Below are 57671 nucleotides of genomic sequence, written 5' to 3'. Positions count from 1 at the left end.
TACTTTTATTACTATCTATTTGTCTCATTATCGCTATTATCTTACTGTCTAATTTTTCCACTTTTGTTTCTAATTCTTGTCTCTGCTCCCTAACTTGTTTCAGCGAAGTTGAATTACTTGTTGGAGCCGCTAAAACATTTCCATTCAAGGTAACTGCTAAAACTAGTGCACTAATGGCTGCTACCATTCTTCTATTCAATTCCCTTACCCCCTAAACTGCAATCACTTCGAAGTGACTATGAATTATCATTTTACAACATTTAGCACATACAAATTACATACTTACCAAATAAACGATAAATATTTTCACATGCAATAAAATTACATATTAAAATTATACCATTAAAATACATAAAAACTCAATGTTAATGTACTAATTTTTGCAAAACTATAATTCGATAGAATACTTATATACTTCTGATTTAGACAACTTTCTATCCTTAGCTACCTTTTTCACTGCATCTTTTTTATTAAGGCCTTCATCTATATATGATTTTATATGATCCTCAATACTTAAATCTTCCCATCTCGACCTTTCTTCAGTAAGTATGTCTTCTTCACTTTTTCCTTCTAATACAAGTACAAACTCACCTTTTATATTTTTTTCTGCATAATATGTTAATGCCTCTTCAAGAGTAAATCTTAGTATTTCTTCATGCAACTTAGTAAGTTCTCTACAAATAGCTATTTTTCGATTCCCAAAATTTTCATTTAAGAAAAGTAATGTTTCTTTAAGCCTATGTGGTGCTTCATAAAAAATTAAAGTTTCCTTTCTGTTTTTTAGTTCTTCTATCACAACTCTTCTATCTTTATTCTCCCTAGGCAAAAATCCTCTAAATATAAACTTAGTTGTGTCCATACCTGAGTACACTAAAGCAGTAGTCACTGCTGTTGCTCCTGTTAACACTTCAAAATCTATGCCTTCCTCTATACACTTTGATACTATTACACTTCCTGGATCAGATATGCCAGGAGTTCCCGCATCACTTACTAGTGCTATGTTTTTTCCTTCTTTAAGTCTTTCTATCAAGTTTTCACTTTTCCCATATTCATTATGTTGGTGATAACTTATTAACGTTTTTTTTATATTGAAGTGATTTAATAATTTGATACTTTGTCTTGTATCTTCTGCTGCAACTATATCAACTGATTCTAATACTTCTAACGCTCTTAATGTTATATCTTTTAAATTCCCTATTGGTGTTGGTACTAAATAAAGCTTACCATTTTCCATAATTTCATTCCTCCAAATTTTATCTGATGACTATCTTCTCTAATACTCTCATCTTTATATGAACCTCATCTTCCGTATATCTTATTAATTTCTTCTGTATAACTACCATCAAGGTTATACACATACAAAGGAGCTTCCCATTTCAAAAATGTGCCTCCATTATTCTGACCTTCAATTAAAACCATATTAGGTGCCTTTTCCGTATTAGGTTGAATCATTTTTATAAGCTTAGGTTCAATTTTATGCTCTCTCATAGTACATATAATGTCTGCCAATCGATCAGGTCTATGTATCATGTATATTCTACCATTGTCTTTTAATACTGCCTTTGCCCCTTTAATTACATCATCTAATGTACAACATATTTCATGTCTTGCAATTGCATTTTTATCATTTAAGTTAATAATTCCTGAGTCTTTTAATTTGTATGGCGGGTTTACAGTCACCACATCTGCCTTATCTAAGGTGCGAAGAAATTGTAGATCTTTAAGATCTTTATTTATAAACTCTATTTTCTCTTCTAACTTATTAAATGAAACAGACCGTTTGGCCATATCCACCATTTCATTTTGTATCTCAATTCCTATAATACTAGAAGCTTCTGTTTTTCCTGCTAAAATGAAGGGAATTATTCCTGTACCACTACATAAATCTACAACCCTTGCTCCTCTTCTTATTTTCGAGAAGTTAGCAAGAAGTACTGCATCTATCCCAAATCTAAACGCATCCTTTTTTTGTATAACACAAATTCCTTTTAATTGCAAATCATCTAAGGTTTCATCGCTTCTCAAAAAATTCTTCTCCATAAAATAATATCCTCACTTTTCTATAGATTATCTAATAAATTACTCTTTAAAGTTCACTTCATGTATTTATAATTATTATTTATGTATTTATAATTGTCAAATTTATATATAAAAAAACTACTTCTTTATACATAAAACAAGAAGTAGTTTTTAATTAAACTATAGTATTGTTACATGATTTAATAACCTTATCTGATTCAAGCTTCATTTCACCCTCTGCTGAATCCCTTCCAGTTTGAGCAGCTAGAGCCCTGAATAGTCCTTAAGTTATAAAAACCTGTTTCACAGAAACATCTACCTGAATGATTTTTAGCCTCAATAAACATAAAGTCCACATCTCTTTTACCCTTCCAATATATACATGTTGCACAAACCTTCTCCTTTTTAGTCCATAAACTCATATATATCCCCTCCGATACATTAAAATTTTTGTTACATTTTAATATATGAGCGTACTTATATTTAAATTACATGCTAATCAAATATAAAAAAACCACTGTCATATTTATTGAAGTCCAATAAATACGACAGTGATTTTTCTGACTATAAGAACTTAATATTAAATCTTCCGTTAAAATTACATTTTGACAAAGTGTCTTAATTCTACTTTTTCTCTTTAGTAACTAAGTTCTCTCCTATTTTATTATTTTCTATTTTATTAAACTTACTATTTACTATAATAATATCAACTCTTCTGTTTTTAGCTCTTCCTTCTTCTGTTGAGTTATCTAATATTGGTCTATACTCACCATAGCCTACTGCCGAAAGCTTCTGTGGCTGTATTCCACTATTAGTAATTAAAAATTGAGTAACATTAGCCGCTCTTGCTGAAGACAATTGCCAGTTTGATGAAAACTGTCCATTGCTAATTGGAACATTATCTGTATGCCCCTCTACTCTAATGTAATTATCAAGCTGATTCACTATTTTTCCTATCTCTATAAGTTTCTTTTGAGGTTCAGTTTTTATTTCAGCTCTACCAGAGTCAAAGAATAAAGTATCATTAATACTTACAACAAGTCCTCTCTCATCTATTTGAGTACTTACACTACCCTTCATTCCATTCTGTTCAAGATACTTATCTACTTGAGATTGTAATTTTTCTAGTTTTGATTGTTCATTTTCAGCTTGTATCTCAGTATTCAATGGCTTGCTATTCTCTGTTATACTTACAGCATCCTGATTTGCAACAATAGATTTTCCTCCACCCATAGCAATCTTCATTGATTCAGATAGCTGTTTATATTTTGTCTGGTCTACACTGCTCATGGCAAACAATACAACAAAGAGTATCATAAGCAAAGTCATGAAATCTGAGTAGCTAAGCAACCATCTTTCGTGATTCATGTGTCCTTCGGGCTTTTTTTTCTTCATACCTCAGCTTTACCATCCATTCCTTCGAATTTTCCTAATTCATCTTTATTTAAGAATCCTTTAAGTTTTTCAGCTATAGTATTAGGATTTATGCCTTCTTGTATATATAATATTCCTTCTATTATAAGAGATTTTTCTCCAAATTCTCTTTCGTCTAATACTTTTAATCTAGTAGCTATTGGTAAAAATATAAGATTCGCAGATGAAAGACCATATAGTGTAGCTATAAACCCAGAGGCAATTTTAGGCCCTAATGAATTTGGATCTGATAAATCCGCTAGAATATGAACTAACCCCATTACCGTCCCTATAATACCTAATGTAGGTGAATATCCACCAGCTTGTTCAAAAACTGCCGCGCCTTTTCTATGTCTCTCAGATGTAGATTCCAGCTCTAGCTCTAAAATACTTCTAACTGCTTGGGGATCTACTCCATCAACTACCAATTGAAGTCCCTTTTTAATAAAAGGATCTAAATTCGGATCACTAGATATTTCTCCTTCAAGACTTAACAGTCCATTTTTTCTAGTTTTATACGATACATCCTTAAAATATGCTACAAGAGCTGGTAAATCAACTTTTTTAGGATTTATAAGTATTTTTACCATTCCAGGCAACCTTTTTAAAACTTCTATCGGAAATGTAAGTCCAATTGCACCAGCAGTTCCACCAAATACTATTAAAGCTGGCGCAGGTAATAAAAGAGCACCTAGGTGTCCTCCCTCAATTAAAAATCCTGCTATAACAGAGCCCATCCCAGCTAAAATAAAAATAATAACATATATATCCCTGAGATTCTACGTCAGTACTTTATAAACCACCCTCAAAGCATTGATAAATATACGTTCCTTCAAAATTCAGCTTTCACCCATTGGGTGAAAGAAAAATGCTCAAAAATGTGTTGAATTATCAGCTTTTATGAGTCGATATATGGTACAATAATAGTAACAAAAGCAGAAAAAGGGGTTTAAATTATGATTAATAAAATTGATTTCACAGCTAAGAATCTAACATCAAATGCAGGTCTTTTTCTTCTCCTTGAGAACGCAAAAAGTAATGAGATTTTTGATCTAGTTGAAAATGACCTCGTATTTGATAATGACTCCACAAATAAAATCAAGATGAATCATATAAAGACGATGATCTGTGGTCACTTTATTGGTATAGACAAGCTAGAACGTCTAAAGCTCCTTCAAAATGATCCACTCGTTAATGAATTTGATATTTCCGTAAAAGAACCTGAAACAGTGTCACGGTTTTTAGGAAACTTCACCTTTAAGACAACACAAATGTTTAGAGACATTAATTTTAAAGTCTTTAAAAAACTGCTCACTAAAAGTAAATTGACATCCATTACGATTGATATTGATAGTAGTGTAATCAACGTAGAAGGTCATCAAGAAGGTGCATCAAAAGGATATAATCCCAAGAAACTAGGAACCCGATGCTACAATATCCAGTTTGCATTTTGCGACGAATTAAAAGCCTACGTCACCGGATTTGTAAGAAGTGGCAATACTTACACAGCTAACGGTGCATCTGAAATGATCAAAGAAATAGTAGCCAACATCAAAACAGATGATTTAGAGATTTTATTTCGAATGGATAGTGGCTACTTTGATGAAAAAATTATTGAAACGATAGAATCTCTTGGTTGCAAATATTTAATTAAAGCCAAAAGTTATTCTACGCTTGCATCCCAAGCAACGAATTCATCGGTTGTATTCGTTAAAGGTGAAGAAGGCAGAGAAACTACAGAACTGTTTACAAAATTAGATAACTGGGAGAAAGACAGAAGGTTTGTTGTGTCTCGCGTACTGAAACCAGAAAAAGAAAGAGCACAAATATCACTTTTAGAAGGCTCTGAGTACGAATACTTTTTCTTTGTGACAAACACTACATTGCTTTCTGAAAAAGTAGTTATATCCTATGAAAAACGTGGCAATGCTGAGAACTATATTAAAGAAGCCAAATACGACATGGCGGTGGGTCATCTTTTACTTAAATCATTTTGGGCAAATGAAGCGGTGTTTCAAATGATGATGCTTTCATATAACCTGTTTTTGTTGTTCAAGATTGATTCCTTAGAGCCTTCAGAATACAGACAGCAAATAAAGACCTTTCGTTTGAAGTATGTATTTCTTGCAGCCAAAATCATTAAAACCGCAAGAACTGTAATTATGAATTTGTCAGAAAACTATCCGTACAAGGAAGTGTATGAAAAATGTCTGGTATAATAAAGATATCATCTTGAAAATCGAGTGTTGCTCTGTGGATAACTTGCAGGGTTTAATAAGTATCTTTACTCCAAAGTTGCAATCAATAATTTATTGAAAAAGATTGAAAGGTGGTGGTAAATAATGTTACAATGTGGGAGTATCAGTTTAAATTTTTCTTGAAATAGTGTTCTTTTAAGCTAATAAAAAATGCACGTGGAATTTAGGTACAAGATTCAAATATGTACGATTTTAAAAAATATCTAGATGACTATTTAAATGATATGATATTAAAAGATGGTAAATTAAGGTTCAACCACGACTTTTGTGAAACCACCTAATAACTGTAAAAACATATCAGGAAATAGTACGACTATTTTCCAGTAATATGGAGTCCAAATATTTGTAACATATCATATGTTTTGTTAATAATGAAAAGTAAACATATATAGCATTTTACTGCCAAATGTAATATTTATAGTATCCTTGAGTTAAGATGTATACACTGCTATATGTCCAAATTCAGGCACATTCGGAACATATTCTTAATCTAAAGTTATCAATGTTACGGTAGCCATAACCCCTACGCTTAATATTTTTAAGTTTATGATTTCTACCTTCAGTTGGACCATTGCTTATAAAAAAATAATAATAGTTGAGTATATATTCTCTCCAGTTATTTAGAGTTTTACAAAATGATTGTAATTCTGGTATTTCACTTTCAGCTACAAGAGCTGTGAAATAGTCGATATAAACACTTGCTTCATCTATGTTTGTTATATGAAAAAATGTTCTAAACTCTTCTTTTAACTCATAACAAGTGCGAAGCATTGGGTATTCACTGCAAACTTGCTCCAAGAGTTTTTCTTCTTCTGCTTTTAAATCCTCATGATTTTTTAAAAAGGCCCAGCGTATACCAAATACTTTCTTTTTATCGCCATCTTCCTTACGGATTTTATTTTGGATGTGTTTCCTTGCCTTATCTACTGCTACATGGAAGGCCTGAGATATATGAAATCTATCAGTAACCAGAGCAGCATTAGGAAAGCACTCTAATACTGCTGCCGCATAAGTTTTACTCATATCCAAGGATACAGCTAAAACACTTTCACGTTGTTCCTTAGTAAAATTCTTTGTAATGTATTTAACAACACTTTCTTTTGTTCTGCCGTCAATTAGTGCTGCTACATCACCAGTTTCATGATTGTATATCACTGTATAATATACGTGTCCTTTAGATTTTGCAATATCATCAATGCCGAGGAAAATAAAAGGTCCCATTTCCTTTGTATCTATCTTAATTTTTGCATAATGATTGAATATGCGCTGTACCTTATTATCGCTAAATCCAAGTAATTCAGCCACATTCTTTATAGTGTTTTTGCACGTAAGTTTAAAGATAAACTCTTCAAATGGTATAGTATGAGGCTGGTATTTTCTTATGAACGAAAATGCTTCATCAAATGGATGATTAAAATCACATTCACATATATATCTACGAATCTTTAGATGTAGTATAGTTGTTTTATCACATATGGGCAAATGCTCATATAATTGAATTCTATAATCATGAACTTTATATGTTGTTTTATTGCATTTAGGACAACTAACTGAATGAGTCTTTGATTCTGCATGAATTTCAACTATTCCATTATTTACATTTACAAATATTACCTTAATATCTTGCAATCCTATTAGATTTTCTATAAAATTAAAGTCTAAAGGCATTCGATACTCACTCCTTATTTTGATTTTTCGTGCAAGATAATCATAAAGGAAGTATCGGATGCTTTTCAACTTTTTTGACAATACATTGGTAATACAATTAATGGTTATCCTTATTAATCACAAAGGTCGTGGTTGAACCTAAATTAATTGATGATTCCTCAATGATTGCTATAGAAATAAATTAGACTTAGGGTGATAATTATGTTGAATTTAATAAAAAATACTCTAACCTTATACGGTATTAATGGTTACAATAATATAATCGAAAGTGTAATAAAAGCTTTAAATGCTTATGATTATTATTTTGACATAAAATTAATTCTAACAGAAGCTTTATTAAATGCTTTTGAGCATGGGAATAATAGCGATAAAAATAAACCTATAAGTTTATTTTACAACTTTGATGGCAAATACTTAAATTTTAAAATAACTAGTTCTGAAAAAACTTTGCCAAAGATTAATATACCTGAATCTGTAAGCAATGAAGATTTACTAAAAGAACATGGCAGAGGACTTTTTCTTATAAAATCTTTATCTGATAAAGTAGAATTCAAAGGTAACTCATTGCTTATCCAAAAAAGCATTTTAGATAATACAAATACGGAGGTCTCTATATGAAAAAAAGTTTAGAAAAAAAATTGATTTCACTAATTCTTATTGCATTTTTAATCCCTATAATACCACTTGAAATTCATATTCTTATGTTTACTTCAGACTCATATAAAAGCTATAATTTATCGATATTAATTATACTAATTGTATTAGCAGCAATATATATTACTTTTTCCTGTATATTTGTTAAACATAAAATTATTAATCCGATAAAGCAACTTGAAACATCAATGACAAAAGCAGGCAATGGAGATTTTACTGTAAAAACAAATATTAAAACTGGTGACGAACTTGAAACTTTAAGTAAATACTTTAATAATATGATAAAAGATCAAGATCATATAGTTAAAAACATAAGAAACTTTTCTGAAACTTTAACTGCAGAATCTGAGGAAATATCTGCATCTAGTGAAGAAATTAGTTCTGCAACTGAAGAAGTAGCTGCACATATTGAAGAGGTTGCCCAAAGCTGTGAAAAACAAAATGGCTTAATTGTACAAACTTCAGAAGTTCTAGTTCAGCTTTCTAGTTTAGTTCAAATTGCTCAAAATAAAGCTTCAACTGCTAAAAACAATTCAAATACCACTATGAATGCTGCTAATAACGGAAGAACTCAGATTGAAAAAACATTGAATGCTATAAACAATATAAGCCAAACCTCTGCTGAAGCTGAAAATATTATGCATACTCTAGACGATCTTTCAAATAAAGTAAGTGGAATAATAACAACAATAAATGATATATCAGAGCAAACAAATTTACTTGCTTTAAATGCCGCAATAGAAGCCGCAAGAGCTGGTGAACATGGCAAAGGCTTTTCCGTAGTTGCTGATGAAGTTAGAAACCTTTCGGAACAAACAAGCAATGGTGCTAATGAAATATCTAAATTAATAACTGAAATGACTACTTTAACAAGAAAAGCTGTTGAATCCATGACTTCTAATAAAAAAGCAGTCGAAAATGGTGTATCTGTAGCTACAGATACCGATAAATCTTTTGTGAATATAATTTCTTCAGTAAATCAAATTGTAAGTGATGTTAATGAAATAGTTGATGTAACTAAAGATGAAGTTGCAAGTTCAGAACAGATAGTAAAGTTAATAGATTCAGTTGCAAGCATTACAGAAAAGAATACTGCAAGCAGTGAACAAGTTGCTGCTGCATCAGAAGAACAAGCATCTGCTATTCAAAATGTTGCCGCTAGTTCAGAACATACAAGTGAAACTGCAATCGACATGAATAAATTAATTGAAAAATACAATGTTTAGAAGGTGATAATAATGAAAAACATTACAATACCAGAGAATTTTTCTGTTGAGGAAGCTTCTGAATATAGAAAAAAACTTAATGAATTAATTGAAAATGGTGAAAAAGACTTTACATTAGATTTTAGTAATTGTACTTTTATCGATAGTACTGGATTGGGTGTCCTAGTTGGCGTTTATAAAAAGTGCAATGAACTTAATGGAAATTTTGTGGTTCAATCAATAACAAACCCTCAAGTTTTAAAGATATTTAAACTCACAAGACTAGATAAAGTCTTCAATATTGCGAAGTAGCAATGCTTCGTCACATAAACCAATAGGGGTTTGGGCTTTTAGCCCATGTGATTCTTGAACTAGATAAAAGTATTATCTTAAATAGTCCTATAAATCTAAGGTTCAAAAATTGTAAAATACTAAGAAATTTCAATAACTCGCTGAAAAAATTCTCAGACAATTGAAATATCTAAGTATTTTACAATTTTTGAGCCAAGATTTATTAGGGTATATATGTTAATGGAATTCCTATAGGCAGTAAAAAACTAGATAAGGATAAATGTAATGGAGATCAGTTAGAATTACCCATACCTAAGGATATGCAGATATCCAATTATATGGATATACAAATTGCATTTGATCTTGAACAGCCAAATTTAAATTGTCAGTTTAGGCAGGAGGAAATGCCCTGGGCTATTGTGACAGGGGATTCATATATCTATATACCTAATAATAAAGTGGATTTTTACAAATTCGATAACTATCCTCAACCGTTTATTTCAGACAAACAAGTTAATAACATAGGAATTGTAGTACCAGAAAATCTATCAGAAAAAGAGCTGGAAGGAATAAGCAGAATCTTTTCATATATGGGCAATGATATGGAATACAATAACGGAGAGTTAACGGTTATAGAAGAGAAAAATTTCTCAAGTAAGTATCATAATATGAATCTTATAGTATATGGTACTCCTCAGAGAAATAAGGTTATAAAGGAATTAAACTCTAAGTTGTGGTTTAAATATAATAAGAATTATAGCTCCTTTGAAGGAAGTGAAAAATTATATTTAACAGAACCCTATGCTTCAAATATAGCATCTTTTCAGTTTGATGTATCGCCATATAATAAAGGCAGGGCTATTTTAGTTTTAACGTCACCAAAGGATGACATACTTTTAAAATCATTGATGTTTTTATCCACAACAAAATATAGTTCAAAACTTTCAGGAGACTCTGTTTTAATAGATACCTATGGTAATATAAAGAACTTTAAGTTTAAAAAGGAAGATAATAAATCTTTAAAGGATAAGTTTAATATTATAGAGACAAATACTAAAGTTTTTCTTGGCTTCATAGGGCTGTTCTTAATATTTAGTGCCACTGCGGTAGTTTTATATTACTTTAAAAATAAGAGATTTAAATAAATATAGATAAACAAATTCATAAATTGACATATTCACTTAGCTAAGGTATTGAGTTTACTGAACAATAGTTAATGAATATGTAAAGCTTTGAAGTTGGATATCTATATATAGGGTTACACACCTACAACTTAACTTATACACATGTTAAAACCTTGTGGTTTCAATGCTTTGATTATATGAATAAATTAAGTTTAGACTAAGTAACCCTATATAGGGTTCAACGATTTAAATTTAACTTATACTAGGAAACTTCTAGCATATGCTAACGAACGAATCTTATCAAAGTCATTGTTGAGTTCGTCAAATAGCAACTTAATATCAGATATTAACTCAAAAATAGAACTTCTAGAAGAAGGTCTAAATAATTTAGCCTTTAGATAGTTCCAGATATTCTCCTGAGGATTCATGTTGGGGGAATACCTAGGTAGTAATATGACTGTTAGTTTTCCTTTGTTATCAAAGAAAAAACTTTGCATTTCATAGCTTGTGTGAAATTTAGCATTATCCATGAATAGTACTACTTTTTTACCTTCATTAATTTCTATTAGATTTTCTATGTGAGCTTTTACTTCTTTTGAAGTTATAGAGTGTTCGGAAGAATATAAGTCATTGACAGTATGGAAATTATTTAAAATTGAAGTAGAGCCTATGATATTAACACCATCATGCGAAGCATTTTTTTCAAGAACAGGGGGATTTCCTACAGGACTCCAAAAGAGACGGTTGTCCGATTCAACACAAACTTTAGTTTCATCTAAAGCATAGACAACTACCTCAGATGAAGACTCTAAAGTGTCTAGTGTTTCTAAAGTTTTTTTTAAAAGCTTCCTGTTCATCTTTGTCAGCTTTCGTAGGCTTTGGTTGAGCTCTTTTGTAAGATAGTCTATTAGCAATAAGAGTTACCCTTATTGTTTCACCTGATACTTTTATTCCATATGTTTTTTCAATATATAGAGATAAAAGTTGGCAAGACCAATTATGGCATGTGAATTCAAAATCGGCAGGTGACTTATTTGTAGCCACATAAATAAGATCATCAACCATCTCTGGTTCTAATTTACTTTCAGAACCGCCACGGTTATCTTTTATGGATTCTATGCCATGAGCATTCCATTCTTTAATATGCTTAACAATGGAAGTCTTGCTTAACCTGGTAGCCTCAATAATGTCAGTATTCGACTGTCCGAAGTATCGCATTGTTACTACAGCCAGTGCTAATCTTGAATATTTGCTATCTGTGTTATTCTTTAGATCAACTAAATCTTCAATTTTATATCCATGTAATGTTTCTATGCTGAATGACTTTCTTCCCATAATCAAAACTCCTTTCTCCGTACATTTAGTTTTTGGAGAAGAATTTTAATTATTCGGTATAAGTTAAGTTATGACCCTTGAACCCTATATACACACCCACACCAGAAAGTAGACTTCCACGCAGGTATATGTTTCCAAAGCTGAAGGCACATATAAAAACTTTTTAATCAATCTTAGCTTAGTATTTTAGAAAATCTTAGGACTTCTGATATGTTTGAGGTACGAGTTTATCAGATGTTCTTAGATTTTCAAAATACTAAGCTTTAGAGTGATAAAAAGTTTTTATAGTGCTGAAGCTTGGAAACATATACCGGAGTGTAAGTCTACTTTCGGTCGTGGTTATCTATGTAGGTAATTGATGAGATTTGTGTTATTATGGTATGATAGTGGTTGACTAGGAAAAGGAGTGGATGTAGATGTATTCGTGGCTTTGGATGGTGATTATATCGGGAATTTTATTGGGTTTTTGGGTATCCATAATGCTCCTCCACTCATCAAAGTCTTATTTGAATTGACAATAAAAACTTCTTCTTCTAAGATAAATATTCGTATAAAAGGTCTTAATCTTTATATAATTTTTATATAATCTTCCATATTTATATTATATTCTTATTTATTGAACTTTTCACTATAAAAGGGTGAACATATTATAATAATTTACTATTGTAAACTTTACTAAAAATAAAAAGACTGCCATTTGGCAGTCTTTCTACGTTAATTATTCTTGAACTGGTGCTCCTACTGGGCAAACGTTAGCACAGTTTCCACAGTCGATACATGCATCTGCAGCTATAACAAATACTGGATCTCCTTGGCTTATAGCATCAACTGGACATTCTGATGCACATGCTCCGCAGCTTACGCAATCTTCATTAATCTTATATGCCATATGTAACACCTCCTTATAAATTTGGATGACAAGCATCTAATTTTATTTTACCACGTTTACACCAATTTTTAAAGCTAATTTTAAATTACAGCATATCCTAAATCCTCTAATGATTGTATTAAGTTCTCATTGGTAACAAAATAATCATCATAAACTATACTAATTTCCATTTTTTCTTTGTTTATTTGGCAAGCTACTACGCCCTCATTACCTGAAATAGCTTTTCTTATCTTATTAACATCATCGGAAGTGTGCATATTACAAACTTTTAATACAGATTTCATATTTACCTCCTTAGTCTTCTTTAAATAACTGTTTAATGATATCTACATCCTCTGCCCCTTGGGCTTCCACATCAATTTTAATTTCATCCTCACTGATACTTCCTTCAAAGCCTCCTGAGACTAGCTCAACCTCTTCTATTGGTATCTCTTGTATTATTTCTTCTCCATCCGGGATCTTTATCTTAACTTTCACACTTTCCTTTACTACGGAGTTAGAAACTACTATACCTCTACCATAAGAAGTTTGTACAAGGGAGTCTACTTTCGGTAATTCTTTTCTAATTTTCTCATATGTTTCTTGTTCATAGTTCAAGCAACACATGAGTCTTCCACATATCCCTGAAATTTTAGTAGGATTTAGTGATAAATTTTGTTCTTTTGCCATCTTTATCGAAACAGGTGCAAAGTCCCCTAAAAATGTAGAACAACAAAGTGTTCTTCCGCAAGGACCAAGCCCACCAATCATTTTTGCCTCATCTCTTACACCTATCTGCCTTAGCTCAATTCTTGTTCTAAAGATAGCTGCTAAATCCTTTACTAATTCTCTAAAATCTACTCTTCCATCTGCTGTAAAATAAAATATAACTTTATTATTATCAAAGGTGTATTCCACATCTATAAGTTTCATTCTTAAATTATGCTGCTTAATTTTTTCTAAACATATGTCAAAGGCTTCTTTTTCTTTATCCTTATTTTCTGTATGTTTTCTTATGTCTTCTTCTGTAGCTGCTCTTATTACACTTTTAAGAGGAGAAACTATCTCACTTTCATCTATTTGTTTAGGTGCTATTACACATTCTCCAAATTCTACTCCTCTTGCAGTCTCTACTATTACATTGTTATCCTTTTTTATAGCTAATTCACCGGGTGAAAAATAATATATTTTACCAGCTTTCTTAAAACGAACACCCACAACTGTTACCATACTATACCTCCTGAATTTTCACCAACATAGAATCAAAAACTAGTGTTGCATTAACATTTCTCTCTAGTTTACTTCTAGTGTCTTTAATAATATTAATAATACCATTTAGCTTGTTAAATGAGAACATTTCTGCTATATCTTTTATTTCGTTTATTTTATCTATATTTATTATTAATTCCTTGTTTCCAGTTTCCTTATATATTAATGTGTCCCTTATATAAGAAAGAAAATAAGTTAATACTTCCTGCCACTCTCCTCTATACTTTAATAGAAACTCTGTATATAATAGAGTCTTATCTAATTTTCCTTCACATATACCCTTTAGTATATCTATTACAGTATCTCTAATCTCCATAAGAGACTTATCTTCTAAAAATCTTTCTGCCCTACCTGGAATTCCATCACTAAATGCACTAACAGCCTTTAATTCATCTTCAGATAGACTTTCAAACTTATTATTTAAGAATTTTAACATTTCTTCTTCACTTAATCGATTAAGCTTATATACTTGACATCTTGATTTTATAGTATCTAAAATATTCTCTAATTTTTCACATAGCAATATAATAAAAATACCCCGGGGCGGCTCTTCTATAGTTTTTAAAAAGGCATTTTGAGCCGCTTCTGTCATACCATCTGCCTTATATAGTATTATTACCTTTCTATCTCCCTCATATGGCTTTTTAGTAGTTTCTTGTATTATACTTTTTATTTCATCAATTCCTATAGACTTTTTATCCTTGGACATTTTAAACTCCACTATATCCACATACTGCTTTTCTTCAGCTTTACCTAAAAGCCTAATGGCAATTTCCTTGGCAATAAGACTTTTCCCAATACCATTCTCACCGGTAACAATAAGAGCATGAGAAAACCTATTTCCCTTTATTGAATTAACTATTTGATTCTTTATGGTATCATGCCCTATCATGGTACTAAAGTCCAATTATAAATCCCTCCAATTAAATTTTTATAAATTTATCTACATCAACTACGAATACAGTTGCCCCTCCAACTTCTACTTCAACTGGATATGGTACATAAACCCCAGTTGAACCTGCTATCGGCGTAGGTGTAGTTACAACCTGCTCTCTTGTTTTACAAATTTGTTCTATTTCAGATAAAACCTTATCTACCTTTTCCTCTTCTACTCCTATCATAAGAGTAGTATTTCCAGCCTTTAAAAATCCTCCTGTAGTAGCAAGCTTTGTAACTCTAAAGCCTGATTCAGTTAGAAGCTCTATTAGGTCTACTGCATCATCATCCTGTACAATTGCTATTATTAATTTCATATCCCTCACCCCTTTTTATTGTTCTATTATTATGAACTCTACACTTGATAAACAAACTTTATCTATAAGACTTTTCTTAAGTTAATTTTATCACATTTTATGGCAATTTCGTTATTTACATATAATTTTCCTTATAACATTTTAGAAATTCTTCTTAACTTCTTATTCACTTAAAATTTTTTGCCTTACCTCTTCATATATTTCATTGTGAATCTCTTCAATAGTTTTTATTTGCTCTTCTTTTACACAACTTATTCTATGCCATTCATACTTTTCAGATACTTCACAGGAATTATTATATGAATCAATTAAATATTCATAATCTTTTTCATGTATATCTTTATCATTCTCCCCTGTTATCTTATTAGCTCTTTCTTTCATAAGCATCTTACTATACTTAGGAGGCATATCTAAAAAAATAACACAACTTGGAGTTGGTAGCTCAAAAGTACTGAACTCGAAATTCCAAAGCCAATCTAAAAATCTCTTTCTCTCTTCTAAATCATTAATTTTAGAAGCTTGATGTATCATATTCGCAGTAGTATATCTATCTGCTATTATTATTCCTCCATTGTCGTAAAAATCCTTCCAGTCTATCTTATAAGAAGCAAATCGATCCACAGCATAGAAAGTAGAAGCTACATATGGATTTACATCTTCAGGCTTATTCCCAAACAATCCACCTAAATACATCTTTACTAGTGCCGAAGATTCACTATCATAATTAGGATACTCTATCTTTTTTACTTTGTAATTCTCCTTCATAAGTCTTTCATACAACTTTTGTGTTTGAGTTGCCTTACCACTTCCATCACAACCTTCTATTACTATGACCTTACCTTTTTTCAAATTCATCATGTTCCCTCCACAAGCCATCTTCCAAGAAATAACAAATCAGTATGCTAGTATATCTGATTTGTTATTTCTTTTCATATGCAAAAATATATGTTGATACTTAACATCCTCTATACTATTTTATCCGATGACTACCCGCTCTAATACTCCCATCTTCTCCAAAGTGGCAGTAAAGAGCGGGTACGCCCCTGGATTCGTTCAACTAAGAATCAGGTGAGTTTGAAACCCCATCTGATTCAAGTTTACACTTCATTACTTCTATTTTGTCATTTTTTATACCTAGTATATCTAATCCATTATTTTTACAATAAAAAATAGCATCTAAGCAATTTTTGTCTATCACTTCACCCATTACTAAGATTGGAACCCCAGGTGGATAAGGCACAATATTTGACCCACTTATTCTTCCTAAGGATTCCTGTAAGGTTTCATATTCCTTCTCTTTTTCCATAACTTCATAGGGTAAAAGTTCTATTTTAGGTATATCAAAATTAACAATGCTTACATCCTTATCTTTTAATTCATCCAAATTACATTTTTTTAAAACTGTATATAACTTTTTAAATTCTGTTTCATCATTAAATGGAGAAAAAATTAGTACTACGTTAGAATTATCACTCATTTCTCCTTGAATTCCATGTTTTTTCAGATATTTTAAAAGTAAATGTCCACTGTATCCGCTTCTTAAGTTTATTACATATCTAGTAGTATCTATATCCAAAATGGTATCTATACCATAAGTATAGTCATTTATTTGTCTAGTTTTATTAATATACTGATTAAAACTATTTATATCTTCTTTGCCCAGTATATATATCCCCTCTATCTCATTTATTTTGTTTCTATAATAGCTACAAATATCTAAAATCCGCCCATACTGTTCTTTACCGTATTTGTTTAGATAAAATCGAGCATAATCCATAGCACATAAAAAAAGATAAGAAGGGCTTGTGCTTAAAAGTGCACTTACATAAAAATCGGTTTTTTTAATATCTTGTCCATTATTTATATGCAAGTAGGACGTTTGAGTTAAGCTTGGAAGCGTTTTATGGGTACTAGTAACTATCATATCTGCACCTAGTCTTACAGCGCTTTCTGGTAGGTTTTCATGTATTCCAAAATGGGACCCGTGTGCTGAATCTACTAATACCCTTATTCCGTGTTTATTTCCTTGCTCTATTATGTATTTTAAGTTTCCACATATCCCATAGTAATTAGGATATGTAACCACTATACCTTTTGCATCTCTATTATTGTCTAAAACCTGTGAAAAATGCTCCAAATCCATAGATAAAGGAGCATTTAATCTCTCAATTATTATATTTTTTACGTATACAGGCCTTAACTTTCTCATTATTATAGCATTAAAAATAGATCTATGGCAGTTTCTTTCTACTATTATTTTATCGCCTTCATTAAAACAACTAAATATCATAGCTAGATTTCCTGAAGTACTTCCATTAACTAAAAAATAAGACTTTTTACTGCCATAAAAATCACTTAAAAGCTGCTGTGCTTCTTTTATTATACCTTCTGAATTATGAAGATTATCTAATCCATCAACTTCAGTAACATCACACTTTAAAAAACTTTCTATAAACTCCTTACCAATGGGAGTATTAGCAAACCCTCTTCCACCTTTATGTCCTGGCATACAAAATGATATATTTTCTTCTTTCACGTATTTTAAAATACCTTCTAAAATCGGTAATTCTGACAACTTAGCTTCTCTCCTCTTATAATAACTTGAACTACATTTTTTCTTAAACATTCTTTGTAATAAGTATAAAAATCTGTGTCTAGTTCTAAATAAAGTAACCTTTCTTCACAACACTGGCATATTCCTCTACCATATATCATTATACCACTATTTAGAGGCTTCCCACATATAATACAGCTTTGTTTTTTCATTTCATATCCCCCTTATTTATTGTTAATACCTTAAATTATTGCCTCTCATAATATATAATATTCAATTACACCTATAAACTTATTTTGTCCACATAAATAAATTAACCTCAACATGATAACTTTTAATTATCACACTGAGGTTATAAGTAAAATAGAAATTTTACCCAACAAATATCTTGCTTCAATCGCTTACCGTAACAAGGGTGCCATATGGAATGTAATCTTGAATCCATTTTGCATCATCGATTGGAAGCCTAATACATCCGTGAGAAGCTTTTGAACCCAGCTTTTCATACTCAGACTCTATAGGATATCCCTGTAAATCATAAATAGCACTATGGAAAAGATAGTTGTTATTAATTCTTGTCCAATAATAACAGATAGAACTATCCGAAGCATAAAAAAATGGTCCTTTACCACCTGTTAAAAATCTACCAGAAGGTGTTGGAGTCTCATCTTTCCCCGTAGAGCAGATAAACTCTTTTACAATTGTTTGTCCATTAAAAATATATACTCTTTGTTTACTTTTGTTTACATATATATTGTAAGGGCCTGTTGGAGTTACTGTCTTAACACTTACCTTTGGTACATATCCCCTTATAACATTTCCGCTATCATAATCTAGAGTTTCAACATAATAATAGTCTCCCTCTCCTTCTAAAACCTTAACCTCAGAAAGGCTTCCATATGCTGAGCCTATAACTGCTGAAGAGGAATTTGCATACTGTCTTATGTTTACTCTTGTAGTTTCATCCGCATTTATTACACCAAAAGAATCAGTCCATGGTGGCGGCTGAACTCCTTGCGGTTTAGGTTCCTCTGGCGGTTTTTCCTCAAGCCCTACTAGATAAAGAGCCTTTAATGAAACTGCTCCTTCAGAACCTAGTACATAAGTGTTTTTAGACGACGCTAGTATTTGCTTAATATTATTTTGCTCAGTTTCATTTATATCTTCGCTGATTAAAATTAAAGGTGATTTATTTTTTTGTGCTAATGCAGACCCTGAAAGAGAATCTGGAAAGTTAACAGCTGAAGCTAGATAAACATGGCTTAAATCTAGTACATCTATGAATCTATTTATTACAGCAATATTAGTATCATATCTATTCTGCCCAAATATTCTCTCTGAATTTTTAAATTGAGCTTTTACCTCCTCACTTATTGCACCTTCTGATCCAATAACATAAGTATATGTATAACCTTTATCCTTTAATGAGTTTTTAACAACATCTGGTATAACGTCCTTGTTTACAAGTATAATAGGCATGTCCATTATCGCTGCAACTGGTGCAATTGATAATGCATCTGGATAATTCTCTCCAGATACTACGACTATTCTATCCTTTATACCTACATGATCAGCAACAAGCATAGCAGTCTCATATCTATTCTCGCCACCTATACGTTCACTTGTTATCCCCATGCTGCTTAAACTCTCTTCTACATCCTTAGATATGGATTTGCCAATTATAAATACTTTTGAAACTTGAAGATTTTTAATCTGAGTAGCTGCTCTTTCGTCTAATTGTCCCTCTGAAGTAAGTATTATTGGAGCATTATACTTTTTTGAAAGTGGACATGCACAAAGAGCATCTGGATAATTCTGACCTGATACTAATATTGCATATTCAGATTTATCACTGAAATTTTGGGCTATTTTTATGGATGTTTCATATCTATCATTACCACCATATCTTTGATATTTTCCTTGTGCATAAACCTTTGAAGTTGTGCTAATAATAAATAAAAATAAAAGTAAAATCTTAAAATTGTTTTTTAATACCATCTTATAATTTATAATAATCACTCCCTAATTAATAGAATTTTGATTACATTAACATTTATAATTTATAGGTTATATAAATTTATTTTAAATGGATCTGAAAAAATTTACAACCTAATTATGTTATTTATGCTATTTTCTATCACAAACCCATTGGAGGTATATATATGAAGCAAGAATTAACAACCCATTTATGTTTAATAAAAGAAGATATGTTAAATCTGTCAAAATATCTTTATGAAAATCCCGAAGAGAGCTTCCATGAACACAAAGCCCATGATTATATAGTAAATATGTTAAAAAGTCACGATTTTGAAGTTACAGAACATTATTTAGACATAGATACTGCTTTTTATGCTAAGTATGGTTCTGGCCACCCTAAGATATGCTATATATGTGAATATGATGCAGTAAAGGACTTTGGGCATATTGTAGGTCATAATTTAATATCTTCCATATCATTAGGCGCTGCCATATCTTTATCTAAGATTATTCCTAAGTTAGGTGGTAGTGTAATAGTTATTGGTTGTCCTGGTGAATTTTTAGGTAGTTCTAAAATTACTATGGCAAAGCAGGGCACTTTCAATGATATAGATGTTGTTTTAATGGCTCACCCAGACACAATAACAGCTGAGAGCGGCAATTCTATGGCCGTAATTCCAATTAAAATAACCTATAAAAGTAAGGAAGGCTTCACCTATAGAAAGTCAAAAGGCTATTCTGCATTAGATGCATGTCTTTTTACTTTTAATACATTAAACTTGCTAGAAAAGGGCTTTGATGATGATTCCACTATCGATGGAGTAATATTAAAAGGTGGAGATTCCCCTTATCTCTTACCTTCTGAGACAGAATCAAAGTTTTATATTCGGTCTTCTAAAATGTGCATTGCTTGTGAAATAGAAAAGAAAATAAGAGAACTAGTTAAAACTACAAGCTACATAATGGACGTTGAATCAGAAATATGTTTATATGAACTTCCTTATGATGAACTTATTCCAAATAGCGTTTTATCAAGAGTATTTTCTCATAACTTAAAGGAATGTGGAATAATAGATATTGAGTCTCCTAAAAATACCAATTCTGCTCTTAGTCTTGGTACAGTAAGTCAATTAGTACCTTGTATACATCCATATATTTCTATTACAGAGGATAAAAACTTACAGTATTCTTCTGCAGAGTTTGCAATGGCCACAGTATCCTATTTTGCTCAAGACAGAGTTATGAAAACGGCTCAAGCTCTTGCGTTAACAGGTTTTGATTTATTAGATAATAAGTCTTTACTAAAGCAAATAAAGATTGAATTTTCCAATAAGAAAGGGACTATTTAATTAGTCTCTTTTTTATTGGAAATTATAATTATCATAAGCTATAATATACTTATAATAATAGCTGAACTTTACATAGGAGGCATATATGATTTCAATTTATAAAACATTAGATGAAATAGGCACTCTCCAATCAATAGATTCTATAGAACCAGGATGTTGGATAAATATAGTAGCACCTTCAGATGAGGATATACTTTTAATATCAAAAAAAACGGGAGTTTCCCTAGAATTTTTACGATCTGCGTTAGATGAAGAAGAAACTTCTCGTATTGATATGGAAGACAATAATTTACTAGTAATTGTTGATATACCCTTTACTGAAATGGAGGATAACTCTTTAACTTATGATTCATATCCTTTAGCAATTATTCACACTGAATCTAATATAATAACAGTGTGCTTAAAGAACAGTAAGATTCTTACAGACTTTATAGATAGAAAAGTAAAATCATTTTTTACCTTTAAGCGCTCCAGGTTTATTCTTCAAATACTTTATAGAATAGCTAGTTATTATTTACTTTATCTTAGACAAATAGACAAAAAAAGTGCAATGATAGAGCAAAAACTTCATAAATCTATGAAAAATAAAGAATTAATACGACTTTTATCTTTAGAAAAATCTCTTGTTTATTTTTCAACATCACTTAAAGCTAATGAGATTACATTAGAGAAGATGTTAAAACTAGAAATTCTACAGAAATACCCAGAAGATCAAGATATACTTGAAGACGTAATTATTGAAAACAAACAAGCTATAGAAATGGCTAATATATATGGCAATGTATTAAGTGGAACCATGGATTTTTTTGCTTCTATAATATCAAATAATTTAAACATCGTCATGAAATGGTTAGCATCTGTCACTATTGTTATGTCAATACCAAATATAGTATTTGGATCATTTGGTATGAATGTTCAAGGAATTCCTTTTGCTACCCACTACTTAGGTTTTTGGAATGCTTGCGGCGTTGCGGGAGTTCTTTCTTTAATAGCAATTATTATATTGCGTAAAAAGGGATTATTCTAAGTATTAATTATAAGGATGTGATAAATTGATAGCTAGTAGATTAAAAAAAGGTAATACAATAGGTCTTATATCTCCAGCCGGACCTGAAACTGCTGATAAAATAAAAGAAAGTATAGAACTTTTAAAATCTCTAGATTTCAATATTAAAGAAGGAAAACACATATACGACAAACTTGGATATCTCGCCGGAAATGATAAGAATAGAGCTGAAGACTTTACTAATATGTTTTTAGATCCAGAAGTAGACATGATATTATGTATAAGAGGAGGATACGGCACTATGCGTATTCTTCCGCTAATAGACTTTAATATAGTAAAATTAAATCCTAAAATCTTTGCAGGCTTTAGTGATATAACTACATTCCTCAATAATATAGCCCTTAAATGCAATCTAATAACATTTCATTCGCCTATGTGTAATTCTAATTTTTTAGATAGTAATACATTAAAAAGTTTTTTAGATACTCTTATGAATGGATATAGTCCATTTATTATAAAAAATCCTGAGGACATCCCCATAAGAAGTTTCTCTGAGGTCTCAGTTACCGGCCAACTAGTGGGTGGTAACTTATCTCTGATATGCAGCACTATCGGAACCCCTTTTGAAATAGATACTAAAGGTAAAATTCTATTCATTGAAGAAGTCGGTGAGGAACCCTATAAAATTGATAGGATGCTTACCCATCTAATTTTATCCAATAAATTGCAGAGTTGTTCAGGCATTATTCTTGGACAATTTACAAATTGTGAACTTCCTCATTATGAAAGAAGTCTAACGCTGAAACAAGTACTTGAAGATAGGATTTTAACCCTAAATAAGCCTACATTAAGTAATCTTCAATCAGGCCACTCTTATCCAAAACTAACATTACCTATAGGTGCTCAAATAAAGATGGACTGCAAAAATAAAATAATAAAAGTATTGGAACCTGTAGTGTATTAACTTTTTAGAAATGTAAAAAACACCTCAAATTTATGAGGTGTTTTTTTGGAGGCGCCACCCAGATTTGAACTGGGGAATAAAGGTTTTGCAGTTACATTCTCTGCTCTAAGACTGGCAACCCCTGTATCTATACGTATTTCACCGTTTGTAGTCTTTATTAAAGTATTGGTTTATGCTGTAATTATAGCATAGGCAGAAATACAAGTAAAGCAGAATAATATAAGTCCTTTACCAGTAATAGCAGTCCCTCAAAGTATAAAAAAATAAGAGCAGACACAGCAGTTTATCACTGTACCTACTCTTACCTTTAGTTACATATCTTCTATTTCCTTCAGCAAAACATTTATATCTATCGGCTTCACTTCTTTTCCAGTACTTACAGCTAACTCTGCTACACTAACAGAATGAGACAATATTTCATGGATAACTTTTACACGAGTATTAGCATTTAGATTCTTATCTTTTACCATCTTCTCCAACTGTTCCAGTGCCATACATCTGAGATTCAAAAGTTTGTCATTAGTAAGTTCTGCAAGTCTAGTTTTGAACAGTTCAGACTTTCTACACTTGCTGATAGTTCGTCTATCCAGCTTAGACATTCTTTCCAACTCCCTGTCTGAGACTGTTATGTCCTGATAAACATACGGTAGGACAATTGCAACTACTTCTTCAGGACTGTAATTTCTACGTCTACCTCCAGCCTTTGAATATTCCTCAGTTCTAACTGGCAAACCTTCTTCATTTACAGAAACTATCTCTGATTCTATCAGTTCATCCAAAGTATCATCATCCCTGTTATTCATTGTAGTAACCTCCCTTTAAAAGAATAGGACTGGAGAGCCTTAAGTATAAACCCTTTAAGAACTCCCCACATCATATATACCTTAATAAATTCGTTTGCTCATTTCATACTGATGTTCTACCCCTTTAATTGAAGTACAGTTAAACATTATAGATCCTAACTCCTTGAATGCTGGATTTGGCATATTAATATTATCATGGAAAGCAACAGTCCATCTATATTGAGGATATCCTAACTCTTTAACCACCACTGAGAAATCATATACTTCATTTTCAACTACTTTTCTGTTTTCATTTAGCATATTTAATACTACTAATTGTCTATCTCTTAATTCAGCTAATTCTGTAAAAATTGCCTTTTCATCTACATCTATATATTTTCTAATATCTTCACTCATTTTTTTATAGTAATCTTCCAGTAACTTTTCCAACTCTGGATTCTGCATAATCTGAATAAATGCTTCTTTCTTCTCCTGTTCTTGCTCTAACATCTTAGTGTAATTCTCTATCTTAGTAGTGATATTCTGTAGTGGCTTACGAAACTCATCTCCAGCAGTTAGCATATCTTTCAACATCAGTTCTTGCTTTTCTGCACGTGCTTTATCAAGTTCATCACTAAGCTTCATAATAGCTGAATCAACCTCACTAACTCTCTCATTAAATTTCTGTAAGTAGTTATCAATGTCACTTCTATCAAATATAGTTTCTTTATTCGTTAATATTATTGCCATTATTTATTACCTCCGTTAGTTTTATATTTTTTATATTTCACGCTGCCAGTCTCTATAACTGCAAGTAATGTATATAAGTTTTCTAAATCATCATTATCGAGTCCTAAATCACTCCAAATTCTATTTAACTCATCATTCAACTGAGAGCTTGCTAAGGCCTTTCCTGTTATTGAGTTATATAGATATACAATAGTGAATTTAAAGCTTACTTGCTTGGCTAAGCTTTTCCACCTAGTTTTTAAATAAACAGGAAGTATATTTATTAATTCTGGACTAAAGTTTATTGTCACGGTGCAACTTACTCCTTTCATATATTACTTAAATTTTAAAAGTATAGTTACGTTTATTAAAAAATAGAGATGTCAATCACAGCAAGATCTGTGTTTCGCACATGATAATTAACAGGTGTACTATAATTAACTCCAACATTATCAGTGCTTGCTCCCCATCTATACTTTAAGCACTCAAGAACCTATAAAAACAACCTTCTTACTATTTTTATTGGTAATTTATTTATAAATACTGAAACTTCTTTTAAGTAACCTCGACACAATTGCTGTTTAACTTTTTAATCATACTGGGTGTAATTTCATTAATACACATATTAGTTAGACATTCTTAGAACCATTCTTAACATCATTTACAAAACACCATTCATAAACACCTGAATGAAACTTTCTCTTTCCTTTGCAATAATCAGTAATATATCTTGAGTCTATATGCAATTCTCTGGAAGCCTTCCTTATGGTAGAAAAAGTCCATACTGTTCCTGTAGCTGTATTTGTAATCTTAATTGGCATAGATAACATCTCTCTCCCTCCTTTTCTTCATGTATTGGCTACATATATAATGTAGGAGTTTAAGATGTTTTGTGACTATGGTTTCGAATATTATTTTAAAGATATCCTATTTGTATCGAGAGATGTTGCAGAGTGGATCGAACATAGTCAAGTATCCAGAATGATGGAAGTTGTAGATGATGTAGAAAAAACCACTCATACAACTAGTATGAATGGCAATTGTAAACCAGAAGCTTGTTTCTTAGCAGAGGATGGATTGTATTTATGAAGTATCTATGTTGAACAGATAAAGAAGAAAGGACTGCCACAGGTTTTATCCCATAGCAATCCTTATTTCCATTAGATATTACAGTGATCTCTTTGTATCAGTTTTTGCTACATAACTTATATAAATAAATATTACAGTTATATAATATATATGTTAGGTATCAATTATTGACACATAAAAACAGTAAAATGGCTGTAGACACTGATATAACTAGCTTCCCTTTGTATTAAAAATTGACACACAGAGAATATGAGTATCTACTGCTTCGGCTTTTCATATTTGTATTAGTAGTTGGTGAATATTATTTGAACATTCCGAACTAAACTCTATTGTATATTATCTGAATAAGGTTTCTTAATAAATTTCCATCTATCCTTTTGAATATCATACACCATAAAGGACAACTTTTCCATAATATCAGCTTGTAGTAACATTATTTGTTTGTCTTCTTTTTCATCAGGAATGATAGAATCTACCTGATTTATTTTGCTTTTATAGAGTTTAATGATACTTAAACACCAATTTAGAAAATCTTCACAACTTCTTATTTCTTTAAACCACTCATGTTCGCCTTCAAATACATAATCACAATTATAATACATATCTACATGATAAAATGGCCCTGAAAGTGCTTCTCTGCACATCAATACATCCACATCATACCACAACTCTGTAAATTTTTTTGTTTTAAAGTTGGGTTTTTTAAACCCTTCTTCAAACAATCTGCTAAATGACAGTAAATTTTCTTCATATTCTTCATAATTCATTTGATTTTTACTCCTATTAATAATAATTAAGTCGTACTATTTTATAGAGTTGCTTTAACTTTTTGAGTCCTGATTTATGCAAACCATAAGAACATTGCGAATTAAATAATTAATATTACAATTATTTTTAACTTAGTTAACATTTATTTTGAAAATATTTGCTGTATTATGAGTTTCATCCCACTCTCCATCTATTTCATAAATATAAATTCCTTTTTCTTTAGGAAGCAGAATTATCCTATCTTCTTTTTTATCACTATAAAATCTAAAATATCTATCTACTAATTTCCACTGCGAACCATACCACTTAGTTATAGTTATTGAAACAATCCTTGGTGGTTTTTGTGGAAAGCTATACTCAAGTGAATCCTCACTCCCAACGTCAACTGGTTTGTAATCTCTTAATGTTTCAGCTGGGTCTCCAAAAATATTACTGTTTCCTCCACTATCTTTATCAAACCAATTAAAATCTGCATTTTTCAAAACAATTTTTCTATTTTTGTACATAATTTTAGGTGTAGGTGCACTGGTTGGTATATAATTGTAATACTGCTTTAATCCATACCATTCGAAAATCATAATGAAAACTACTACCATAATTACTTTAGTATTTCTTTTTAAAGCATTCATATTTACATACCTCCAAAAATTTTATGATTTAGTGCACAATAACTTACATTTGTGACACCTCAAAAGAATCATGCGTACTTATCTGGCTCTCTATCAGTTGTTTTTAAAGAAGAATTTTCTACAATAGGCTTTTTCCAATATTGTCCTGTCCTTGTATCCAGTATAACAATATTTTTTTCATCTAATTTAACCATTTGATATGTACCAGTTTCATTATTTTGTCTGCTACTTAAAATATACCTACCAAGTATAATACTTCCGAATACTATAAAGACACCTACTATAATTACTGATAATACTATTATATACATGTCTATATTACCTCCCCAAAAATTTAATCGTAGTCAATTCTATAACAAAATGAAAATATTTTATAATTTCGTGATAGCTTAAGAAGAACGAGAATTAAGTTTAACGTAACTTACCTCCATGACACTCATCCTCCTTTAGGCTCAACAATTTATTGAAACGTCAGCTACCGTGCTTTTAAAGTTCATATCTTCTTTGAAAGACCATATTTTTCTTCATAAATACACTCTCTTCTTAATTCATCACAATTTATACCTATGTTACAACTTCTGAATTTTCCTCCCTAAATCACTTATTGATTTGATGAAGCCAAAAAAATCACGAGTTATCACGTTTTATATAATTGTTAACTTAAGAGAAAGGATACATTACGTAATTATAGGTTGCATTTTATAATACATAATGACTAATATAACTAAAATAATTGCCATGGGAAGAAGATAAAAAAGCAACTTTTTATTATTGTTCATTTTTAATACTCCATTTAATAATTTTTAATATAATTGTATCGCAACGTCTTACCATTTTTTCGGAATAGTTTTGCCATTACCAAGTACCTTAAGAAGATCACGAAATAGCTATACTCCCAGTTTTTCATTATGCTTATAAAAACTTGTAATAATTGCATATCCAAGTATCAATGGAAAGACAGACAGAAAACCTGAGTAACTTACCATTAATGTAATGATAGGGTATATTATTATGTTTCTCAAAAATTCAATGTTAAGACTAAATGTTACATAAGCAAGTGAAAAGTATAATGAAGGCAGTCCCATTAAAACTATTTTAGACAAATTAAGTTTCCAAGTTCCTTCTTTTTTTATCTCACAAATCAAATGTTCTAAACCCAATATTAAACCTATACTTCCATAAAAAATAATTGTCATAGCACTTGTGTAGAAATATTGAGGATTAAATGAGTTTTCTCTAATCTTTGCAATACCTTGAAAAACATGTTGTCCCGAAAATACTACTACAAATATTAGAAACATATAAACAAAATACCTCACCCATAGTTTCATTTTCATAAACATCCTCCTTGATTTAGTTCGTTGTAAATTACCACTGTAGCACTGTTTAAGGAATTCCATAGCTACAGTTTATTATTTGTCTTTTCATTTATGTAAATATCAAATGCCTTAATACCCCTTTTAGCAAGTTTAACAAATAGAACAAATCCATAAATATAACTAGCCAATATACCTATAATAACTATTAGATTTATTAAACTGAATATACTAAATATAGTCATTCCCTTTTCCATAATTCTCTCCCTTAATAGAATAAAAATATTTTATAATTTCGTAATAACTTGAAAATATTATAACTTAACCTTTTATTTATATTCCTTTTATTTATATTCCTTTTCTTCGTCATTCAGTAACTTTCCTGATGTTATATTAATTTCAATAGAAGATAGACTATTCTTTAAAAAGATAAGAAAGTATAAATGGAACAAAATAATACAACTTGAAGTTATGATACATACAATTCCAACAGTTCTATTATATAGGCATAACATATAAATTCCAAAAACCATCAAAAATAAACTTCCAATTATTCTCCTAATACTTTGTTCCCTAGTAGGTGTAATCTTATATCTATTGAACATTTTGCTCCCTCCATTCTGTAAACCATAATCTATCATAAATTTATAGTAGATAGACACTTTAAGAAGATTCCGAACTAAATATAAACACATTTTCGATACTTTAAATTTATACCATTTAGAATAAGTTTCCAAAAACTTGAATTTTACAAAAATTAACTGTACAATGTAGTATATATAACCACATAAAAGGAGTGATTAACTTGAATGAAAAGAAACTAACATTAATGGAAAAAGCTTTTAATTTTCTGTGTATACCCTTTCTTATTTTTGCAGTGCTTTTCGGAGGAGGCACTTTAGAAACCTCTGAATTGCTCTTGTTAGGTTGGGATAAGTATAATGAATTAGCACCTGAAGAACATCTATAGCTTAGCAGTATAACGATGTATTCGATGTGGTTATATTGACTTTTTCGTAAGAGGTATTAAAAACTATCTCTTACGATTTTAGATTAAAGCATTAAATTTGCCATCATATTTTACAGTTCCGTCTCTTTATAAGAAGAAAGTCTATCTGATATATAAACTTTATAATACATCAATATAAAGTTTGTATTAGGAATTGAGTTACTCGTTTTTATCTGAACCCATTTTTTCGGTTTGTTTGTATCTTTTAGTTGTTTTAAATCCATCAATTTTTTTATACTTACCTGTATCTATTGAAACATCAAAAGCTCTCTCAACAATCCTATATACCTCAATAAAATCATCTTGTGTAAAATCTTCTTTTTCTTCTCTTTCGGAATACATAATGGCTGCCCTTCTATTGCAATATCCTACTTTAATACACGTATTAATAAACTCATCTTTTGTCATATCTATTATCCTTTCCTCGCATAAATTTGTAGTTCCGTCACAACTTGTGAGTAGATTATACCACATAATCCCATAAAACAAAATATTACCCAAAAACAAAGAGCAGCAGTAAGAATTTTTGTAGCAGTACTCATGCTGTAGTCAAAGACACTTTCCTGTGCACCCCCTCAATCACTGTAATACTGCTACTATGAGGTATGAATAATGGCTATTGAAGCTGAAAAAGTAGATGATGAAGTTAAGGTAGCAGATATAAATGAGGAACAGACTTTAAAGTTAGATATACTTGAAGCAAAAGATGAAAATAGCTTGTTGATGGCTAATAAATAGATGAAACAGGGAGGAATAAATTACCTCCCTATTTTTTTATCTTTTATGTCACAGAATAGATGTCACTCCTACATGACTTATGGAAACAAAATTAAGCCGAAGGGCAAAAACTTAGGAGGATTTAAAATGAATATGTATGGAATGAAACTAGAAAGAATAGTACTACCAGAAAATAAAGACAAACTTATGTGTGTTATGGTTCACGAGTATGATTATGAAGAAAATTATTATGAACTTATGGACTTTGTATACATTAAAGATATATTTCCTAAAAAGTTACCACATGATATTAACTATCTTGTTGTTCAGCAAATTTATGAGCAACTTTTCAATCCAACAAAAAAAGTTTTAAGGTCAGCAGAAAAGAAACTAAAAACTGCCATTACCTACTTGGCAGAACATGAAAATTTATGTCAGGATACTCTATTGTTATATGCTGAAAAGATAGCTTTACTAAGCAGAGAAATTAAAGATAAAAAAACAGAGTTGAATAAATATAAGTATTGTATTAAAGCACTTTATTATACTATGCCTGAAGATGTTTATAATAAAATCCAAGTAGAAAAAACAAACCATCAAATACAGTCTTTAAAAGACGAGTTAAACATTCAAAAACAAATATTAAAGCAAAATAAGGCTAAATCTCAAGCTAAAAAGTCATAAGAACAGAATAAGTCACAGATTAATTTCTGTGGCTTCTTCTTTAGGAATACAGAAAAATTTAAAGTAGATTACAACAAACTAAGAAAGTCTAATGAAGTTACAAGAAAGGAGAAAGACTGTTAAAAGACAGTCCCCAAGTGATACGGTATGAGAAGTTTGTTTATAAAAGCTAATAATAGAAGTAATGGAATAGTAAATAGACACTTAGAAGAAACCCCAGCTAATTCCTTTGAATGTTTTGAGGACACTGTCAGAGGTCGTAAATATGTTTCCAGATGGGACACAGAATTAGAAATTAAAGTAGAAGAATTATTCAGAGTAGGAGTGTATGAACCTATATATGAATTTCTATTAAAAGATAATGGAATAGTTAAAAAATGGGCTAAAGTTCTGGGAAATAGATATAACATTGATTGGTGTGAATTATTCTCTGACTTCCAGTTACATTTATTTAATATGCTAGATGGCATTGCAAATAAAGCCTACAACAGTAATATTAGCTTTATGAATAATTTGTACAAGCAGTTAGAGTGTTTAGCCAAGGATAAAAGGAAACATTACAATGCCAACAAGAGAAAATATGATAGGAACTTCGTGTCTAAACGTAGATTAGAACAGGTACCAGATATTAAAAACGAATATGCTGATAGTGAGCTCTTAATGGATTTACAGAATTTATCTGGAATATCTCCAGAAGATATGAACGTTCTTGTAGGACTTGCTACTGGACAGATATGTAAAAAGGATATTCCAACTATTTTGAACTGGACGAATAAAGACGACAGAATGAAATTAAGCAGATATGTCAAAGCTCTCTCAAATAAGTTACAGAGTGTTATTCCTTTAACTTAGCTGTTACAAAATACTATAAAAGATAAGCCACTGAATTACTCTCTAATATCTCGCACCAATTTCAAAGTTAGTTCTTCTATATTATTCGTTACTATTATTATTACTACTGTTATTATCTTTGTGGAAGCACTTATAGTTGTGGCAGTTTTATTTTAAAGAGAGAGTTACTGATTACCTTAACACTATATATACGAATTTTTAGAGTAGTTTGTAACATAATTTTAGAAAATAATTTAAAATATTTTAGGATGTATAAGTTAATATATCAATCAAGTTAAGGCCAACGCTTTTGCTTCTTTTCCTATGCAGCAATATCTCCTGTTTTTTATCTATGATACGTTAGTAGACTTATTATAGCTGTAAAAGTATTGCCTAAAAGTATAAGAAGAACACCCAGTAAGATCCATTTCCAAAACTCTCCATCACTACACCATGGCACTTTAACACCCTAAACTATATCATTTACCACTGTTATCCAACAATCACAAAACTGACTTGCTGGTGTATAATCAGTATCTACTTCCATATATGGTCAACTAACAACTTATTATCTTTGCTTTTATGATTGTTCTCATAAATTAACAATATTGAGTACGATTTTTTCCTACTAATAACAAAGGGTTTAACTGTTCTCAATTGTTGTCCTCAAAAGTATCTGTGTAATATACTGTATTTAACTGCTAATAAACTTACTGAACTGACCTCCTGTTAATATTTGTAACCACGGTAGTCAAAGTAATAATCATACTAATCTTATCTGTACTGTATATATTCACTTTTGTATATGTAAATTACTGTAAAACACTCTTCCACTTTAACCTTTGCCATTTACACTAAATATATGTAACTAATGGTACCAACGGTGGAATGCCCCCATAACTACCAGAATCGGATGTATCTACAGTATACATACTGATTCCGACTCTTGTATACTAATTATAATATATAGGGGTACACCGTGAAGGCTACCACTGGAAGCACCTGTGTTCTACCTGCAAAAACCTCTATAAAAATTTTCTGCTATCTTTTTAAACTTCGGGTATTATTTCAGTATTGTTTCGTAACTTTCACTTTTTAATATCTCACTTTTATTCAACAATATTAAGGACAAAGTCTATCTATCATAACTGGAAAACCATCACAAAATTAAAAATAGGATACTTCGATATTTTAACAGAACTTGTTCTTCTTTTGGTTGCAATTAAATAAGAATATATCATTATAACTTATATATTCATTTCTCCTTTTAGTCAAGTAAGTCTGCAGATTGACATTGCAGTTCACGACAAATCGCTTCTAAAAGTAGAAAACCTTATCACCTTAGCCTTATTATTTTTTAATATAGACAAATTGGCGTTTGTAACTCTAACCTTTTTAGCTAATTGTGAAAGTGACATTTTTCGTTTTGCCATCATAACATCTAAGTTTACTACAATTGCCACTATATCCTCCGTTATTGCGTTATATAGTCAAATCATTCTCATTTTTTATTTCTATTGAAGTCTTAAATATCTTTGCAACAATTAATACAAATAGTCCAAGTAGAACAAAAATTAAGCATTCAGCATCAGTATTTAAACCACTACTATCGAAAGTATAAGAAAAAATGTGTGCTTTAAATCTTAACCAATCTTTAATAAAAACATATGCTGAGATTATAAATAAATAAGCTGCTATTTTCTTCATTCTTTTTACATTCCCTATTATAAAAGGAGTTTTACAAATCACTGTATCGTTTATCTTAATTAGTTGATGAACTATTGCAAGAACACAGCAATATGCACCTACTGAAAAAACTAACATCAATGCTGATGGTTTAACAGAGATAAAACTTGGAAACGCAAAATAAGTACATATAGAAAATATAAGTCCAACTAAGCCAGCATAATAAATAATATTTAAAAATGTCTTTAATGAAGATTTAGTTTGTTCCAATTTATTAATCACAGTTAATACCTCCAATTTTTTGAATTTATATGAATATAATAACTCTTTTTACAATGAAATACAATAGTAATTTATCGTAATTCGATAAAACAATATTTAAATTTGATAAATACATCATATTAAGATCAATTATCTTTAAGTATTTTATATAAATAAGCTCTTTAATGTTTTAAGAATTATATTTTAAAAGAAAAAATTAATAATATTGCAGATTGCATTTCAATTTTAAGATATATCGTCATTCGTTACTATTCAGTAATAATTTTTAATCAAACTATACTGTTGAACACAACTCTTAAATATAACAGTAAGACACCTCTATCATGGAAGTGCCTTTCTGTTAAACTAAAACTATTATAAAAACCTTCACCTCATTTTAAGCACTCTGCGTTGTCAGTCCTAACTCTTTTAACCTTCGACAGAGTGTGGCTTTGGCAATGCCAGTTGATTCACATATCTTTCTAATACTCATTGATTTATTCTTGTACAACTCTATTGCAAAGTCTAACTGCTTACCTCCTGTTCTTGGTCTACCCATCTTTGTTCCTTTGGCAACTGCCACTGCTCTGCCTTCTGCACATCTTTGTAATAGTAATCTCCTCTCAAACTGTGCAATACCAGCCATAAGAGTTAACATTAATTCCCCAGTAGGACTTCCAGTATCTAACCAGCTTTCACTTAATGACCTTATAAAACAGCCTTTCTCAGTAATCTGCTGTACTAAATCCAGCATATCCAACGTAGACCTCGATACCCTTGTTAACTCCTTTACTATCACCGTATCCCCTTCTTCTAATTCTGCCAATAATCTCTGCAATTCTGTTCTATCTTTTGTTGTACCTGTAATCTTCTCTTGATATATCTTCTCACAGCCAGCTTCCTGTAGTGCTATTATCTGACGGTCTAAGTTCTGTTCTACTGTACTCACCCTTGCATATCCTCTCAACATGTTTAAATCCTTCTTTCTCTCTGTAATTTCTCTATGTATTTACGCTTGACTTTTGCTTATAGTCCTGTAAAATCGGGTAATGTCTGTGTTCTGAGCGAAAATAGTTTTTCTACCTTTTTATTACAGCTAAAAAATATATAACTGCAATAAAAAAGTAGAGTAAACTATCTTCTAACCTGTCCCCTATCGGAGATAACTGTAAAATCGGTCTAAAGCTTGCGACCTCGCTTAATACCCCTCTTGTTTACTGCTGTTACGCAACAAATAGCTAAAACGTGTAATACTTGTCCTACACTCACTATTGCCTACCCAGTATCTATACTGCCAAGTAACCATTCCAGACCTTATAGTAGTCCTCACTTTTGCACTATTCACTGTAAAGAAGGGTATACAGTTTGATTGAATAGTAGCTGTTTTTGTGCATTGGCACAGCTAACCTCTGGACTTTTTATAGTTATTCCAGTGCATAGATAACTGACCTATACTGTCTAAAAAAGAGTATAAGAAACACACCTTGCAATAACTTACTTTTTTTGTTAGAATAAGCATTGTAAGACTGAATGTTTAACGATATTTAGTTGTATGTCGAATATCTTTCTAACAAAGTCATCTACTGCGAATAGATGGCTTTTTAACTTTCTCTGTACTCAATCATTTCTTTTATGCTAAGAGCTTTCCATCCCATATACTTCCTTAACGGATTTACACTGTCTAACAGCGTCCTCAGCTCGTGATAACTATGACACTCTGAATATTTTCTAAAATTGCCAGAACTCCATTCCTTGTAAAAATCTGCAAATGCTTCATCAATGTAAATGTAAAATTGTTCCACAAGATGATCTATGATAATCAACTCCTATACTGCTTAATCTTTTCTTTATAAAAACTTGTTTATTATATTAAGCTTATTGTGTGCCTTTATAATATGACTGTTATCCAAGTTCACATAAATTCTTGTAGTTGATATACTGGAGTGTCCTAACATTTTTTGCAGACTAAATATGTCAATGCCAGCCTTTACAGCTTCTACAGCAAATGTTCTTCGGTATTGATGAGGTGTGGTCTGCTTATTAGTGATTCCAGCTCTCTTTCCGTATTTCTCAAAGTTTTTTATGACATTAACCGTCATTATCCTATCACCGTATGAACTACAGAAAATGTAATCTTCATCATTATCTTTAGCAATTTTCATAAGCTTTTTAAGGTATCTTACTGTTTTACTGCTCAATGGTAAAACTCTGGACTCTCTTGTCTTTGCTGTTTCACTGCCTATTTTAATAGTCTTATCTTTACTATTGAAATCTTCTATTTTAACATTTAGAAGTTCATTTATTCTGACACCACAATCTAAAATAACCAGCATAATAACATAATCCCTAAACTGTGAGTATTCATTTAAATTAAGCACTCTAAATATCTTCTTTACTTCTGATATAGTTAACGGTTCTTTTGTATCTTTCGGAACTTTGACTAACTTAATTTTGCTGGAAATATCATCTGTAGTAATCTTTTCAGTGTATAGCCAACGTAAATAGCACTTAATAGTCCTAAGTCTGATGTTTATTGTACATGGCTTATACTCTTTCTGAAACAAATAAGCAGTATATTGCAGAAATATTCCTTTCTCAACACTTCTGTTCTCATAGTCCTTTACATCATCAATTAGCCATCTTTTATAATATTCCATAAACAATAAATGGTCTGAGATTGTCTTATTTGACAGCCCTTCAAGCTTTTTAACAGTCATAAACTGGTCATGTAACTTTAGAAATTCACCAATATTAAAACTATCTTTCTGTTCCTTTTCCTGATGTAACGGTTCTAAAGCTTCCCCTACACCATCAAATAAAATGCGCTTTCTGGATTTTCCTGTAAAGTGTTTGTAAGACTGTGCGCAACCCATTGTAATCCTCCTTATTTCACTGTAAATATACTTTAATCATGAAAACTACATTAGATTTATACGCAAAACACACATCAAAGGTTTGAATTAATTTAGAAATGAATATAAAAAGAAAAAAGCAGTCTACTCACTGAATAGACTACTTTCTCACTGTTTGGAGGCGCCACCCAGATTTGAACTGGGGAATAAAGGTTTTGCAGACCTCTGCCTTACCACTTGGCTATGGCGCCATACTATGTTCCCTTAACGCTCTTATATGATATCATCTTTACAATCCCTTGTCAATAGATATTGTCCAATATTAATCACATTAAATTCCTTCCGTTTAATTTAATGTAAAAATTATGATATAATGAAAGTTGAGGAGTGATATTATGGATTATCAAGAACTTAAATCTGTTATAAATTCTAGTAATAATATTGTATTTTTTGGTGGTGCCGGAATATCTACAGAATCTTCAATTCCAGACTTCAGATCTGAAGTTGGTCTGTATAAAACAAAGAATAACTTTTCCTATCCGCCAGAAGTTATGCTAAGTCATAGCTTTTTTACCTCTAATACCGAAGACTTTTTTGATTTCTACAGGACTAAAATGATATACAAAGATGCAAAACCAAATTCAGCTCATTATGCTTTATCTGAACTAGAGAAACAAGGTAAACTAAGAGCTATTATAACTCAAAATATTGATGGATTACATCAACTTGCAGGCTCTAAAAATGTTCTTGAATTGCATGGATCTATTCATAGAAATTATTGTATGAAATGTGGGAAAAGTTTTGATCTTAATTATATAATAAGTAGCAAAACTATAATCCCTAAATGTGATCTATGTACCGAAACTATAAAGCCTGATGTAGTACTTTATGAAGAATCCTTAGATATGAACATACTAAATACTTCAATTAATTATATAAAAAATGCTGATGTACTTATTGTAGGAGGTACTTCTCTAGTAGTTTATCCTGCAGCAGGATTAATAGATTATTTTCAGGGTAATAAACTTATTCTAATAAATAAATCATCCACTCCTTATGATAACAAAGCGGATATAGTTATACATGATAGCATTGGTGTTACTCTGCAAAGCATATTATAACATGAAAAAATTTGTTGCCAAAAAACAATTTTACTGAAAGATTTAATATACATCTCTCATACCTTAAGAAAAAATCACCATCAGAGTTTATTGCAATTCAATAAGTCTGATAGTGATTTTTAACTTATATTTAATCAGATGTTACGTTAGAATTTAAGAATACCTATAGAATTTAAAAATACTATAATAAGTAATACTGGTGCTATATATCTCAATATGAAATAATATAAGTTTATAGCCCAATCTATATTTAATGTACCATGATTTGAAAGTTCATGTCTAATTTCATCTTTTTTAACCATGTAGCCCATAAACACTGCTATCAAAAGTCCACCTATTGGCATCAGTATATTTGATGATACGAAATCAAATAAGTCGAAGAATCCTTTACCGAATATTTTTATATTTCCAAGAATACTGCTGCTATCTGCTGAAAGAGATGCTAATACTCCTATTACTGCTATAAATATTGCATTGAATATGACAGCTTTCTTTCTCGAAAGACCTTTTTCCTCAGTAAAATATGCAATTAGAACTTCTAATATTGACATCATTGCCGTAGTAGCCGCTATAGATGTTAGTATAAAAAATAAAACTAATAAAATGTTTCCAAAAGGTATTTTAGAAAATACTAAAGGTATTGTCATAAATAATAACCCAGGACCTGCACCAGGTTTCATATTAAATGCAAACACTGCTGGAAAGATTGCTATACCTGCAAGAACTGAGACTAAAGTATCTGATAATGCAACCTTTACTGATGTATTTATTAGATTGTTATCCTTAGTAAAGTAACTTCCATAGGTAACCATAGTACCCATTCCTAATGATAACTTGAAAAATGCTAATCCTAAAGCCATTAAGATTGATTGTTTTGTCAACATACTAAAATCTACTTTAAATAGGAACTTTAATCCCTCAGAGCTACCTGGAAGCATTAAAGCTCTTATATCACATATTATTATAAGCAAAAATAGTACAGGCATAAGAGTCTTAGTTACTTTTTCTATGCCTTTCTGAACTCCCATTATAAGTATTGCTGAGACTACTGTTAACACAATAATCTGCCATATTATTGGTGAAATAGGACCTACTACTGCAGCGCCAAACATTGCTTTTGAGCTCTCAACAGTAACTCCTGAGAAATCTCCTTTTATTGCTTTAAATACATAAAAATAAACCCATCCTGCTACACAGGTGTAAAAAAACATTATTAAATAAGCTGTTATAATTCCAAATACTCCTATACTTTTCCAAGCTGAATTAGGTTTTAATTGCTTCATTGCTCCAATTACATTTTTTCTAGTCTTTCTTCCAATGTAGAACTCACTAACCATTATAGGTAATCCAACAAATAAAACACATAAAAAATAAATTAATAAAAATGCTGCTCCTCCATTAGCTCCGATCATATAAGGAAACTTCCATATATTACCCAATCCTACTGCTGATCCTAATGTTGCAAAAAATACAGCTAACCCAGACGAAAAAGTTTCTCTTTGCTGATTTTTCATTATTATTCCTCCTCGTATAATAAGTTTATAGCAGTTATTTACTGCCTATAAACTTATTTATTTTTTATATTTTGTATAGATTAAGAAAGCATCTCAATTTTTCTAGTGGGGATTCTCCCAATTCAGTATTGCTGATTCTTATACTTTCCGATCTATACTGTTTTAACCTACTATTTATTAAAGGATTTTCTAATGCTAAAATAGTCATAACGGAACTTTAGCGAAGGTTACTGCTGTATTCCTCCTGCAAAACACATTGTGTTATTGCCTGTAAAGCTTGCAGCCTGACCAAAGTATCATATTCTGCTTACACAAATGTTGCATCTCCTTTCGCAGCCACCAGCAAGGTTTTGCGTCTGGATGAATGCTAATTACGCGAGGTTGCAGTTAGTACTTTGGATTAGGATAATCCTTTCTAATTTCCTCATTATTTTTGAAAGGTGGTGATTTCATGAAGAAATTAGATTACTTATCAACTCTATTTGTTGGTATCGATATTGGTGCGAGACAAAATGTTGTCTCTGCTATTAATTTTGAACAGGAATTCTTGATTAAGATGAAACCTGTTCCTAATACGCAATTTGGTGCAGAGCAACTTGAATCCATGCTTGTTAAGGTTTTAGAAAACAATACTTTTAAAGCTGTTATAATCGGCTTAGAATCTACTTCCTTTTATGGAGTACATATAGCCAATTTTTTATCTGCTAGTGAAAAACTTATGACTTACAAACCTTATGTTTACTGCTTGAATCCTAAGGAAGTTGCTAACTACAAAGAATCCTTTAATTCTCTTGATAAAAATGATGGCATTGACTCTTTTGTTATTGCTGACTTTGCAAGAGTTGGCAGAATTCATATTGAACCTTGGCGTGGTTCTCAATATCTTGCTCTGCAAAGACTTACAAGGCACAGACTTCATATTGTTGAATGCTTAACTAGAGAAAAAACTTACATGTTATCCAATGTATTTCTTAAGTTCAGCGAATTTGCATTATTACAGGGAGAAGATCATCCTTTTTCTAATAAATACGGTGCTACCGCATCTTCAATACTTACTGAATTTCTATCTTCCGAAGATATTGCAAATACATCAATTGAAGAACTTGTTGACTTCGTCAATAGAAAAAGTCGGAAAAGGATTTCTAATCCTCAGATGACTGCTGAAATTTTGCAGCAAGCTGCACGTAATTCATACCGTCTTGATAAATGTTTGTATGAGCCATTAACAACCTCTATTGCTTGTTCTTTCAACTGTATTCAGGCTTTTGATAAAGAACTTAAAGGTATTAACAAAGCCATTGAAAAAGCTGTTATGGGAATGAATCCTGTGGAATACAAAATATTAATGTCTATTCCTGGTTTTGGCCCTGTTTACTCCAGTGGCATTCTTGCTGAATTAGGAAGTGTGCATGCATTTCCTAGTAATGATGCTATTGCTAAATACGCTGGCATCGTGTGGAAAGAAAATCAATCTGGAGGTTTTAAAGCTGAAAATACACCTATGAACAAAGCTGGTAACCGTTATTTACGCTATTATCTCATAGAAGCTGCAGGAAGTGTTGTTTGCCATATTCCTGAATATCAAGAGTTCTATCAGAAGAAATTTGCTGAAGTAACTACACATCAGCACAAACGAGCACTCGCGCTAACATCTCGTAAACTTATTCGTATGATTTTTGGATTGCTGGCTAAAAATCAGCTCTACTCTTCAAATAGAGTAGATTAATCTATATAAATTATACGAACATACTTTCTCATTGGACTGTATGTTTATTAAGGTTACCCATTTTTAAAGAAATCATTTGATTTTCTTTTCATTTTGTTCTTGACATATTACCAAATTGCTTTTATTTATATTTTAAAACTTTATAATTGCATAGCTCCATATTGGTAACTTGGCAACAAAACATTAATACTTTAACACATAAAATCAATCCATTCAACCTATTTTTTTTATAAAATTACATAATATATCCTAAGCATTCACTTAAAATGTAAAACTAATGGCATTTTAAATAATTTTATGAAAATTGCGAACTTCTTACTTAGTATATCTCTTATAAATAAAAAAACACTAAGTATTTAAACTTAGTGTTTTTTTGTTTACCTGGCAACGACTTACTCTTCCACACAGTCTCCCGTGCAGTACCATCAGCACTGTAAAGCTTAACCTTCGTGTTCGGAATGGGAACGGGTGTTACCTTTACGTCATAATCACCAGATTTATTTAGTTGAGAGTTACGAATTAATAGTTAAGAGTTAAGAGTTATGGTTGTTTTTTCTCCTAACGTGGAAAAAACGATAATTATACTAACTAATAACTTTATACACAATAAATTATTAACTCTTATGAGAATATTATTCTCTGAAAATTGCACAGTGATAAGTATAATTTTTTTATGTAGAGCTTAATTAATTTAAATTTTGGATTTTCACGCTAGTGAAAATCATCATTAACTCTTAATTCTCAACTCTACACTCTTAACTATTTTTTGGTCAAGCCCTCGACCTATTAGTATTAGTCAGCTGAACATGTTACCATGCTTACACCTCTAACCTATCAACCTTGTGTTCTTCAAGGGGTCTTACTAGCTTATGCTATGGGAAATCTTATCTTGAGGTGGGCTTCACGCTTAGATGCTTTCAGCGTTTATCCCGTCCTGACATAGCTACCCAGCTGTGCTCCTGGCGGAACAACTGGTGCACCAGAGATCAGTCCATCCCGGTCCTCTCGTACTAAGGACAGCTCCTCTCAAATTTCCTACGCCCGCGACGGATAGGGACCGAACTGTCTCACGACGTTCTGAACCCAGCTCGCGTGCCGCTTTAATGGGCGAACAGCCCAACCCTTGGGACCTACTTCAGCCCCAGGATGCGACGAGCCGACATCGAGGTGCCAAACCTCCCCGTCGATGTGGACTCTTGGGGGAGATCAGCCTGTTATCCCCGAGGTAGCTTTTATCCGTTGAGCGATGGCCCTCCCACGAGGAACCACCGGATCACTAAGCCCGACTTTCGTCCCTGCTCCACTTGTTTGTGTCGCAGTCAGGCTCCCTTCTGCCTTTGCACTCTTCGAACGATTTCCAACCGTTCTGAGGGAACCTTTGGGCGCCTCCGTTACTTTTTTGGAGGCGACCGCCCCAGTCAAACTGCCCACCTAACAATGTCCCGTGACCAGTTTCATGGCCGCCGGTTAGAATCCCAGTACTGTCAGGGTGGTATCCCAAGGTTGACTCCACAAAGGCTGACGCCCTTGTTTCTCAGTCTCCCACCTATCCTGTACAGACAATACCGAAATTCAATGCTAAGCTACAGTAAAGCTCTACGGGGTCTTTCCGTCCAATCGCGGGTAGCGAGCATCTTCACTCGCAATACAATTTCGCCGGATTTGTTGTCGAGACAGTGCCCAAATCATTACGCCATTCGTGCGGGTCGGAACTTACCCGACAAGGAATTTCGCTACCTTAGGACCGTTATAGTTACGGCCGCCGTTTACTGGGGCTTAAGTTCATACCTTCGCTTGCGCTAAGTATTCCCCTTAACCTTCCAGCACCGGGCAGGCGTCAGCCCCTATACTTCAGCTTTCGCTTTAGCAGAGACCTGTGTTTTTGCTAAACAGTTGCTTGGGCCTATTCTCTGCGACCTACTTGCGTAGGCACCCCTTCTCCCGAAGTTACGGGGTCAATTTGCCGAGTTCCTTGACAACAATTCTTCCGCTGGTCTTAGGATTCTCTCCTCACCTACCTGTGTCGGTTTGCGGTACGGGCGCCAACATCCTCCATAGAGACTTTTCTTGGCAGCGTGGAATCAGATACTTCGCCCATAAGGGCTCCCCATCACACCTCAACATTGACTAAACGGATTTGCCTGTCTAGTCTGTCTAGATGCTTAGACACACATCCAATAGTGTGCACATCTTATCCTCCTGCGTCATCCCATTTGTAATAACGTCAGTTGGCGGTATCGGAATATCAACCGATTGTCCATCACCTACGCCTTTCGGCCTCGGCTTAGGCCCCGACTAACCCTGAGCGGACGAGCCTTCCTCAGGAAACCTTAGGTTTTCGACCAATAAGATTCTCACTTATTTCTCGCTACTTATGCCAGCATACTCACTCCTGTACAGTCCACCGCTCCTTACGGTACGACTTCAACCCATACAGGAAGCTCCTCTACCACTGATACTTACGTATCAATCCATAGCTTCGGTGGTAAGTTTTAGCCCCGAACATCTTCGGCGCAGGATCTCTCGACTAGTGAGCTATTACGCACTCTTTAAATGAGTGGCTGCTTCTAAGCCAACATCCTAGTTGTCTTAGAAATCCCACATCCTTTTCCACTTAACTTACACTTTGGGACCTTAGCTGATGGTCTGGGCTGTTTCCCTTTTGACCACGGATCTTATCATTCGTAGTCTGACTGCTTTGATTCAAGTATATGGCATTCGGAGTTTGATAGGGTTCAGTAACTGTTGTCAGCCCCTAGCCCATTCAGTGCTCTACCTCCATTACTCATTCAAAACGCTAGCCCTAAAGCTATTTCGAGGAGAACCAGCTATCTCCGAGTTCGATTGGAATTTCTCCGCTATCCACAGCTCATCCCATGGTTTTTCAACACCAACGTGGTTCGGTCCTCCACGGAATTTTACTTCCGCTTCAACCTGTCCATGGATAGGTCACCCGGTTTCGGGTCTACGACATGCAACTTTTCGCCCTATTCAGACTCGGTTTCCCTTCGGCTCCATACCTTAAGTATTTAACCTTGCTACACATCGTAACTCGCTGGCTCGTTCTACAAAAAGCACGCCGTCGCACATAAAAGTGCTTCGACTGATTGTGGACACACGGTTTCAGGTTCTATTTCACTCCCCTTCCGGGGTTCTTTTCACCTTTCCCTCACGGTACTGCTTCACTATCGGTCACCAGTTAGTATTTAGCCTTGGGAGGTGGTCCTCCCTGCTTCCCACAAGGTTTCACGTGTCTCGTGGTACTCTGGATTAGACCTGACTGCTTTTTCTTTTCACTTACAGGGCTTTTACCTTCTACGGCGGAGCCTTCCAGCTCTCTTCAGTTAAAAAATTGCAGTATTTATGGTCTATCCGCAACCCCAGGAACAAGTTCCTGGTTTGGGCTCTTTCCCTTTCGCTCGCCGCTACTTAGAAAATCGATTTTTCTTTCTCTTCCTCCGGGTACTTAGATGTTTCAGTTCCCCGGGTATACCTCTATAAACCTATGAATTCAGTTTACAGTACATTGCGTTAGCAATGTGGGTTGCCCCATTCGGAAATCTCTGGATCACTGGCTATTTGCGCCTACCCAAAGCTTATCGCAGCTTATCGCGTCCTTCTTCGGCTTCTGGTGCCAAGGCATTCACCATGCGCCCTTTGTAGCTTGACCAATTTATCACTCATATTTCTATGAGTTTGATTAAAGTTACAAAGGTTATTACTTATATTATATAAGTAGTTCTACCTTTAGCTTTACTTCTATTTTTGTTAAACAATTGCGTTGTTTAACGTTTCTTCACTGTGCAATTTTCAAAGAACAATTTGAGAATTTATTTTATCACCTTAACACTACCGTGTCAATGGATAAATAATCCCTCAAAATTAAACAGAGGCTAAACCAGTCTTTCAGACAGCATTACCTGTCTGTATTATCCTTAGAAAGGAGGTGATCCAGCCGCAGGTTCTCCTACGGCTACCTTGTTACGACTTCACCCCAATCACTAACCCCACCTTCGGCCGCTGGCTCCTTTACAGGTTACCTCACGGACTTCGGGTGTTGCCAGCTCTCATGGTGTGACGGGCGGTGTGTACAAGGCCCGGGAACGTATTCACCGCGACATTCTGATTCGCGATTACTAGCAACTCCGGCTTCATGTAGGCGAGTTGCAGCCTACAATCCGAACTGAGATAGGTTTTTGAGTTTGGCTCCACCTCGCGGTCTTGCATCTCTCTGTACCTACCATTGTAGCACGTGTGTAGCCCTGGACATAAGGGGCATGATGATTTGACGTCATCCCCACCTTCCTCGCGGTTAACCCGGGCAGTCTCACTAGAGTGCTCAACTTAATGGTAGCAACTAATAATAGGGGTTGCGCTCGTTGCAGGACTTAACCTAACATCTCACGACACGAGCTGACGACAACCATGCACCACCTGTCTCCCTGCCCCGAAGGGCTTCATGCATCTCTGCACTATTCAGGGGATGTCAAGTCCAGGTAAGGTTCTTCGCGTTGCTTCGAATTAAACCACATGCTCCGCTGCTTGTGCGGGCCCCCGTCAATTCCTTTGAGTTTTAATCTTGCGATCGTACTTCCCAGGCGGAGTACTTATTGTGTTAACTGCGGCACAGAAGGTTGGACCCCCCTACACCTAGTACTCATCGTTTACGGCGTGGACTACCAGGGTATCTAATCCTGTTTGCTACCCACGCTTTCATGCCTCAGCGTCAGTTACGGTCCAGAGAATCGCCTTCGCCACTGGTGTTCTTCCTAATCTCTACGCATTTCACCGCTACACTAGGAATTCCATTCTCCTCTCCCGCACTCTAGATATCCAGTTTGAAATGCAGCACCCAAGTTAAGCTCGGGTATTTCACATCTCACTTAAATATCCGCCTACGCATCCTTTACGCCCAGTAAATCCGGACAACGCTCGCCACCTACGTATTACCGCGGCTGCTGGCACGTAGTTAGCCGTGGCTTCCTCCTTTGGTACCGTCATTATCGTCCCAAAAGACAGAGCTTTACAACCCGAAGGCCTTCATCACTCACGCGGCGTTGCTGCATCAGGCTTTCGCCCATTGTGCAATATTCCCCACTGCTGCCTCCCGTAGGAGTCTGGACCGTGTCTCAGTTCCAATGTGGCCGATCACCCTCTCAGGTCGGCTACGCATCGTCGCCTTGGTGAGCCTTTACCTCACCAACTAGCTAATGCGCCGCGGGTCCATCTCAAAGCGGATTGCTCCTTTAATTAGTTCTTCATGCGAAAAATTAATGTTATGCGGTATTAATCTCCCTTTCGGGAGGCTATCCCCCTCTTTGAGGCAGGTTACCCACGTGTTACTCACCCGTCCGCCGCTAATCCATCCCCGAAGGGATTTCATCGCTCGACTTGCATGTGTTAGGCACGCCGCCAGCGTTCGTCCTGAGCCAGGATCAAACTCTCAATTTAAAAGTTTGAATGCTCATTACTGTTTTACTCACTACTAATATATAGTAGTTAAAGAATTGCTGGTTTAGTTTACTTAATAAAAATCATCTGATTTTTAACCTCTGTTTAATTTTCAAGGATCATGCCGCTCACCTCAGCAGCTTTTATAGTTTAACATACTGATGTAGCCCTGTCAATAACTTTTATAAGTTATTTCTTATTTTTATTTTCATAAAATATATCAAAATAAAAACATTGACTAAGCTATGTCGGAAAATGAAATCTTTTAACTTAAATCATAAATTTATCATTTCCCTAAGCAACGTATGTTATAATATCATAATCACTAAAATCAGTTCTAAATATTACTGGTCAATACTTAGAATTAGATTGTTTATACTCCAAATTTTTATCTCTCACTTTATTTTTCATGTATTGATACCCTAGGATAAGTTTACATATTCCTTTAGTGAATTTAAACCTTAATTCCTTAAAATTTCATAGGAAAATACATTAAGGAAATAATTATCTGAAAGCTGCTACAACCTCACTTTATGAAGTGAAACTTGAATCAGATAGAAGTACTTGAGCAGGTAATCATCGGATAAAACGATAAAAAAGTCTTATAGTTTATCATACTATAAGACTTTTTTATCGTTTTATTTATTTTTTATTTCTACATTATATTTTCCTCTAAGATCATTATTAAGCTGTGAATACTTAAACGCCTGTCTTTCTTGTAAAAGATTATTTTTTATTGAAACTTTAACTTCATCAAAAGGTTTTATTGAATTTTCTAGTTTTTCACTAACTTTTATTAAATGATATCCAAATTGTGTTTTTACAGGTTCACTCACTTTTTCTACATCAAGGCTGAATGCAGCGTCCTCAAATTCTGGGACCATCTGTCCTCTATTAAATCTTCCAAGGTCTCCACCTTGCGCATTTGAAGGACAAGAAGAAAATTCTTTTGCAGCATCTTCAAAAGACATACCTTCTTTTATTTTATTTGATACCTCTTGAGCTTTTTCTTCAGTTTCAACTAATATATGTTTTGCACTTACTGTTTCAGGGTTCTTAAACATTTCTTTGTTAACATTATAGTAATCTTCTACTTCCTTATCAGAGACATTTGCCTCAGATACTACTTTTGATATTGCTACTTGTGTTAGAATTTCCTTTTTAGCTCTTTCTAACTGTTGCAGATATTCCTTATCTTCTTCCATTCCAGAATCCTTAGCATAATTATAAACTAATTCAAAAGATATTATCTCTTCTAATAATTGTGCTTTACCTTGTTCTGTTGTTAAATATCCTTGTCTTTCTCTAGGAAATCTTGCTATTGTCGCTTCTAGTTCTCTTTCTGTTATTTCTGTACCATTTACCACTGCTAATATTTTGTCTTCCATAGTTATTCTCCTTAAATTCTTATTTTTAATACAATTAATTATGCCATAAATTTACCCAATTTTCCACATTGTATTTATTTTTTGCATTTTTATGTTTAAAATATATTTTAATATAATAAAAAAACTCCAGATAATACTGGAGTTTTTGGTGGCCAGACCAGGAATCGAACCAGGGACACGAGGATTTTCAGTCCTCTGCTCTACCGACTGAGCTATCTAGCCATATATACCTGGCAACGACTTACTCTTCCACACAGTCTCCCGTGCAGTACCATCAGCACTGTAAAGCTTAACCTTCGTGTTCGGAATGGGAACGGGTGTTACCTTTACGTCATAATCACCAGATTGAAAGAATTTTGTTCTTTCAAAATTGCACAGTGAAAATTAGGTCAAGCCCTCGACCTATTAGTATTAGTCAGCTGAACATGTTACCATGCTTACACCTCTAACCTATCAACCTTGTGTTCTTCAAGGGGTCTTACTAGCTTATGCTATGGGAAATCTTATCTTGAGGTGGGCTTCACGCTTAGATGCTTTCAGCGTTTATCCCGTCCTGACATAGCTACCCAGCTGTGCTCCTGGCGGAACAACTGGTGCACCAGAGGTCAGTCCATCCCGGTCCTCTCGTACTAAGGACAGCTCCTCTCAAATTTCCTACGCCCGCGACGGATAGGGACCGAACTGTCTCACGACGTTCTGAACCCAGCTCGCGTGCCGCTTTAATGGGCGAACAGCCCAACCCTTGGGACCTACTTCAGCCCCAGGATGCGACGAGCCGACATCGAGGTGCCAAACCTCCCCGTCGATGTGGACTCTTGGGGGAGATCAGCCTGTTATCCCCGAGGTAGCTTTTATCCGTTGAGCGATGGCCCTCCCACGAGGAACCACCGGATCACTAAGCCCGACTTTCGTCCCTGCTCCACTTGTTTGTGTCGCAGTCAGGCTCCCTTCTGCCTTTGCACTCTTCGAACGATTTCCAACCGTTCTGAGGGAACCTTTGGGCGCCTCCGTTACTTTTTTGGAGGCGACCGCCCCAGTCAAACTGCCCACCTAACAATGTCCCGTGACCAGTTTCATGGCCGCCGGTTAGAATCCCAGTACTGTCAGGGTGGTATCCCAAGGTTGACTCCACAAAGGCTGACGCCCTTGTTTCTCAGTCTCCCACCTATCCTGTACAGACAATACCGAAATTCAATGCTAAGCTACAGTAAAGCTCTACGGGGTCTTTCCGTCCAATCGCGGGTAGCGAGCATCTTCACTCGCAATACAATTTCGCCGGATTTGTTGTCGAGACAGTGCCCAAATCATTACGCCATTCGTGCGGGTCGGAACTTACCCGACAAGGAATTTCGCTACCTTAGGACCGTTATAGTTACGGCCGCCGTTTACTGGGGCTTAAGTTCATACCTTCGCTTGCGCTAAGTATTCCCCTTAACCTTCCAGCACCGGGCAGGCGTCAGCCCCTATACTTCAGCTTTCGCTTTAGCAGAGACCTGTGTTTTTGCTAAACAGTTGCTTGGGCCTATTCTCTGCGACCTACTTGCGTAGGCACCCCTTCTCCCGAAGTTACGGGGTCAATTTGCCGAGTTCCTTGACAACAATTCTTCCGCTGGTCTTAGGATTCTCTCCTCACCTACCTGTGTCGGTTTGCGGTACGGGCGCCAACATCCTCCATAGAGACTTTTCTTGGCAGCGTGGAATCAGATACTTCGCCCATAAGGGCTCCCCATCACACCTCAACATTGACTAAACGGATTTGCCTGTCTAGTCTGTCTAGATGCTTAGACACACATCCAATAGTGTGCACATCTTATCCTCCTGCGTCATCCCATTTGTAATAACGTCAGTTGGCGGTATCGGAATATCAACCGATTGTCCATCACCTACGCCTTTCGGCCTCGGCTTAGGCCCCGACTAACCCTGAGCGGACGAGCCTTCCTCAGGAAACCTTAGGTTTTCGACCAATAAGATTCTCACTTATTTCTCGCTACTTATGCCAGCATACTCACTCCTGTACAGTCCACCGCTCCTTACGGTACGACTTCAACCCATACAGGAAGCTCCTCTACCACTGATACTTACGTATCAATCCATAGCTTCGGTGGTAAGTTTTAGCCCCGAACATCTTCGGCGCAGGATCTCTCGACTAGTGAGCTATTACGCACTCTTTAAATGAGTGGCTGCTTCTAAGCCAACATCCTAGTTGTCTTAGAAATCCCACATCCTTTTCCACTTAACTTACACTTTGGGACCTTAGCTGATGGTCTGGGCTGTTTCCCTTTTGACCACGGATCTTATCATTCGTAGTCTGACTGCTTTGATTCAAGTATATGGCATTCGGAGTTTGATAGGGTTCAGTAACTGTTGTCAGCCCCTAGCCCATTCAGTGCTCTACCTCCATTACTCATTCAAAACGCTAGCCCTAAAGCTATTTCGAGGAGAACCAGCTATCTCCGAGTTCGATTGGAATTTCTCCGCTATCCACAGCTCATCCCATGGTTTTTCAACACCAACGTGGTTCGGTCCTCCACGGAATTTTACTTCCGCTTCAACCTGTCCATGGATAGGTCACCCGGTTTCGGGTCTACGACATGCAACTTTTCGCCCTATTCAGACTCGGTTTCCCTTCGGCTCCATACCTTAAGTATTTAACCTTGCTACACATCGTAACTCGCTGGCTCGTTCTACAAAAAGCACGCCGTCGCACATAAAAGTGCTTCGACTGATTGTGGACACACGGTTTCAGGTTCTATTTCACTCCCCTTCCGGGGTTCTTTTCACCTTTCCCTCACGGTACTGCTTCACTATCGGTCACCAGTTAGTATTTAGCCTTGGGAGGTGGTCCTCCCTGCTTCCCACAAGGTTTCACGTGTCTCGTGGTACTCTGGATTAGACCTGACTGCTCTTCCTTTTCACTTACAGGGCTTTTACCTTCTATGGCGGAGCCTTCCAGCTCTCTTCAGTTAAAAAATTGCAGTATTTATGGTCTATCCGCAACCCCAGGAACAAGTTCCTGGTTTGGGCTCTTTCCCTTTCGCTCGCCGCTACTTAGAAAATCGATTTTTCTTTCTCTTCCTCCGGGTACTTAGATGTTTCAGTTCCCCGGGTATACCTCTATAAACCTATGAATTCAGTTTACAGTACATTGCGTTAGCAATGTGGGTTGCCCCATTCGGAAATCTCTGGATCACTGGCTATTTGCGCCTACCCAAAGCTTATCGCAGCTTATCGCGTCCTTCTTCGGCTTCTGGTGCCAAGGCATTCACCATGCGCCCTTTGTAGCTTGACCAATTTATCACTCATATTTCTATGAGTTTGATTAAAGTTACAAAGGTTATTACTTATATTATATAAGTAGTTCTACCTTTAGCTTTACTTCTATTTTTGTTAAACAATTGCGTTGTTTAACGTTTCTTCACTGTGCAATTTTCAAAGAACAATTTGAGAATTTATTTTATCACCTTAACACTACCGTGTCAATGGATAAATAATCCCTCAAAATTAAACAGAGGCTAAACCAGTCTTTCAGACAGCATTACCTGTCTGTATTATCCTTAGAAAGGAGGTGATCCAGCCGCAGGTTCTCCTACGGCTACCTTGTTACGACTTCACCCCAATCACTAACCCCACCTTCGGCCGCTGGCTCCTTTACAGGTTACCTCACGGACTTCGGGTGTTGCCAGCTCTCATGGTGTGACGGGCGGTGTGTACAAGGCCCGGGAACGTATTCACCGCGACATTCTGATTCGCGATTACTAGCAACTCCGGCTTCATGTAGGCGAGTTGCAGCCTACAATCCGAACTGAGATAGGTTTTTGAGTTTGGCTCCACCTCGCGGTCTTGCATCTCTCTGTACCTACCATTGTAGCACGTGTGTAGCCCTGGACATAAGGGGCATGATGATTTGACGTCATCCCCACCTTCCTCCCGGTTAACCCGGGCAGTCTCACTAGAGTGCTCAACTTAATGGTAGCAACTAATAATAGGGGTTGCGCTCGTTGCAGGACTTAACCTAACATCTCACGACACGAGCTGACGACAACCATGCACCACCTGTCTCCCTGCCCCGAAGGGCTTCATGCATCTCTGCACTATTCAGGGGATGTCAAGTCCAGGTAAGGTTCTTCGCGTTGCTTCGAATTAAACCACATGCTCCGCTGCTTGTGCGGGCCCCCGTCAATTCCTTTGAGTTTTAATCTTGCGATCGTACTTCCCAGGCGGAGTACTTATTGTGTTAACTGCGGCACAGAAGGTTGGACCCCCCTACACCTAGTACTCATCGTTTACGGCGTGGACTACCAGGGTATCTAATCCTGTTTGCTACCCACGCTTTCATGCCTCAGCGTCAGTTATGGTCCAGAGAATCGCCTTCGCCACTGGTGTTCTTCCTAATCTCTACGCATTTCACCGCTACACTAGGAATTCCATTCTCCTCTCCCACACTCTAGATATCCAGTTTGAAATGCAGCACCCAAGTTAAGCTCGGGTATTTCACATCTCACTTAAATATCCGCCTACGCATCCTTTACGCCCAGTAAATCCGGACAACGCTCGCCACCTACGTATTACCGCGGCTGCTGGCACGTAGTTAGCCGTGGCTTCCTCCTTTGGTACCGTCATTATCGTCCCAAAAGACAGAGCTTTACAACCCGAAGGCCTTCATCACTCACGCGGCGTTGCTGCATCAGGCTTTCGCCCATTGTGCAATATTCCCCACTGCTGCCTCCCGTAGGAGTCTGGACCGTGTCTCAGTTCCAATGTGGCCGATCACCCTCTCAGGTCGGCTACGCATCGTCGCCTTGGTGAGCCTTTACCTCACCAACTAGCTAATGCGCCGCGGGTCCATCTCAAAGCGGATTACTCCTTTAATTAGTTCTTCATGCGAAAAACCAATGTTATGCGGTATTAATCTCCCTTTCGGGAGGCTATCCCCCTCTTTGAGGCAGGTTACCCACGTGTTACTCACCCGTCCGCCGCTAATCCACCCCGAAGGGCTTCATCGCTCGACTTGCATGTGTTAGGCACGCCGCCAGCGTTCGTCCTGAGCCAGGATCAAACTCTCAATTTAAAAGTTTGAATGCTCATTACTGTTTTACTCACTACTAATATATAGTAGTTAAAGAATTGCTGGTTTAGTTTATTTAATAAAAATCATCTGATTTTTAACCTCTGTTTAATTTTCAAGGATCATGTCGCTCATCTCAGCGACCTTTGTAGTTTATCATGTTAACTCAACTTTGTCAACAACTTTTTTTAGTTGTTTTTGTTAAGCTTTGTCGTTTTTCGCGACAACATGTATAATCTTATCATAAATTAATCATTATGTGTATTATAATTAATTGATAATAGTAATTTACCCTTATATATTTAAGTTTAACTAAGCTTTTCTTAATTATTCTATTATTGATACACAAGGTAGTGTTTACTTTATTTTTAATTTATATTCTTGCTTTCTTCTTTTTATAAGTTAAAATATTCTAGGAGGTGATTGTATGCCACAGATAAAAATAAGAGGAATAGATATAGAAAAAATTAGTACTATTAGTACTAATATGATTGATCAACTTGAGCAAATAATAGATTGCCCTAGAGACTATTTTACTATAGAATGTATATCCTCAACGTTTATAAAGAATGGAAAAGTAGACGAAGGGTATCCTTTTATTGAAGTTGTCTGGTTCGACAGGGGCCAACAAATTCAGGATAACGTTGCTAAATCTATAACTAACCTTATACACAACTTGGGTTATAAGAATGTAGATGTATTCTTTACAGTTCTTAAAGAAAATCTTTACTACGAGAATGGAGATCACTTCTAATTGAATACTTCTTTTTCTATATTATAAACTTAAATTGGAGCATTATAATTTTATAAAAGAAGTTGTAATTAAATCTAAACAACTTCTTTTATTCTTTTAACTAGAATTCTCTTAAAAAAGTGGACATTAAATCCGTATTAAGATTGACTCCAAAAAATTCTAATGATTTTTGTAATGCAAATAGGGCATACCCCACTTTATTTATGTTGGCATTTTCGCCCATATGACCTATTCTTATTACTTTTCCTGATAAATATCCAAAAGACCCTGCTATTAATACATTATATTTCTCCAACATATAGTCTCTTAATTGGCTGTCATTTATATTATCAGGTACTTGCACTACAGTAACTGTATTAGAATAGCCTTGTTTAATATAAAGTTCCAAACCAGCTTCTATGACCGCATTTCTTGTAGCTCTAGCTATTTTTGAGTGTCTTTCTAGAATTCCCTTGTCTTTTAGTAAATTATCTATAGCTACTCTAAGACCTGTTATATCACTTATGGGTTGAGTATATGGAAACCACTTATTTTCATAGTAATTTTCCCATACTAATAAATTACAGTAAAATGACGCTATAGGAGTTTTTCTATTCTTCATCGCATTGAATGCGTTTTTACTTATACTTAGAATTGTAAGTCCTGGTGGTGCAGAAATACATTTTTGTGAGCCACCAAGAGCTATATCTATTTTCCAGTCGTCTACTCTAAGCTCTTCTCCCCCCATAGCTGCTACACTATCAACTACAGTAATAATACCTTTTTCTTTTAACATAGGGCATATTTTAGAGACATCATTTAATACTCCAGAAGGAGTATCACAATGAACTATGGTTGCATATTTAAAATCGCTATCATTTTGTAAAAACTTACTTAACTCTTCTATATCTATTTCTTTATGTCTGTCTCCTGTAAAAAATACTACTTCTCCACCATAAATCTTTACAAAATCAGCAAAACCTTCTCCAAATATACCATTGTCTATTACTAAAACTCTATCTCCTTTTTCTGTCAAAGACGCACAAGCTGCTTCAAGTCCTAATATTCCTTCTCCAGATAAAATTCTTACCTCGTTATTAGTTTTTAAAAATTCACTTATTTTCTCACAGGTTTCCTTGTAGAAATCATAAAATTGCAAGTCTAAGTCTGGATTTGTAGATTCTAAACTTCTTGCTAACCTAACATTTTCTCTAACTTCTGTAGGTCCTGGTGTCATTATATATGGAACTTTCATGTTATACCACTCCTAAACTACCAAAATTCATCTCTCATATTTCAATAAAAAATTATATCACTTAGTATAACTATATCAAAATGTATGAATACAATTTTCATATACAGTTAAGTATATATGAACTTTACTTAAGAAAGAATAATTGTATGTATTATTATACCTCCAATTCGTATTTTGAAACTCATATAAGGGTTTTTGAACGAATTAAGTTTACCCATAAGTTTATTCATACTTATTAGATAACTTTTATATGAAGAATAACAGCTGTTAAATAATTAGGATATAAACTCGCTAATATTTATGATAAAATATATTAAGTTTTATTGACATGAAAGGAATTGAAATAATGGGGATAGAAGAAACTTTAAGACAGAAAATTAAATTTATAAGTGAAAACTATACTGATGATAAAATTGGTGGTTATATTACCGGTGATGGACCAGTACCTTCTGATATACTATTTGTTGGCGAGGCACCTGGAAAAACAGAAGTTGAGGAAAGAAAACCTTTTATAGGAATGGCTGGCAAAAACTTTGAAAGATATTTAAACTCAATAGGCATCTCTAGAGATAATATACGTATAACAAATACATGTTATTTTAGACCTATAAAAATGAAAGAAGGGAAAAATGGTCGAACTACTATAAGCAATAGGCCTCCAAAAACTTCTGAAGTTGAGCTTTTTCGTGAAGTTCTAGATGAAGAAATTAACTTGGTAAATCCTAAAATCATCATAACTTTAGGTAATGTTCCATTAAAAAGATTGACTAACTTTAAATCTATAGGTGAGTGTCATGGAGTTCTTTACTTTAACGAACATCTAAAAAGATACATTTTCCCTATGTATCATCCTTCATCTTTAACCTACAATAGAAGTGAAGAGTTTAATAATATGTATAAAAATGATTGGAATAAATTAAAGGAAGCTCTAGTAAAACTTTAAAATTAGAGCTTCCTCTTTCTGTATCTACAATGTATTGCAATTGCACATACATTGTAGATATTGTTTTACCACTTTACGCTAAATTAGTACGATTTTGTGGATACAATGCAAATACAATGTATCTGCATACCCTTTCTTCTTAAGACACAGTCTCATACATATATATGTATATACGTCATAACTGCTATGTACATGCTTCTGAAAAGATTTTTTCTATGAAGTAAAACTCCACCTTATTAATAGTCATCAAATAAATAAAAATTTTTACAAAATAAAAAAACACCTTAAAAAGGTGTTTTTGGTGGCTTACCGGGGAATCGAACCCCGGACAACTTGATTAAAAGTCAAGTGCTCTACCGACTGAGCTAGTAAACCACATATACCTGGCGACGACTTACTCTCCCACACAGTCTCCCGTGCAGTACCATCAGCACTGTAAAGCTTAACCTTCGTGTTCGGAATGGGAACGGGTGTTACCTTTACGTCATAATCACCAGATGCCATGATTGTTAAAATCTATGATTTTTTAGAAGCATGGTACTCCTCAGCTCTGCTGAGTGAGTTTCATTATAAAAACTGCTATAAGCTTCGCATTACTGCGTCAGCTACATCGCTGCGGTACTCATTTACATCAGTAAACTCTGTTCCTCGCTCAGTCGCTTCCTTGTACTGCTCGCTTCTATCAATTTTTATCGAAAGAATTTTGTTCTTTCAAAATTGCACAGTGAAAATTAGGTCAAGCCCTCGACCTATTAGTATTAGTCAGCTGAACATGTTACCATGCTTACACCTCTAACCTATCAACCTTGTGTTCTTCAAGGGGTCTTACTAGCTTATGCTATGGGAAATCTTATCTTGAGGTGGGCTTCACGCTTAGATGCTTTCAGCGTTTATCCCGTCCTGACATAGCTACCCAGCTGTGCTCCTGGCGGAACAACTGGTGCACCAGAGGTCAGTCCATCCCGGTCCTCTCGTACTAAGGACAGCTCCTCTCAAATTTCCTACGCCCGCGACGGATAGGGACCGAACTGTCTCACGACGTTCTGAACCCAGCTCGCGTGCCGCTTTAATGGGCGAACAGCCCAACCCTTGGGACCTACTTCAGCCCCAGGATGCGACGAGCCGACATCGAGGTGCCAAACCTCCCCGTCGATGTGGACTCTTGGGGGAGATCAGCCTGTTATCCCCGAGGTAGCTTTTATCCGTTGAGCGATGGCCCTCCCACGAGGAACCACCGGATCACTAAGCCCGACTTTCGTCCCTGCTCCACTTGTTTGTGTCGCAGTCAGGCTCCCTTCTGCCTTTGCACTCTTCGAACGATTTCCAACCGTTCTGAGGGAACCTTTGGGCGCCTCCGTTACTTTTTTGGAGGCGACCGCCCCAGTCAAACTGCCCACCTAACAATGTCCCGTGACCAGTTTCATGGCCACCGGTTAGAATCCCAGTACTGTCAGGGTGGTATCCCAAGGTTGACTCCACAAAGGCTAACGCCCTTGCTTCTCAGTCTCCCACCTATCCTGTACAGACAATACCGAAATTCAATGCTAAGCTACAGTAAAGCTCTACGGGGTCTTTCCGTCCAATCGCGGGTAGCGAGCATCTTCACTCGCAATACAATTTCGCCGGATTTGTTGTCGAGACAGTGCCCAAATCATTACGCCATTCGTGCGGGTCGGAACTTACCCGACAAGGAATTTCGCTACCTTAGGACCGTTATAGTTACGGCCGCCGTTTACTGGGGCTTAAGTTCATACCTTCGCTTGCGCTAAGTATTCCCCTTAACCTTCCAGCACCGGGCAGGCGTCAGCCCCTATACTTCAGCTTTCGCTTTAGCAGAGACCTGTGTTTTTGCTAAACAGTTGCTTGGGCCTATTCTCTGCGACCTACTTGCGTAGGCACCCCTTCTCCCGAAGTT

Annotated in this window: 54 protein-coding genes, 3 tRNA genes, 8 rRNA genes and 1 pseudogene (1 of these 66 running past the window's edge); 18 read left to right on the top strand and 48 right to left on the bottom strand. The window is 34.3% G+C overall.

The window, feature by feature from the left end:
* The 6 genes from CLMAG_RS21265 to CLMAG_RS21240 form a co-directional block, all read right to left on the bottom strand.
* Window positions 1–199, bottom strand: partial view of a C40 family peptidase gene (locus CLMAG_RS21265; protein WP_066627194.1) — the 5' end (the start) only. Its footprint begins 869 nt before the window's first position; the window shows 199 of its 1068 coding nt (coding positions 1–199); its start codon is at window positions 197–199; its stop codon lies off the left edge, out of view.
* A 189-nt stretch (window positions 200–388) separates the two neighbouring features.
* A complete protein-coding gene (rsmI, locus tag CLMAG_RS21260; RefSeq protein WP_066627191.1) occupies window positions 389–1234 on the bottom strand; it encodes a 16S rRNA (cytidine(1402)-2'-O)-methyltransferase in 846 nt (281 codons plus the stop codon).
* Window positions 1235–1299: 65 nt separating this feature from the next.
* Window positions 1300–2040 carry a tRNA1(Val) (adenine(37)-N6)-methyltransferase gene (locus tag CLMAG_RS21255; protein ID WP_066627189.1) on the bottom strand — a complete coding sequence of 247 codons (741 nt, stop codon included), beginning with the start codon at window positions 2038–2040 and terminating at the stop codon, window positions 1300–1302.
* A 209-nt stretch (window positions 2041–2249) separates the two neighbouring features.
* Window positions 2250–2441 carry a hypothetical protein gene (locus CLMAG_RS21250; RefSeq protein WP_066627186.1) on the bottom strand — a complete coding sequence of 64 codons (192 nt, stop codon included), beginning with the start codon at window positions 2439–2441 and terminating at the stop codon, window positions 2250–2252.
* A 202-nt stretch (window positions 2442–2643) separates the two neighbouring features.
* A complete protein-coding gene (locus tag CLMAG_RS21245) occupies window positions 2644–3414 on the bottom strand; it encodes a flagellar motor protein MotB (RefSeq protein WP_066627183.1) in 771 nt (256 codons plus the stop codon).
* Entirely contained in the window at window positions 3411–4199 is a 789-nt protein-coding gene (locus tag CLMAG_RS21240) for a flagellar motor protein (protein WP_169809813.1), read from the bottom strand. The genes CLMAG_RS21245 and CLMAG_RS21240 overlap by 4 nt, the downstream gene beginning before the upstream one ends.
* A gap of 189 nt (window positions 4200–4388) precedes the next feature.
* Here CLMAG_RS21240 and CLMAG_RS21235 point away from each other — a divergent pair, with 189 nt between their 5' ends.
* Window positions 4389–5651: an IS1380-like element ISEnca1 family transposase gene (locus tag CLMAG_RS21235; RefSeq protein ID WP_066627177.1), complete on the top strand. Its 1263-nt coding sequence runs from the start codon at window positions 4389–4391 to the stop codon at window positions 5649–5651.
* A gap of 501 nt (window positions 5652–6152) precedes the next feature.
* Here CLMAG_RS21235 and CLMAG_RS21230 read toward each other — a convergent pair.
* Window positions 6153–7358 carry an ISL3 family transposase gene (locus CLMAG_RS21230; protein ID WP_066627175.1) on the bottom strand — a complete coding sequence of 402 codons (1206 nt, stop codon included), beginning with the start codon at window positions 7356–7358 and terminating at the stop codon, window positions 6153–6155.
* Window positions 7359–7559: 201 nt separating this feature from the next.
* On the opposite strand from CLMAG_RS21230, the gene CLMAG_RS21225 reads away from it, so the two are divergent.
* From CLMAG_RS21225 to CLMAG_RS21210, 4 genes are all read left to right on the top strand, one after another.
* Window positions 7560–7976 carry an ATP-binding protein gene (locus CLMAG_RS21225; RefSeq protein ID WP_066627173.1) on the top strand — a complete coding sequence of 139 codons (417 nt, stop codon included), beginning with the start codon at window positions 7560–7562 and terminating at the stop codon, window positions 7974–7976.
* Entirely contained in the window at window positions 7973–9238 is a 1266-nt protein-coding gene (locus CLMAG_RS21220) for a methyl-accepting chemotaxis protein (RefSeq protein WP_066627171.1), read from the top strand. The genes CLMAG_RS21225 and CLMAG_RS21220 overlap by 4 nt, the downstream gene beginning before the upstream one ends.
* A 12-nt stretch (window positions 9239–9250) precedes the next feature.
* Window positions 9251–9529 carry an STAS domain-containing protein gene (locus tag CLMAG_RS21215; protein ID WP_066624978.1) on the top strand — a complete coding sequence of 93 codons (279 nt, stop codon included), beginning with the start codon at window positions 9251–9253 and terminating at the stop codon, window positions 9527–9529.
* A 209-nt stretch (window positions 9530–9738) separates the two neighbouring features.
* The gene (locus CLMAG_RS21210) at window positions 9739–10653 is read left to right on the top strand and encodes a cellulose biosynthesis cyclic di-GMP-binding regulatory protein BcsB (protein ID WP_082831968.1); all 915 of its coding nucleotides are present in this window, start codon (window positions 9739–9741) and stop codon (window positions 10651–10653) included.
* Window positions 10654–10889: 236 nt separating this feature from the next.
* Here the strand turns inward: CLMAG_RS21210 and CLMAG_RS31070 are convergent, their stop codons facing one another.
* From CLMAG_RS31070 to CLMAG_RS21160, 11 genes are all read right to left on the bottom strand, one after another.
* The gene (locus CLMAG_RS31070; RefSeq protein ID WP_082831967.1) at window positions 10890–11489 is read right to left on the bottom strand and encodes a transposase; all 600 of its coding nucleotides are present in this window, start codon (window positions 11487–11489) and stop codon (window positions 10890–10892) included.
* Window positions 11428–11967 (bottom strand): helix-turn-helix domain-containing protein, encoded by a 540-nt coding sequence (locus CLMAG_RS31065; RefSeq protein ID WP_082831966.1) that lies wholly within the window; start codon window positions 11965–11967, stop codon window positions 11428–11430. The genes CLMAG_RS31070 and CLMAG_RS31065 overlap by 62 nt, the downstream gene beginning before the upstream one ends.
* A gap of 718 nt (window positions 11968–12685) precedes the next feature.
* Window positions 12686–12856 carry a DUF362 domain-containing protein gene (locus CLMAG_RS21200; RefSeq protein ID WP_066627169.1) on the bottom strand — a complete coding sequence of 57 codons (171 nt, stop codon included), beginning with the start codon at window positions 12854–12856 and terminating at the stop codon, window positions 12686–12688.
* Between the two features lie 80 nt (window positions 12857–12936).
* A complete protein-coding gene (locus CLMAG_RS21195) occupies window positions 12937–13140 on the bottom strand; it encodes a heavy-metal-associated domain-containing protein (protein ID WP_066627167.1) in 204 nt (67 codons plus the stop codon).
* A 10-nt stretch (window positions 13141–13150) separates the two neighbouring features.
* Window positions 13151–14065 carry a PSP1 domain-containing protein gene (locus CLMAG_RS21190; RefSeq protein WP_066627163.1) on the bottom strand — a complete coding sequence of 305 codons (915 nt, stop codon included), beginning with the start codon at window positions 14063–14065 and terminating at the stop codon, window positions 13151–13153.
* A gap of 1 nt (window position 14066) precedes the next feature.
* Window positions 14067–15011 (bottom strand): DNA polymerase III subunit delta', encoded by a 945-nt coding sequence (locus CLMAG_RS21185; RefSeq protein ID WP_066627161.1) that lies wholly within the window; start codon window positions 15009–15011, stop codon window positions 14067–14069.
* A gap of 16 nt (window positions 15012–15027) precedes the next feature.
* A complete protein-coding gene (locus CLMAG_RS21180; protein ID WP_066627158.1) occupies window positions 15028–15357 on the bottom strand; it encodes a cyclic-di-AMP receptor in 330 nt (109 codons plus the stop codon).
* A 162-nt stretch (window positions 15358–15519) separates the two neighbouring features.
* On the bottom strand, window positions 15520–16206 hold the full coding sequence (locus tag CLMAG_RS21175) for a dTMP kinase (protein ID WP_139264312.1): 687 nt from the start codon (window positions 16204–16206) through the stop codon (window positions 15520–15522).
* A gap of 208 nt (window positions 16207–16414) precedes the next feature.
* Complete coding sequence (locus CLMAG_RS21170; protein ID WP_066627154.1) at window positions 16415–17932, bottom strand: aminotransferase class I/II-fold pyridoxal phosphate-dependent enzyme; 1518 nt, start codon at window positions 17930–17932, stop codon at window positions 16415–16417.
* Window positions 17911–18123, bottom strand: coding sequence for a sigma factor G inhibitor Gin (locus CLMAG_RS21165; RefSeq protein WP_066627153.1), 213 nt, complete (start codon window positions 18121–18123; stop codon window positions 17911–17913). Before CLMAG_RS21165 ends, CLMAG_RS21170 begins: the two co-directional genes overlap by 22 nt.
* A gap of 181 nt (window positions 18124–18304) precedes the next feature.
* Complete coding sequence (locus tag CLMAG_RS21160; protein WP_242873105.1) at window positions 18305–19909, bottom strand: cell wall-binding repeat-containing protein; 1605 nt, start codon at window positions 19907–19909, stop codon at window positions 18305–18307.
* Between the two features lie 164 nt (window positions 19910–20073).
* On the opposite strand from CLMAG_RS21160, the gene CLMAG_RS21155 reads away from it, so the two are divergent.
* The 4 genes from CLMAG_RS21155 to CLMAG_RS32625 all read left to right on the top strand — a co-directional run bounded on the left by CLMAG_RS21155 (window position 20074) and on the right by CLMAG_RS32625 (window position 23399).
* Complete coding sequence (locus CLMAG_RS21155; protein WP_066627152.1) at window positions 20074–21237, top strand: zinc-binding metallopeptidase family protein; 1164 nt, start codon at window positions 20074–20076, stop codon at window positions 21235–21237.
* Window positions 21238–21322: 85 nt separating this feature from the next.
* Window positions 21323–22264 (top strand): magnesium transporter CorA family protein, encoded by a 942-nt coding sequence (locus CLMAG_RS21150; protein WP_066627150.1) that lies wholly within the window; start codon window positions 21323–21325, stop codon window positions 22262–22264.
* Window positions 22265–22289: 25 nt separating this feature from the next.
* Window positions 22290–23207, top strand: a complete 918-nt coding sequence (locus CLMAG_RS21145) for a S66 peptidase family protein (RefSeq protein WP_066627148.1) — start codon at window positions 22290–22292, stop codon at window positions 23205–23207.
* A gap of 45 nt (window positions 23208–23252) precedes the next feature.
* Window positions 23253–23399, top strand: a complete 147-nt coding sequence (locus tag CLMAG_RS32625) for a hypothetical protein (RefSeq protein ID WP_161487016.1) — start codon at window positions 23253–23255, stop codon at window positions 23397–23399.
* Window positions 23400–23518: 119 nt separating this feature from the next.
* Here CLMAG_RS32625 and CLMAG_RS21140 read toward each other — a convergent pair whose 3' ends face one another.
* From CLMAG_RS21140 to CLMAG_RS21125, 4 genes are all read right to left on the bottom strand, one after another.
* Complete coding sequence (locus tag CLMAG_RS21140; RefSeq protein ID WP_066627146.1) at window positions 23519–24010, bottom strand: hypothetical protein; 492 nt, start codon at window positions 24008–24010, stop codon at window positions 23519–23521.
* Window positions 24011–24091: 81 nt separating this feature from the next.
* Window positions 24092–24739, bottom strand: a complete 648-nt coding sequence (locus CLMAG_RS21135; protein WP_066627143.1) for a hypothetical protein — start codon at window positions 24737–24739, stop codon at window positions 24092–24094.
* Window positions 24739–25029, bottom strand: coding sequence for a hypothetical protein (locus CLMAG_RS21130; protein WP_066627141.1), 291 nt, complete (start codon window positions 25027–25029; stop codon window positions 24739–24741). The genes CLMAG_RS21135 and CLMAG_RS21130 overlap by 1 nt, the downstream gene beginning before the upstream one ends.
* 318 nt (window positions 25030–25347) lie before the next feature.
* Complete coding sequence (locus tag CLMAG_RS21125; protein WP_066627138.1) at window positions 25348–25548, bottom strand: NUMOD1 domain-containing DNA-binding protein; 201 nt, start codon at window positions 25546–25548, stop codon at window positions 25348–25350.
* A 55-nt stretch (window positions 25549–25603) separates the two neighbouring features.
* Between CLMAG_RS21125 and CLMAG_RS21120 the strand changes: the two genes are divergently transcribed.
* Window positions 25604–25807, top strand: a complete 204-nt coding sequence (locus CLMAG_RS21120) for a BRO-N domain-containing protein (protein ID WP_066627135.1) — start codon at window positions 25604–25606, stop codon at window positions 25805–25807.
* A 326-nt stretch (window positions 25808–26133) separates the two neighbouring features.
* On the opposite strand, the gene CLMAG_RS21115 is transcribed toward CLMAG_RS21120, so the two are convergent.
* The 6 genes from CLMAG_RS21115 to CLMAG_RS21095 form a co-directional block, all read right to left on the bottom strand.
* The gene (locus tag CLMAG_RS21115; RefSeq protein WP_066627132.1) at window positions 26134–26574 is read right to left on the bottom strand and encodes a hypothetical protein; all 441 of its coding nucleotides are present in this window, start codon (window positions 26572–26574) and stop codon (window positions 26134–26136) included.
* Between the two features lie 132 nt (window positions 26575–26706).
* Window positions 26707–27204 (bottom strand): hypothetical protein, encoded by a 498-nt coding sequence (locus tag CLMAG_RS21110; protein WP_066627131.1) that lies wholly within the window; start codon window positions 27202–27204, stop codon window positions 26707–26709.
* A 68-nt stretch (window positions 27205–27272) separates the two neighbouring features.
* Entirely contained in the window at window positions 27273–27515 is a 243-nt protein-coding gene (locus tag CLMAG_RS21105; RefSeq protein ID WP_066627127.1) for a hypothetical protein, read from the bottom strand.
* Window positions 27516–28091: 576 nt separating this feature from the next.
* Window positions 28092–28541 (bottom strand): hypothetical protein, encoded by a 450-nt coding sequence (locus CLMAG_RS21100; protein WP_066627125.1) that lies wholly within the window; start codon window positions 28539–28541, stop codon window positions 28092–28094.
* 65 nt (window positions 28542–28606) lie between these two features.
* Window positions 28607–28777, bottom strand: coding sequence for a hypothetical protein (locus tag CLMAG_RS32620; RefSeq protein ID WP_161487015.1), 171 nt, complete (start codon window positions 28775–28777; stop codon window positions 28607–28609).
* An 87-nt stretch (window positions 28778–28864) separates the two neighbouring features.
* Window positions 28865–29125 (bottom strand): hypothetical protein, encoded by a 261-nt coding sequence (locus CLMAG_RS21095; protein WP_066627123.1) that lies wholly within the window; start codon window positions 29123–29125, stop codon window positions 28865–28867.
* A 200-nt stretch (window positions 29126–29325) separates the two neighbouring features.
* Here CLMAG_RS21095 and CLMAG_RS32615 point away from each other — a divergent pair, with 200 nt between their 5' ends.
* The gene (locus tag CLMAG_RS32615; RefSeq protein WP_161487014.1) at window positions 29326–29490 is read left to right on the top strand and encodes a hypothetical protein; all 165 of its coding nucleotides are present in this window, start codon (window positions 29326–29328) and stop codon (window positions 29488–29490) included.
* 198 nt (window positions 29491–29688) lie between these two features.
* Here CLMAG_RS32615 and CLMAG_RS21090 read toward each other — a convergent pair whose 3' ends face one another.
* A complete protein-coding gene (locus CLMAG_RS21090) occupies window positions 29689–30030 on the bottom strand; it encodes a hypothetical protein (RefSeq protein WP_139264311.1) in 342 nt (113 codons plus the stop codon).
* Between the two features lie 111 nt (window positions 30031–30141).
* Between CLMAG_RS21090 and CLMAG_RS34460 the strand changes: the two genes are divergently transcribed.
* The 3 genes from CLMAG_RS34460 to CLMAG_RS21080 all read left to right on the top strand — a co-directional run bounded on the left by CLMAG_RS34460 (window position 30142) and on the right by CLMAG_RS21080 (window position 31782).
* Entirely contained in the window at window positions 30142–30267 is a 126-nt protein-coding gene (locus tag CLMAG_RS34460) for a hypothetical protein (RefSeq protein WP_278331275.1), read from the top strand.
* 45 nt (window positions 30268–30312) lie between these two features.
* Window positions 30313–30930 (top strand): hypothetical protein, encoded by a 618-nt coding sequence (locus CLMAG_RS21085; RefSeq protein WP_207647057.1) that lies wholly within the window; start codon window positions 30313–30315, stop codon window positions 30928–30930.
* A gap of 147 nt (window positions 30931–31077) precedes the next feature.
* Entirely contained in the window at window positions 31078–31782 is a 705-nt protein-coding gene (locus CLMAG_RS21080; protein ID WP_066627114.1) for a hypothetical protein, read from the top strand.
* 1246 nt (window positions 31783–33028) lie between these two features.
* Here the strand turns inward: CLMAG_RS21080 and CLMAG_RS21075 are convergent.
* The 6 genes and pseudogenes from CLMAG_RS21075 to CLMAG_RS21050 all read right to left on the bottom strand — a co-directional run bounded on the left by CLMAG_RS21075 (window position 33029) and on the right by CLMAG_RS21050 (window position 36811).
* Window positions 33029–33224, bottom strand: a pseudogene (locus tag CLMAG_RS21075) (helix-turn-helix domain-containing protein).
* A gap of 19 nt (window positions 33225–33243) precedes the next feature.
* Window positions 33244–33729: a DUF2975 domain-containing protein gene (locus CLMAG_RS21070; RefSeq protein ID WP_066627111.1), complete on the bottom strand. Its 486-nt coding sequence runs from the start codon at window positions 33727–33729 to the stop codon at window positions 33244–33246.
* 376 nt (window positions 33730–34105) lie between these two features.
* Window positions 34106–34678: a recombinase family protein gene (locus CLMAG_RS21065; protein WP_066627099.1), complete on the bottom strand. Its 573-nt coding sequence runs from the start codon at window positions 34676–34678 to the stop codon at window positions 34106–34108.
* 631 nt (window positions 34679–35309) lie between these two features.
* Window positions 35310–35510: a hypothetical protein gene (locus tag CLMAG_RS21060; protein WP_066627097.1), complete on the bottom strand. Its 201-nt coding sequence runs from the start codon at window positions 35508–35510 to the stop codon at window positions 35310–35312.
* Between the two features lie 45 nt (window positions 35511–35555).
* Window positions 35556–36581 (bottom strand): tyrosine-type recombinase/integrase, encoded by a 1026-nt coding sequence (locus tag CLMAG_RS21055; protein ID WP_066627095.1) that lies wholly within the window; start codon window positions 36579–36581, stop codon window positions 35556–35558.
* Window positions 36582–36736: 155 nt separating this feature from the next.
* Window positions 36737–36811 (bottom strand) — tRNA-Cys (locus tag CLMAG_RS21050).
* Window positions 36812–36955: 144 nt separating this feature from the next.
* Here CLMAG_RS21050 and CLMAG_RS21045 point away from each other — a divergent pair.
* Window positions 36956–37681 carry an NAD-dependent protein deacylase gene (locus CLMAG_RS21045; protein ID WP_066627092.1) on the top strand — a complete coding sequence of 242 codons (726 nt, stop codon included), beginning with the start codon at window positions 36956–36958 and terminating at the stop codon, window positions 37679–37681.
* Window positions 37682–37827: 146 nt separating this feature from the next.
* On the opposite strand, the gene CLMAG_RS21040 is transcribed toward CLMAG_RS21045, so the two are convergent.
* Window positions 37828–39195 (bottom strand): sodium-dependent transporter, encoded by a 1368-nt coding sequence (locus CLMAG_RS21040; RefSeq protein WP_066627090.1) that lies wholly within the window; start codon window positions 39193–39195, stop codon window positions 37828–37830.
* Window positions 39196–39646: 451 nt separating this feature from the next.
* Here CLMAG_RS21040 and CLMAG_RS21035 point away from each other — a divergent pair, with 451 nt between their 5' ends.
* On the top strand, window positions 39647–40921 hold the full coding sequence (locus tag CLMAG_RS21035; protein WP_066616512.1) for an IS110 family RNA-guided transposase: 1275 nt from the start codon (window positions 39647–39649) through the stop codon (window positions 40919–40921).
* 379 nt (window positions 40922–41300) lie between these two features.
* Here the strand turns inward: CLMAG_RS21035 and rrf (CLMAG_RS21030) are convergent.
* From rrf (CLMAG_RS21030) to CLMAG_RS20995, 8 genes are all read right to left on the bottom strand, one after another.
* Window positions 41301–41417: ribosomal RNA gene (gene rrf / locus CLMAG_RS21030) — 5S ribosomal RNA — on the bottom strand.
* A 270-nt stretch (window positions 41418–41687) separates the two neighbouring features.
* A 23S ribosomal RNA gene (locus CLMAG_RS21025) occupies window positions 41688–44591 on the bottom strand.
* A gap of 269 nt (window positions 44592–44860) precedes the next feature.
* A 16S ribosomal RNA gene (locus tag CLMAG_RS21020) occupies window positions 44861–46372 on the bottom strand.
* A 638-nt stretch (window positions 46373–47010) separates the two neighbouring features.
* Entirely contained in the window at window positions 47011–47760 is a 750-nt protein-coding gene (locus tag CLMAG_RS21015) for a peptidylprolyl isomerase (protein WP_066627086.1), read from the bottom strand.
* 146 nt (window positions 47761–47906) lie between these two features.
* Window positions 47907–47982: transfer RNA gene (locus CLMAG_RS21010), tRNA-Phe, on the bottom strand.
* Window positions 47983–47988: 6 nt separating this feature from the next.
* Window positions 47989–48105 (bottom strand): 5S ribosomal RNA (rrf, locus tag CLMAG_RS21005).
* A gap of 40 nt (window positions 48106–48145) precedes the next feature.
* Window positions 48146–51049: ribosomal RNA gene (locus tag CLMAG_RS21000) — 23S ribosomal RNA — on the bottom strand.
* Window positions 51050–51318: 269 nt separating this feature from the next.
* Window positions 51319–52828 (bottom strand): 16S ribosomal RNA (locus CLMAG_RS20995).
* Between the two features lie 424 nt (window positions 52829–53252).
* Here CLMAG_RS20995 and CLMAG_RS20990 point away from each other — a divergent pair.
* Window positions 53253–53579 carry a DUF1904 domain-containing protein gene (locus CLMAG_RS20990; RefSeq protein WP_066627083.1) on the top strand — a complete coding sequence of 109 codons (327 nt, stop codon included), beginning with the start codon at window positions 53253–53255 and terminating at the stop codon, window positions 53577–53579.
* Between the two features lie 100 nt (window positions 53580–53679).
* Here the strand turns inward: CLMAG_RS20990 and CLMAG_RS20985 are convergent, their stop codons facing one another.
* A complete protein-coding gene (locus CLMAG_RS20985) occupies window positions 53680–54813 on the bottom strand; it encodes a pyridoxal-phosphate-dependent aminotransferase family protein (protein ID WP_066627080.1) in 1134 nt (377 codons plus the stop codon).
* Window positions 54814–55159: 346 nt separating this feature from the next.
* Here CLMAG_RS20985 and CLMAG_RS20980 point away from each other — a divergent pair, with 346 nt between their 5' ends.
* Window positions 55160–55756, top strand: coding sequence for a uracil-DNA glycosylase (locus tag CLMAG_RS20980; protein ID WP_066627078.1), 597 nt, complete (start codon window positions 55160–55162; stop codon window positions 55754–55756).
* A 299-nt stretch (window positions 55757–56055) separates the two neighbouring features.
* Here CLMAG_RS20980 and CLMAG_RS20975 read toward each other — a convergent pair.
* From CLMAG_RS20975 to CLMAG_RS20965, 3 genes are all read right to left on the bottom strand, one after another.
* Window positions 56056–56131: transfer RNA gene (locus tag CLMAG_RS20975), tRNA-Lys, on the bottom strand.
* A 6-nt stretch (window positions 56132–56137) separates the two neighbouring features.
* Window positions 56138–56254: ribosomal RNA gene (rrf, locus tag CLMAG_RS20970) — 5S ribosomal RNA — on the bottom strand.
* Window positions 56255–56488: 234 nt separating this feature from the next.
* Window positions 56489–57671 (bottom strand): 23S ribosomal RNA (locus CLMAG_RS20965); the annotation flags it as partial.

Source organism: Clostridium magnum DSM 2767, assembly GCF_001623875.1.
Classification (GTDB): domain Bacteria; phylum Bacillota; class Clostridia; order Clostridiales; family Clostridiaceae; genus Clostridium_AM; species Clostridium_AM magnum.
This window is presented reverse-complemented; position numbering and strand designations above follow the sequence as displayed.

What these genes read in the sequence shown, in the direction of transcription:
- CLMAG_RS21105 (WP_066627127.1), bottom strand. Translation starts at nt 27,515, where the DNA reads ATGTATATAATAGTATTATCAGTAATTATAGTAGGTGTCTTTATAGTA.
- CLMAG_RS20990 (WP_066627083.1), top strand. Translation starts at nt 53,253, where the DNA reads ATGCCACAGATAAAAATAAGAGGAATAGATATAGAAAAAATTAGTACT.
- CLMAG_RS21230 (WP_066627175.1), bottom strand. Translation starts at nt 7,358, where the DNA reads ATGCCTTTAGACTTTAATTTTATAGAAAATCTAATAGGATTGCAAGAT.
- CLMAG_RS21100 (WP_066627125.1), bottom strand. Translation starts at nt 28,541, where the DNA reads ATGAAAATGAAACTATGGGTGAGGTATTTTGTTTATATGTTTCTAATA.
- CLMAG_RS21015 (WP_066627086.1), bottom strand. Translation starts at nt 47,760, where the DNA reads ATGGAAGACAAAATATTAGCAGTGGTAAATGGTACAGAAATAACAGAA.
- CLMAG_RS21095 (WP_066627123.1), bottom strand. Translation starts at nt 29,125, where the DNA reads ATGTTCAATAGATATAAGATTACACCTACTAGGGAACAAAGTATTAGG.
- CLMAG_RS31070 (WP_082831967.1), bottom strand. Translation starts at nt 11,489, where the DNA reads ATGAACAGGAAGCTTTTAAAAAAAACTTTAGAAACACTAGACACTTTA.
- CLMAG_RS21215 (WP_066624978.1), top strand. Translation starts at nt 9,251, where the DNA reads ATGAAAAACATTACAATACCAGAGAATTTTTCTGTTGAGGAAGCTTCT.
- CLMAG_RS21150 (WP_066627150.1), top strand. Translation starts at nt 21,323, where the DNA reads ATGATTTCAATTTATAAAACATTAGATGAAATAGGCACTCTCCAATCA.
- CLMAG_RS20980 (WP_066627078.1), top strand. Translation starts at nt 55,160, where the DNA reads ATGGGGATAGAAGAAACTTTAAGACAGAAAATTAAATTTATAAGTGAA.
- CLMAG_RS32620 (WP_161487015.1), bottom strand. Translation starts at nt 28,777, where the DNA reads ATGGAAAAGGGAATGACTATATTTAGTATATTCAGTTTAATAAATCTA.
- CLMAG_RS21250 (WP_066627186.1), bottom strand. Translation starts at nt 2,441, where the DNA reads ATGAGTTTATGGACTAAAAAGGAGAAGGTTTGTGCAACATGTATATAT.
- CLMAG_RS21255 (WP_066627189.1), bottom strand. Translation starts at nt 2,040, where the DNA reads ATGGAGAAGAATTTTTTGAGAAGCGATGAAACCTTAGATGATTTGCAA.
- CLMAG_RS34460 (WP_278331275.1), top strand. Translation starts at nt 30,142, where the DNA reads ATGGCTATTGAAGCTGAAAAAGTAGATGATGAAGTTAAGGTAGCAGAT.
- CLMAG_RS21155 (WP_066627152.1), top strand. Translation starts at nt 20,074, where the DNA reads ATGAAGCAAGAATTAACAACCCATTTATGTTTAATAAAAGAAGATATG.
- CLMAG_RS21080 (WP_066627114.1), top strand. Translation starts at nt 31,078, where the DNA reads ATGAGAAGTTTGTTTATAAAAGCTAATAATAGAAGTAATGGAATAGTA.
- CLMAG_RS21200 (WP_066627169.1), bottom strand. Translation starts at nt 12,856, where the DNA reads ATGGCATATAAGATTAATGAAGATTGCGTAAGCTGCGGAGCATGTGCA.
- CLMAG_RS21085 (WP_207647057.1), top strand. Translation starts at nt 30,313, where the DNA reads ATGTCACAGAATAGATGTCACTCCTACATGACTTATGGAAACAAAATT.
- CLMAG_RS21195 (WP_066627167.1), bottom strand. Translation starts at nt 13,140, where the DNA reads ATGAAATCTGTATTAAAAGTTTGTAATATGCACACTTCCGATGATGTT.
- rsmI (WP_066627191.1), bottom strand. Translation starts at nt 1,234, where the DNA reads ATGGAAAATGGTAAGCTTTATTTAGTACCAACACCAATAGGGAATTTA.
- CLMAG_RS20985 (WP_066627080.1), bottom strand. Translation starts at nt 54,813, where the DNA reads ATGAAAGTTCCATATATAATGACACCAGGACCTACAGAAGTTAGAGAA.
- CLMAG_RS21035 (WP_066616512.1), top strand. Translation starts at nt 39,647, where the DNA reads ATGAAGAAATTAGATTACTTATCAACTCTATTTGTTGGTATCGATATT.
- CLMAG_RS21165 (WP_066627153.1), bottom strand. Translation starts at nt 18,123, where the DNA reads ATGAAAAAACAAAGCTGTATTATATGTGGGAAGCCTCTAAATAGTGGT.
- CLMAG_RS21125 (WP_066627138.1), bottom strand. Translation starts at nt 25,548, where the DNA reads ATGTTATCTATGCCAATTAAGATTACAAATACAGCTACAGGAACAGTA.
- CLMAG_RS21180 (WP_066627158.1), bottom strand. Translation starts at nt 15,357, where the DNA reads ATGAAATTAATAATAGCAATTGTACAGGATGATGATGCAGTAGACCTA.
- CLMAG_RS21225 (WP_066627173.1), top strand. Translation starts at nt 7,560, where the DNA reads ATGTTGAATTTAATAAAAAATACTCTAACCTTATACGGTATTAATGGT.
- CLMAG_RS21235 (WP_066627177.1), top strand. Translation starts at nt 4,389, where the DNA reads ATGATTAATAAAATTGATTTCACAGCTAAGAATCTAACATCAAATGCA.
- CLMAG_RS21065 (WP_066627099.1), bottom strand. Translation starts at nt 34,678, where the DNA reads ATGTTGAGAGGATATGCAAGGGTGAGTACAGTAGAACAGAACTTAGAC.
- CLMAG_RS21190 (WP_066627163.1), bottom strand. Translation starts at nt 14,065, where the DNA reads ATGGTAACAGTTGTGGGTGTTCGTTTTAAGAAAGCTGGTAAAATATAT.
- CLMAG_RS21040 (WP_066627090.1), bottom strand. Translation starts at nt 39,195, where the DNA reads ATGAAAAATCAGCAAAGAGAAACTTTTTCGTCTGGGTTAGCTGTATTT.
- CLMAG_RS21115 (WP_066627132.1), bottom strand. Translation starts at nt 26,574, where the DNA reads ATGAATTATGAAGAATATGAAGAAAATTTACTGTCATTTAGCAGATTG.
- CLMAG_RS21135 (WP_066627143.1), bottom strand. Translation starts at nt 24,739, where the DNA reads ATGGCAATAATATTAACGAATAAAGAAACTATATTTGATAGAAGTGAC.
- CLMAG_RS21220 (WP_066627171.1), top strand. Translation starts at nt 7,973, where the DNA reads ATGAAAAAAAGTTTAGAAAAAAAATTGATTTCACTAATTCTTATTGCA.
- CLMAG_RS21055 (WP_066627095.1), bottom strand. Translation starts at nt 36,581, where the DNA reads ATGGGTTGCGCACAGTCTTACAAACACTTTACAGGAAAATCCAGAAAG.
- CLMAG_RS31065 (WP_082831966.1), bottom strand. Translation starts at nt 11,967, where the DNA reads ATGGGAAGAAAGTCATTCAGCATAGAAACATTACATGGATATAAAATT.
- CLMAG_RS21045 (WP_066627092.1), top strand. Translation starts at nt 36,956, where the DNA reads ATGGATTATCAAGAACTTAAATCTGTTATAAATTCTAGTAATAATATT.
- CLMAG_RS21245 (WP_066627183.1), bottom strand. Translation starts at nt 3,414, where the DNA reads ATGAAGAAAAAAAAGCCCGAAGGACACATGAATCACGAAAGATGGTTG.
- CLMAG_RS21140 (WP_066627146.1), bottom strand. Translation starts at nt 24,010, where the DNA reads ATGAATAACAGGGATGATGATACTTTGGATGAACTGATAGAATCAGAG.
- CLMAG_RS21160 (WP_242873105.1), bottom strand. Translation starts at nt 19,909, where the DNA reads ATGGTATTAAAAAACAATTTTAAGATTTTACTTTTATTTTTATTTATT.
- CLMAG_RS21120 (WP_066627135.1), top strand. Translation starts at nt 25,604, where the DNA reads ATGTTTTGTGACTATGGTTTCGAATATTATTTTAAAGATATCCTATTT.
- CLMAG_RS21110 (WP_066627131.1), bottom strand. Translation starts at nt 27,204, where the DNA reads ATGAATGCTTTAAAAAGAAATACTAAAGTAATTATGGTAGTAGTTTTC.